At 63.1% G+C, this 54999-nt stretch carries 61 protein-coding genes and 6 pseudogenes (1 of these 67 only partly in view); 39 read left to right on the forward strand and 28 right to left on the reverse strand.

Features of this window, described 5'->3' with window-relative positions; genetic code table 11:
- On the forward strand, positions 1-437 hold a 437-nt coding region (locus ASG92_RS11915; protein WP_157372205.1), incomplete at its 5' end, for a PaaI family thioesterase.
- Positions 438-2851: 2414 nt separating this feature from the next.
- On the opposite strand, the gene ASG92_RS11925 is transcribed toward ASG92_RS11915, so the two are convergent.
- Complete coding sequence (locus ASG92_RS11925) at positions 2852-3103, reverse strand: hypothetical protein (RefSeq protein ID WP_056628379.1); 252 nt, start codon at positions 3101-3103, stop codon at positions 2852-2854.
- A gap of 318 nt (positions 3104-3421) precedes the next feature.
- On the opposite strand from ASG92_RS11925, the gene ASG92_RS11930 reads away from it, so the two are divergent.
- Positions 3422-3625 (forward strand): cold-shock protein, encoded by a 204-nt coding sequence (locus ASG92_RS11930; protein WP_056628382.1) that lies wholly within the window; start codon positions 3422-3424, stop codon positions 3623-3625.
- Between the two features lie 277 nt (positions 3626-3902).
- Positions 3903-4480: pseudogene (locus ASG92_RS11935) on the forward strand (dihydrofolate reductase family protein).
- Between the two features lie 88 nt (positions 4481-4568).
- Here ASG92_RS11935 and ASG92_RS28285 read toward each other — a convergent pair.
- Positions 4569-4706 (reverse strand): annotated as a pseudogene (locus ASG92_RS28285) (IS256 family transposase); the annotation flags it as partial.
- A 664-nt stretch (positions 4707-5370) separates the two neighbouring features.
- Here ASG92_RS28285 and ASG92_RS11950 point away from each other — a divergent pair.
- The 3 genes from ASG92_RS11950 (at position 5371) to ASG92_RS27305 (ending at position 6951) form a co-directional block, all read left to right on the forward strand.
- Positions 5371-5580 carry a hypothetical protein gene (locus ASG92_RS11950; RefSeq protein WP_056628393.1) on the forward strand — a complete coding sequence of 70 codons (210 nt, stop codon included), beginning with the start codon at positions 5371-5373 and terminating at the stop codon, positions 5578-5580.
- Positions 5581-6139: 559 nt separating this feature from the next.
- A complete protein-coding gene (locus tag ASG92_RS11955; protein WP_056628396.1) occupies positions 6140-6364 on the forward strand; it encodes a hypothetical protein in 225 nt (74 codons plus the stop codon).
- A gap of 443 nt (positions 6365-6807) precedes the next feature.
- Positions 6808-6951 carry an ANTAR domain-containing protein gene (locus ASG92_RS27305; protein WP_082579469.1) on the forward strand — a complete coding sequence of 48 codons (144 nt, stop codon included), beginning with the start codon at positions 6808-6810 and terminating at the stop codon, positions 6949-6951.
- 525 nt (positions 6952-7476) lie between these two features.
- On the opposite strand, the gene ASG92_RS11960 is transcribed toward ASG92_RS27305, so the two are convergent.
- The gene (locus tag ASG92_RS11960; RefSeq protein WP_157372194.1) at positions 7477-8007 is read right to left on the reverse strand and encodes a hypothetical protein; all 531 of its coding nucleotides are present in this window, start codon (positions 8005-8007) and stop codon (positions 7477-7479) included.
- A 1180-nt stretch (positions 8008-9187) separates the two neighbouring features.
- Between ASG92_RS11960 and ASG92_RS11965 the strand changes: the two genes are divergently transcribed.
- Together ASG92_RS11965 and ASG92_RS11970 are read left to right on the forward strand one after the other, a co-directional pair.
- On the forward strand, positions 9188-10222 hold the full coding sequence (locus ASG92_RS11965) for an EAL domain-containing protein (RefSeq protein ID WP_240987110.1): 1035 nt from the start codon (positions 9188-9190) through the stop codon (positions 10220-10222).
- A gap of 107 nt (positions 10223-10329) precedes the next feature.
- Entirely contained in the window at positions 10330-11475 is a 1146-nt protein-coding gene (locus ASG92_RS11970; RefSeq protein WP_056628404.1) for a GGDEF domain-containing protein, read from the forward strand.
- Positions 11476-12116: 641 nt separating this feature from the next.
- Here the strand turns inward: ASG92_RS11970 and ASG92_RS11975 are convergent.
- The 3 genes from ASG92_RS11975 to ASG92_RS11985 all read right to left on the reverse strand — a co-directional run bounded on the left by ASG92_RS11975 (position 12117) and on the right by ASG92_RS11985 (position 12993).
- Positions 12117-12320: a cold-shock protein gene (locus ASG92_RS11975; protein WP_056628407.1), complete on the reverse strand. Its 204-nt coding sequence runs from the start codon at positions 12318-12320 to the stop codon at positions 12117-12119.
- Between the two features lie 152 nt (positions 12321-12472).
- Positions 12473-12613: a hypothetical protein gene (locus tag ASG92_RS11980; RefSeq protein WP_157372195.1), complete on the reverse strand. Its 141-nt coding sequence runs from the start codon at positions 12611-12613 to the stop codon at positions 12473-12475.
- A gap of 203 nt (positions 12614-12816) precedes the next feature.
- On the reverse strand, positions 12817-12993 hold the full coding sequence (locus ASG92_RS11985; RefSeq protein WP_056628411.1) for a CsbD family protein: 177 nt from the start codon (positions 12991-12993) through the stop codon (positions 12817-12819).
- An 89-nt stretch (positions 12994-13082) separates the two neighbouring features.
- On the opposite strand from ASG92_RS11985, the pseudogene ASG92_RS27310 reads away from it, so the two are divergent.
- Positions 13083-13879, forward strand: a pseudogene (locus tag ASG92_RS27310) (transposase); the annotation flags it as partial.
- Between the two features lie 152 nt (positions 13880-14031).
- On the opposite strand, the gene ASG92_RS12000 reads toward ASG92_RS27310, so the two are convergent.
- Both ASG92_RS12000 and ASG92_RS12005 read right to left on the reverse strand, forming a co-directional pair.
- A complete protein-coding gene (locus ASG92_RS12000; RefSeq protein ID WP_056628419.1) occupies positions 14032-14949 on the reverse strand; it encodes an SDR family oxidoreductase in 918 nt (305 codons plus the stop codon).
- Complete coding sequence (locus ASG92_RS12005) at positions 14946-15437, reverse strand: MarR family winged helix-turn-helix transcriptional regulator (protein WP_056628550.1); 492 nt, start codon at positions 15435-15437, stop codon at positions 14946-14948. Before ASG92_RS12005 ends, ASG92_RS12000 begins: the two co-directional genes overlap by 4 nt.
- A 129-nt stretch (positions 15438-15566) precedes the next feature.
- Between ASG92_RS12005 and ASG92_RS12010 the strand changes: the two genes are divergently transcribed.
- The gene (locus ASG92_RS12010) at positions 15567-15944 is read left to right on the forward strand and encodes a hypothetical protein (protein ID WP_028275079.1); all 378 of its coding nucleotides are present in this window, start codon (positions 15567-15569) and stop codon (positions 15942-15944) included.
- A 696-nt stretch (positions 15945-16640) separates the two neighbouring features.
- Complete coding sequence (locus ASG92_RS12015) at positions 16641-16979, forward strand: hypothetical protein (RefSeq protein WP_056628422.1); 339 nt, start codon at positions 16641-16643, stop codon at positions 16977-16979.
- A gap of 435 nt (positions 16980-17414) precedes the next feature.
- On the opposite strand, the gene ASG92_RS28290 is transcribed toward ASG92_RS12015, so the two are convergent.
- Both ASG92_RS28290 and ASG92_RS12020 read right to left on the reverse strand, forming a co-directional pair.
- Entirely contained in the window at positions 17415-17570 is a 156-nt protein-coding gene (locus ASG92_RS28290; RefSeq protein WP_157372196.1) for a hypothetical protein, read from the reverse strand.
- 99 nt (positions 17571-17669) lie between these two features.
- Positions 17670-18140 (reverse strand): GNAT family N-acetyltransferase, encoded by a 471-nt coding sequence (locus tag ASG92_RS12020; RefSeq protein ID WP_056628425.1) that lies wholly within the window; start codon positions 18138-18140, stop codon positions 17670-17672.
- 362 nt (positions 18141-18502) lie between these two features.
- On the opposite strand from ASG92_RS12020, the gene ASG92_RS29775 reads away from it, so the two are divergent.
- From ASG92_RS29775 to ASG92_RS12050, 7 genes are all read left to right on the forward strand, one after another.
- On the forward strand, positions 18503-18730 hold the full coding sequence (locus ASG92_RS29775; RefSeq protein WP_240987111.1) for an NAD(P)-binding domain-containing protein: 228 nt from the start codon (positions 18503-18505) through the stop codon (positions 18728-18730).
- A gap of 4 nt (positions 18731-18734) precedes the next feature.
- A complete protein-coding gene (locus ASG92_RS29780; protein WP_240987112.1) occupies positions 18735-19127 on the forward strand; it encodes a hypothetical protein in 393 nt (130 codons plus the stop codon).
- 221 nt (positions 19128-19348) lie between these two features.
- Positions 19349-19867, forward strand: a complete 519-nt coding sequence (locus ASG92_RS12030; protein WP_240987113.1) for a DUF2231 domain-containing protein — start codon at positions 19349-19351, stop codon at positions 19865-19867.
- Positions 19868-19871: 4 nt separating this feature from the next.
- The gene (locus ASG92_RS12035) at positions 19872-20282 is read left to right on the forward strand and encodes a hypothetical protein (RefSeq protein ID WP_056628430.1); all 411 of its coding nucleotides are present in this window, start codon (positions 19872-19874) and stop codon (positions 20280-20282) included.
- Between the two features lie 583 nt (positions 20283-20865).
- Positions 20866-21321: a hypothetical protein gene (locus tag ASG92_RS12040; RefSeq protein WP_240987114.1), complete on the forward strand. Its 456-nt coding sequence runs from the start codon at positions 20866-20868 to the stop codon at positions 21319-21321.
- A gap of 112 nt (positions 21322-21433) precedes the next feature.
- Positions 21434-22093 carry a Crp/Fnr family transcriptional regulator gene (locus ASG92_RS12045; protein ID WP_240987115.1) on the forward strand — a complete coding sequence of 220 codons (660 nt, stop codon included), beginning with the start codon at positions 21434-21436 and terminating at the stop codon, positions 22091-22093.
- 184 nt (positions 22094-22277) lie between these two features.
- A complete protein-coding gene (locus ASG92_RS12050) occupies positions 22278-22499 on the forward strand; it encodes a response regulator (protein WP_056628437.1) in 222 nt (73 codons plus the stop codon).
- Between the two features lie 98 nt (positions 22500-22597).
- Here the strand turns inward: ASG92_RS12050 and ASG92_RS12055 are convergent, their stop codons facing one another.
- On the reverse strand, positions 22598-22987 hold the full coding sequence (locus ASG92_RS12055; RefSeq protein WP_056628441.1) for a heavy metal-responsive transcriptional regulator: 390 nt from the start codon (positions 22985-22987) through the stop codon (positions 22598-22600).
- A 106-nt stretch (positions 22988-23093) separates the two neighbouring features.
- Here ASG92_RS12055 and merA point away from each other — a divergent pair, with 106 nt between their 5' ends.
- From merA to ASG92_RS28295, 4 genes are read left to right on the forward strand one after another with little or no spacing between them, the layout of a single operon-like run.
- Entirely contained in the window at positions 23094-24524 is a 1431-nt protein-coding gene (gene merA, locus ASG92_RS12060; RefSeq protein WP_056628444.1) for a mercury(II) reductase, read from the forward strand.
- Between the two features lie 34 nt (positions 24525-24558).
- Positions 24559-25221 (forward strand): organomercurial lyase MerB, encoded by a 663-nt coding sequence (merB, locus tag ASG92_RS12065; RefSeq protein WP_056628446.1) that lies wholly within the window; start codon positions 24559-24561, stop codon positions 25219-25221.
- Positions 25222-25245: 24 nt separating this feature from the next.
- Positions 25246-25596: a hypothetical protein gene (locus ASG92_RS12070; protein WP_200951953.1), complete on the forward strand. Its 351-nt coding sequence runs from the start codon at positions 25246-25248 to the stop codon at positions 25594-25596.
- Positions 25593-25748: a hypothetical protein gene (locus ASG92_RS28295; protein WP_157372197.1), complete on the forward strand. Its 156-nt coding sequence runs from the start codon at positions 25593-25595 to the stop codon at positions 25746-25748. The genes ASG92_RS12070 and ASG92_RS28295 overlap by 4 nt, the downstream gene beginning before the upstream one ends.
- A gap of 564 nt (positions 25749-26312) precedes the next feature.
- Here the strand turns inward: ASG92_RS28295 and ASG92_RS12075 are convergent.
- From ASG92_RS12075 to ASG92_RS12115, 8 genes are all read right to left on the reverse strand, one after another.
- The gene (locus ASG92_RS12075) at positions 26313-27023 is read right to left on the reverse strand and encodes a hypothetical protein (RefSeq protein WP_056628449.1); all 711 of its coding nucleotides are present in this window, start codon (positions 27021-27023) and stop codon (positions 26313-26315) included.
- 483 nt (positions 27024-27506) lie between these two features.
- Positions 27507-28382 carry a F510_1955 family glycosylhydrolase gene (locus tag ASG92_RS12085; RefSeq protein ID WP_056628454.1) on the reverse strand — a complete coding sequence of 292 codons (876 nt, stop codon included), beginning with the start codon at positions 28380-28382 and terminating at the stop codon, positions 27507-27509.
- Between the two features lie 46 nt (positions 28383-28428).
- Positions 28429-29178 (reverse strand): cytochrome c biogenesis protein CcdA, encoded by a 750-nt coding sequence (locus ASG92_RS12090; protein WP_056628458.1) that lies wholly within the window; start codon positions 29176-29178, stop codon positions 28429-28431.
- 42 nt (positions 29179-29220) lie between these two features.
- Positions 29221-31203, reverse strand: a complete 1983-nt coding sequence (locus tag ASG92_RS12095) for a copper resistance protein CopC (RefSeq protein ID WP_056628460.1) — start codon at positions 31201-31203, stop codon at positions 29221-29223.
- Positions 31193-31426: a hypothetical protein gene (locus ASG92_RS28975; RefSeq protein WP_056628464.1), complete on the reverse strand. Its 234-nt coding sequence runs from the start codon at positions 31424-31426 to the stop codon at positions 31193-31195. The genes ASG92_RS12095 and ASG92_RS28975 overlap by 11 nt, the downstream gene beginning before the upstream one ends.
- Entirely contained in the window at positions 31423-31650 is a 228-nt protein-coding gene (locus tag ASG92_RS27320; RefSeq protein WP_082579471.1) for a hypothetical protein, read from the reverse strand. The genes ASG92_RS28975 and ASG92_RS27320 overlap by 4 nt, the downstream gene beginning before the upstream one ends.
- A gap of 205 nt (positions 31651-31855) precedes the next feature.
- A complete protein-coding gene (locus ASG92_RS12110) occupies positions 31856-32839 on the reverse strand; it encodes a M56 family metallopeptidase (RefSeq protein WP_056628470.1) in 984 nt (327 codons plus the stop codon).
- A complete protein-coding gene (locus ASG92_RS12115) occupies positions 32836-33216 on the reverse strand; it encodes a BlaI/MecI/CopY family transcriptional regulator (protein ID WP_056628473.1) in 381 nt (126 codons plus the stop codon). Before ASG92_RS12115 ends, ASG92_RS12110 begins: the two co-directional genes overlap by 4 nt.
- A gap of 164 nt (positions 33217-33380) precedes the next feature.
- Here ASG92_RS12115 and ASG92_RS12120 point away from each other — a divergent pair, with 164 nt between their 5' ends.
- The 8 genes and pseudogenes from ASG92_RS12120 (at position 33381) to ASG92_RS12155 (ending at position 39899) form a co-directional block, all read left to right on the forward strand.
- Positions 33381-34094 (forward strand): DUF3105 domain-containing protein, encoded by a 714-nt coding sequence (locus ASG92_RS12120; protein ID WP_082579472.1) that lies wholly within the window; start codon positions 33381-33383, stop codon positions 34092-34094.
- Positions 34095-34165: 71 nt separating this feature from the next.
- Positions 34166-34402, forward strand: a complete 237-nt coding sequence (locus ASG92_RS12125) for an SHOCT domain-containing protein (protein WP_082579473.1) — start codon at positions 34166-34168, stop codon at positions 34400-34402.
- Between the two features lie 878 nt (positions 34403-35280).
- Positions 35281-35844 carry a dihydrofolate reductase family protein gene (locus tag ASG92_RS12130; RefSeq protein ID WP_056628476.1) on the forward strand — a complete coding sequence of 188 codons (564 nt, stop codon included), beginning with the start codon at positions 35281-35283 and terminating at the stop codon, positions 35842-35844.
- A 67-nt stretch (positions 35845-35911) separates the two neighbouring features.
- A complete protein-coding gene (locus ASG92_RS12135) occupies positions 35912-36139 on the forward strand; it encodes a flavodoxin (RefSeq protein ID WP_056628478.1) in 228 nt (75 codons plus the stop codon).
- A complete protein-coding gene (locus tag ASG92_RS12140; RefSeq protein ID WP_056628480.1) occupies positions 36140-36775 on the forward strand; it encodes a recombinase family protein in 636 nt (211 codons plus the stop codon). It begins immediately after the preceding gene.
- A 503-nt stretch (positions 36776-37278) separates the two neighbouring features.
- Positions 37279-37956, forward strand: a pseudogene (locus ASG92_RS29790) (Mu transposase C-terminal domain-containing protein); the annotation flags it as partial.
- A gap of 286 nt (positions 37957-38242) precedes the next feature.
- A pseudogene (locus ASG92_RS12150) lies at positions 38243-39053 on the forward strand (AAA family ATPase).
- 258 nt (positions 39054-39311) lie between these two features.
- Positions 39312-39899, forward strand: a complete 588-nt coding sequence (locus tag ASG92_RS12155; RefSeq protein ID WP_056628482.1) for a TMEM175 family protein — start codon at positions 39312-39314, stop codon at positions 39897-39899.
- A 374-nt stretch (positions 39900-40273) separates the two neighbouring features.
- Here the strand turns inward: ASG92_RS12155 and ASG92_RS27325 are convergent, their stop codons facing one another.
- On the reverse strand, positions 40274-40723 hold the full coding sequence (locus ASG92_RS27325; protein ID WP_082579474.1) for a MarR family winged helix-turn-helix transcriptional regulator: 450 nt from the start codon (positions 40721-40723) through the stop codon (positions 40274-40276).
- A 111-nt stretch (positions 40724-40834) separates the two neighbouring features.
- On the opposite strand from ASG92_RS27325, the gene ASG92_RS12165 reads away from it, so the two are divergent.
- From ASG92_RS12165 to ASG92_RS28300, 3 genes and pseudogenes are all read left to right on the forward strand, one after another.
- Complete coding sequence (locus tag ASG92_RS12165; protein WP_056628486.1) at positions 40835-41932, forward strand: FAD-dependent oxidoreductase; 1098 nt, start codon at positions 40835-40837, stop codon at positions 41930-41932.
- A 1978-nt stretch (positions 41933-43910) separates the two neighbouring features.
- Positions 43911-44156, forward strand: a complete 246-nt coding sequence (locus ASG92_RS12175) for a hypothetical protein (RefSeq protein ID WP_056628492.1) — start codon at positions 43911-43913, stop codon at positions 44154-44156.
- A gap of 11 nt (positions 44157-44167) precedes the next feature.
- Positions 44168-44242 (forward strand): annotated as a pseudogene (locus tag ASG92_RS28300) (LacI family DNA-binding transcriptional regulator); the annotation flags it as partial.
- 142 nt (positions 44243-44384) lie between these two features.
- Here the strand turns inward: ASG92_RS28300 and ASG92_RS12180 are convergent.
- The 4 genes from ASG92_RS12180 to ASG92_RS12195 all read right to left on the reverse strand — a co-directional run bounded on the left by ASG92_RS12180 (position 44385) and on the right by ASG92_RS12195 (position 46775).
- Entirely contained in the window at positions 44385-44753 is a 369-nt protein-coding gene (locus ASG92_RS12180; protein ID WP_056628493.1) for a nuclear transport factor 2 family protein, read from the reverse strand.
- A 449-nt stretch (positions 44754-45202) separates the two neighbouring features.
- On the reverse strand, positions 45203-45583 hold the full coding sequence (locus ASG92_RS12185) for an STAS/SEC14 domain-containing protein (RefSeq protein WP_056628496.1): 381 nt from the start codon (positions 45581-45583) through the stop codon (positions 45203-45205).
- A 390-nt stretch (positions 45584-45973) separates the two neighbouring features.
- A complete protein-coding gene (locus tag ASG92_RS12190) occupies positions 45974-46270 on the reverse strand; it encodes a hypothetical protein (RefSeq protein ID WP_056628498.1) in 297 nt (98 codons plus the stop codon).
- A gap of 208 nt (positions 46271-46478) precedes the next feature.
- The gene (locus tag ASG92_RS12195; RefSeq protein WP_056628501.1) at positions 46479-46775 is read right to left on the reverse strand and encodes a hypothetical protein; all 297 of its coding nucleotides are present in this window, start codon (positions 46773-46775) and stop codon (positions 46479-46481) included.
- 535 nt (positions 46776-47310) lie between these two features.
- On the opposite strand from ASG92_RS12195, the gene ASG92_RS12200 reads away from it, so the two are divergent.
- Positions 47311-47496, forward strand: a complete 186-nt coding sequence (locus ASG92_RS12200) for a Wadjet anti-phage system protein JetD domain-containing protein (RefSeq protein WP_240987116.1) — start codon at positions 47311-47313, stop codon at positions 47494-47496.
- Between the two features lie 237 nt (positions 47497-47733).
- Positions 47734-49182: a hypothetical protein gene (locus tag ASG92_RS12205; RefSeq protein WP_157372199.1), complete on the forward strand. Its 1449-nt coding sequence runs from the start codon at positions 47734-47736 to the stop codon at positions 49180-49182.
- A gap of 598 nt (positions 49183-49780) precedes the next feature.
- On the opposite strand, the gene ASG92_RS12210 is transcribed toward ASG92_RS12205, so the two are convergent.
- Positions 49781-50215 carry a MarR family transcriptional regulator gene (locus ASG92_RS12210; protein ID WP_240987117.1) on the reverse strand — a complete coding sequence of 145 codons (435 nt, stop codon included), beginning with the start codon at positions 50213-50215 and terminating at the stop codon, positions 49781-49783.
- 117 nt (positions 50216-50332) lie between these two features.
- On the opposite strand from ASG92_RS12210, the gene ASG92_RS12215 reads away from it, so the two are divergent.
- On the forward strand, positions 50333-51064 hold the full coding sequence (locus ASG92_RS12215) for an SDR family oxidoreductase (RefSeq protein ID WP_056628513.1): 732 nt from the start codon (positions 50333-50335) through the stop codon (positions 51062-51064).
- Complete coding sequence (locus ASG92_RS12220) at positions 51061-51567, forward strand: anthrone oxygenase family protein (RefSeq protein ID WP_056628515.1); 507 nt, start codon at positions 51061-51063, stop codon at positions 51565-51567. Before ASG92_RS12215 ends, ASG92_RS12220 begins: the two co-directional genes overlap by 4 nt.
- Positions 51568-51814: 247 nt before the next feature.
- Here ASG92_RS12220 and ASG92_RS12225 read toward each other — a convergent pair whose 3' ends face one another.
- From ASG92_RS12225 to ASG92_RS28980, 3 genes are all read right to left on the reverse strand, one after another.
- Complete coding sequence (locus ASG92_RS12225; RefSeq protein WP_056628518.1) at positions 51815-52393, reverse strand: hypothetical protein; 579 nt, start codon at positions 52391-52393, stop codon at positions 51815-51817.
- Positions 52394-53144: 751 nt separating this feature from the next.
- Positions 53145-53651, reverse strand: a complete 507-nt coding sequence (locus tag ASG92_RS12230) for a GNAT family N-acetyltransferase (RefSeq protein ID WP_082579476.1) — start codon at positions 53649-53651, stop codon at positions 53145-53147.
- Entirely contained in the window at positions 53546-53977 is a 432-nt protein-coding gene (locus ASG92_RS28980) for a hypothetical protein (RefSeq protein WP_162256316.1), read from the reverse strand. The genes ASG92_RS12230 and ASG92_RS28980 overlap by 106 nt, the downstream gene beginning before the upstream one ends.
- Here ASG92_RS28980 and ASG92_RS28310 point away from each other — a divergent pair.
- Both ASG92_RS28310 and ASG92_RS12245 read left to right on the forward strand, forming a co-directional pair.
- Complete coding sequence (locus ASG92_RS28310; RefSeq protein ID WP_056628526.1) at positions 53976-54371, forward strand: SLATT domain-containing protein; 396 nt, start codon at positions 53976-53978, stop codon at positions 54369-54371. The genes ASG92_RS28980 and ASG92_RS28310 overlap by 2 nt on opposite strands.
- Positions 54372-54926: 555 nt before the next feature.
- Positions 54927-54999, forward strand: partial view of a sulfurtransferase gene (locus ASG92_RS12245; protein ID WP_056628529.1) — the beginning only. 866 nt of this gene lie beyond the right edge of the window; 73 of the gene's 939 nt are visible here — the first part of the coding sequence; it begins with the start codon at positions 54927-54929; the stop codon falls past the right edge of the window.

The raw sequence follows: 54999 nt of genomic DNA on the forward strand, positions 1-54999 counted from the left end.
GAACTACTGAACATGACCTTGGTCGATGCGGCACCGGGCACTGCCACCTTTACCTGTCACCCCGACGAGTCCCCGAACTACTGAACATGACCTTGGTCGATGCGGCACCGGGCACTGCCACCTTTACCTGTCACCCCGACGAGTCCCATTACAACCCGATCGGCTCGGTTCACGGCGGGCTCGTATGCACCCTGCTCGATTCCGCCCTTGGCTGCGCCGTGCAGACAACCCTTCCCAAAGGCCTGGGTTACACCTCCATAGAGATTAAGGTGAAYTACCTTCGCTCAGTGCGGGCTGACAGCGGCCCATTGACCTGTGTAGGCGTTGTATCGAAGCCCGGCAATCGCGTTGCCTTCGCGGACGCCACTGTCACCGACGCCAGAGGCAAGCTCGTAGCTACCGCCACAGGCTCCCTACTCGTCTTCACAATCGACTGATGTCAGATGAACATCTCAAGCCCGGCGGGACTCTCCATGCCCGTTCGCTGGMTTCTGCCCTCTGAATGACCCGATCGTTCGGCGGACCGGCCAAATCCATGGATGAGATGCGCCAGAAGCGTCGCACCGATAACGGCGTGTGACGGGCCGCTTCGAACCYTGACCGTCATGATGCYGCCAACATTCAGTCGRTGGCTTCGCCCCAATCTTTCCCTTTTTCTTGGCGCGGTACCGCTCGGCTTGAGCGGCACCACTCACGCCGTCCAGTCAAAGGGGTGCCTAAATGTCAAGAAGTGGGGCCCCAATCTTTCCCTTTTTCTTGGCGCGGTACCGCTCGGCTTGAGCGGCACCACTCACGCCGTCCAGTCAAAGGGGTGCCTAAATGTCAAGAAGTGGAACTTCCACCCCAAGAAGAGGCCGGCCCTCCCCCGGCTGATGGCCGGCCGGACCGGGGCCGGAGGGCTTGTGGACGGCGAGAGACTATAGCGAAATCTGCGACGGTCTCTTACAGCGTTGATCAGCCGATCCTGCCTATGGTTCGGCGCCTCAATCTGCATAGGTGAGACTCGGCCCCCGGCGAGCATCAGCTTCGCCAGGTGCAGCCGGAGCTGGTTGCGCGACACGGTGTAGGTCATCCCGACCTCGTTGCGGAACAGCCGGGAGAGCGTGCGCTCTCTCGCGCCGACCCGGCAGTCGAGTTCGCCCAAGCCGGGGGAAGCGGTGCGAGGATCCATTCCAGGTCGGCCAGATTCAGCGCGACATAGCGGAGCCTGCGACTCCATCGCGGAGCCGGAGATCGCCCAACACATGAGCAAGTCGTGGCGAGGGCGATATTGGCGTGCTGGCAAGGATCTGAGGCTCATTTTTTGATCGTTTACGAGCACATCACGAAACCGATACACACTCCTCCGGGAGCAGGCAAGACTATGCACGATCGGTGGGTCGGCCGAACTTCGCCCGATCGCAATGACGACGCTGCGCCGTGGTGACCATTTCGAGCCTGCCCACTTGGGCTCCCGGGCGACAGCATTTCGGGAGACGTTAGGCGGCGCACCTGTTGACGGCGGCCTCCGCCGGACACGGGTGATCGTGACCGAGCTCGAGCCCGCGTTCCACGCGATGATCATCCATGTGCCCGATTGCTCGTCCGTCAGACGGACGCTGGTTGGTTGAGCGAGCACGATGCGACCTGGGCCCATGCCGACCCACCTCGTTCTTGAACGTTCGTCAATCAAGCTCCTCTCAGATGGTCTCTCGCAAGGTCGCTATCGTCCTCCGGTCAAGCTCGGCCCGGTCGACTTGATCGCCCTGCCAGGGGCCAAATGAATGACGAGAACCGCGCCTGAACAGGGAAACGGGGATCTGAACCTACCCACCTCCTAAGTTAACAATCACCGGCGAGAAAATCCGGAAATTTATATGGGTCCCAAACGGGAAAATTTCGCGCATTTCCGCAGGTCAAACCCATTTCTGTTACCCACCTCTGCTTAATTGTTTGTGACCACCAATGTTCAATTTTGAGGTAGTCGATGCGCCGATGAGACTTCAATCGGGCGAGAACTTCTGCTGATCAGCGCCGGGGCGCGGCTCTTGAGAGTCGCACCCTGGGGGAGCAATCCACCGTCGGCGGCAAACCGGTAATCCTGAATCCTGCCTCCAGAAGTTTGCCGTCAAAGGACCTTCAGCCCCTCGCTGGCCGTGGCCGGACAGAGGATCGCCCTCGACCGGGCCTCGGTCGAGGGCGATGCCCGGAGTGCGGAGGGCGTTAGATGGTCAGCAGTGTGCACCCACTTCACTGGCGAAACTTCTCAGATGGGTGCTGCAAGACTCGCCCAACGTTCCAGATGTATCTGCACATCACCAGTGAGGAAGATCCCGGTCGCGGTGTTCCCTGAGAGGACGTCCTCCCGGCCCTTCAGTGACCCGACGAGGCAGTCATGACGCGCCCTTCTCCGCCAGTGACAAGTACGTGCGTCGGTTGCTACCATGAGGAGCGTTTGTCTATTTTGGGATGTAGTCTCTGCGATCCGGGAAAATGGCGAAACACCGGCGACAAGCGAATATATCTTCACCGTCGCGCCGCCCCGGCCATGAGGCCCAACAAGGTCACGCCGGAAAGCAGCACAAATCCGAAGGAGGCGGCACGTGGCAGCCGAACAGACACCTCCAGATCGCCCGTAGACTGCATCCGCGGCAAGCATTCAGGATCGCAGGACCTTCGTCATAGACGTTCCCGGAGGGCAGATAAATCCGTCTGGGGACCTTGACGTCGGCGCTGCGGACGTTCGGTCTGCGCCGGGATCCGCAGTCTAAGCAGCGCTGCTGGAGTCGATCGCTGACAACTAGCCCCATCCATGATGAGTAGTCCCTCTTGGACGCCCAAAGGGCACCTACTCATCATTCGACTGAGAAATCTAGTCGGGGATCTCCATTTGGAAGCCACAGGAGCAGCGGAGGATGCGGGTTTGCAGGTAGATATCGAAGGCCAGGTCGGCGGGGTCGGAATCGGTGGACATCGGCGTCCGGATGCTGCGCAACTCGGCGCCGCTGTTCTGCATGGGTTCGCCGCAGTGGATGTAATCGGTCCCTGACTGCAGCAGCCGAACAGTATCCGCGACGGAATCTTCTTGGGCGTAAGGGATCCATGAATCGGAGATGGTCGACATTGACGTGCTCCTCGGTTGCTTGGTTCGACACCCTTTTCTCGAGTGACTGCCATCACACCCTAGTCAGGCTTTCGAGGGGATTGCAAGGCACCACGATTTCGCCCGCGGACGCTCTGCTGGGCGTGACATGGTCTTCCTGCCGGGTGTAAAACCGCGTGATCGCGAGGCTGCGGCCAGTTCGAGGAAGGGGTGCGGGGCATGGGTAGGGCCGGGCAACCGTCCTTGCCCCCTCTATCCCGCGCCCCGTACTTTTGGGGAAGCGGACCCGGGATCCCGCGCCGCCGGTCTGGAGTCGGCGGACCAGAAAGGAATGCAGTCATGGCTACCGGCACCATCAAGTGGTTCAACGCCGAGAAGGGTTTCGGTTTCATTGCCCCCGACGACGGGTCCGCCGACGTCTTCGCCCACTATTCTGCGATCGCGAGCGGGGGGTACCGGTCCCTGGAAGAAAACCAGAGAGTGCAATTTGATGTTGTCCAGGGCCAAAAAGGCCCACAGGCAGAGAACATCCGTCCTCTATGACACACCGGCACAGCCGGGGCTCAAGGTTAGGCACGTGAGAATGATCGTCACGGGGGACAAGGGAGGGGTCCGGACGCCGGGCCGCCCAAACAGGTTTGAGCGCCTTGGCATGGGCTTCAAGCCACCCTGTACAGGCCCGGCCGCACCGCGCCGCCGTGGTCAAGCCCTGGGGCCGCATCCGGGGCGCCCGGACTCCACGAGTCCAACGGCGATGAGTTTCGCCGTGGTTTCCAGTCTGTATCCACATACCCGATCAACCGCACTCGAGGAGAGCATCATGACCGCTACCTACACCTTCGACGTCTTTTCCAGCCTCGACGGCTACGGCTCCCACAGCGGCAGCTGGGGCGGCTACTGGGGCAAGCAAGGCCCCGAGCTGCTCGACCACCGCCTCGCCTTGTACGGCCAGGAGCAGCGGATGGTCTTCGGGGCCAACACGTACCGGGCGTTCGCGCGGATGCTGGCCTCGAGCACCGAGGAGTCCGAGGTGGGTGACCCATGGGTCACCCGGATGAGGAGCCTGCCGGCAACGGTGGTGTCGACCACGCTGGAAGGACCGCTCGACTGGCCGGACGCGACCGTCGTGAGCGGTGACGCCGTCGACGTCATCGCCCGGCTCAAGGAGGAGTCCGAGGTGCCGTTGCGGTCACACGGCAGCCTGTCGCTGAACCGGGCGCTGATGGCTGCCGGTCTGGTCGACCGCGTCCAGGTGACGATCTTGCCTGTGATCACCGGTCAGAGCGGACTGAACGCTATTTTCCAGGGTGGGGCCGATTCGACCTCGAGCTGATCGGGAGCCGGACGCTCGACGGCCACATCCAAGAGCTCATCTACCGGCCCACCCTGCATGTCTGAGTCCGTCCCTGTACCCCCACCCGTTAAGCAGCCGAACCTGACGCGGAGGTTCCGACCGTCATGCCGACCGATCTCATGGCCACCCTGGTCACGCGGCTGGCTGATCACCTCCTGATTCGTCTGGTCGTTCGACGAGTTTGCCGTTCTCGAACTTCGCGGCGCGGACCAGGGCGACCATGTGGGGTGCGTTGACCGCGCGCCAGTGGGTCTGGGCGGATTCGATGACTAGTACCACTGGCATCAGAGCCGGCAGCGGCACAAGAGATGGGGGCAGCATCTGCGGCTTCCGCGCCAGCCTGGTCGAATGCAATGTCCGGGGCGCGGCCCCTGACATCAACCAGTCCGCGGTCTTGATGAGCTGGAAGGACGGCTGCGGCAACCACGCCAGGGCGGGCTCAGCCCGTGGGGGTACGGGACCTCGCGGTCCGACTGGACACCCTTGGCAGCGACAACGCCGCCGTCCGGATCTGGACCGAGAAGGCGGCCGCCGCCAGGGACACCTACCGATGCACTGCCCCCGGCCCCGCTGGCTGGTGGACAATACCGACGGGTAGAGAGGTTCGGCCCGGTGGCGGGTAATCTTGGAACCGGTGTGCCGCCTGAGGTAGAGGGCGCATCCGGCTCAAGGGTGAGCGTGTTGAAGCAAAGGATGGGCAGTGACGGCCAGGTTCGAAGTGTTCCAAGCCCAAGACGGTCCGTTGCCGTTCGGGTTTCGGCTGCGGACCGATGACGGTGTGGTAGTCGCGCGCTCGCGGGGTCTGGACAGCATTGACGCCGTCAAGGGTGCCATCATGGCGGTCCGGGAAAGCGCCGCGACAGGTCTCGTGGTCGACATGACTGGATCAGCTCCCGGCGAGAGTCCGCCTCCCGCATCTCGGGACGGCGCGTAAATGGACTACTCGACTACAGTGGCCCTGAACGTGACGTTCCTGGCGACCCTCGCTGCGGCCTTCGTGTTCTTCCTGTGGCACGTCCTGCTCTTCACGGGCCTGCTCGTGCTCGCCGGTGCGGGGCGGCTGGCGGCTCTGATCCTGAAGTCACTCGTCAGCAAGGGTCCCCGAAAGCCCGCCTCCTCCGGCCCGTGGCGCCATCTGCGGTGACTTGGCGCGGCCGGATCACGGTCTGCCCTGACCTTGGCTGCCCTGGCCTGCATCATCGCCGGCGGTATCAGAAGCGGACACTGCAGGCGGTGCGGTGAATGCCCCGGGCTGATCGGCGCCAATAGAACCGGCGGCCCGTCCAAGCCGGCGCCACGGTTCACTTTGACTGCTAGGAAGTCGCGGTCCTCCCGGGACAGCACCATCTGGCCGTGCCGGTCACACTCGATGTATTCCCCGGCCGCGATGCTGATCTTGGCCGCGTGCCCGGCAGGATCTGGCATCCTGGTTGCCTTTGGGCCATTTCTGCGTTGCGGAATCCAGCCTGTCCCACAGATCCCGGATGTACATAGGAATCAGTGCCCCGTCACTTCTCAGGGCGGCGGAGCGTCCGAAAGCCGTATCAACGTGGTGTCCTGCCCTGCCATGCGCTTCAGGGCAGCGGTCAGGCCGACTCCTGTGCCGGATCCGGGTCGGTTGGCGTGGGCGATGATGATACTGCCCCGAGGGCGAACTCGCGGCCACCGGATACGTAGTTGACCAGACTCCGCAGCTGGCTGACTTGCCTGACGTCCCGCGGCCCGGAGCCATCGACGACGTCCCGCCGCTAGGACCGTTCCGGACCTTCCAGGCACCCATTCGGGACATCGCCGAGCTGACAGGTCTGGACTTGGACCAGCTGGTCGAGGTGGACCGAATGCCCATCGCCGCAACCCTCGGCACTGCCCGGGTAGGGACCACCTGGCGGAAGCTGGGCGCGCTGGAAGACCTCGACCTGGAGGACTAGGCGCTCAATGTGTGTCTTGTTTGGGCGATTGAATTGGAACCGCGGCCACCGGCGCCCGTATTGATTGCGCCGTCACCCTCCGCCGGCACAAACGTCCCGCCATGATCGCCGGGAGCAGCGACGCCGCGATCCTCCTTGACGGAGTTGGATAACGCCTGGGAGACGGGCCCGGCCTTGAGGCGCTGCAGACCGGCCGCCCCGCGCAGCTGGCCGATATATCGGATAAGTCCCCGCTGGACTGAGTGCAGGCAGGAACTGGCCTCCAAGGGGTACCGCAACGCACGGGGTGTTCGGTTGGGTCTGGGCGAAGAAGCCGCGGCGGTCCTGAAATTCTTAGCCCCGCGACCGGGCTCTTCAATAGCCACGCGGTCGCGGAAGCCGCGAGTTTCGCCGGAACAGTCAGTCGCGCCCTGCGCCTGGCCCTCAGAATCTCAGCTGCCGAGTTGCGCGTTGAAGAAGTCAACGCCGCCATGGAGCACCGTACGGTCATCGCCCTGGCCAGCGGTATTGTCACGGCGCAGAGGCGCTGCTTGCAGCAGGAAGCCTTCGACATCCTCGGGCGCGTCTCGAACAACCGCAACCAGTAGCTGCAAGCCGTGCGGATGAAATCATCTCCCGGCTCGATGGATTCGGCGGGAGGAATCGACGTCCTTCGCCGGAAGATCCAAGGCAGGACAGGCGCTCCCGGGCACATGGTGCCAGGCAGACAGCAAGCCGCCGGGCGTCTCCTGCCGTATTGGTCGGAGCCTGAAAGAGGATCCCAGCCGGGCAGCTCCATCCGGAAGCCGCAGGCGACGCACTCGGGGACACACGTACGACAAACTCGCCGCATCCCGTCCTACAGGAAGACTGAGCGTTGCTGCCTGCCGTCCACAACTCAGCTGGAACGAAAGCGGGAGGGCCGGCTTCAGCCGCCCTCCCGCTCGCGGAGCGCTCCCTCCCCCCAGGGACCCGCAGGAGCACACCCAGGTGCTCGCGGCTCGGCATGAGACGTTGCCTGGGCCGCGGGCCTGATCAAAAACGTCCACCGAAGGTGTCCGTCGATCAGCTACCCAAAGGCTCGCAGGACGACCCTAGGAAAACCCGAAGCCTGTTCCAGAGCCGGGGCCCCCTCAAACTAGTCCCCACAACTCCGGCGGGGCATCCGGTGCCGTAACAGGGGCCGACGGTTCGGCTAAAGCAGTAATCACTTCCTGTTTATACGGCACTCCCGGGGCTCTGGAGCCAACGGCGCGGCCCTTCGCCACATCCCGCTCGTTCTCCCACAGATACCCGCTTTTGCGGCTCGCACCGGCGGCGGCAGCGGCTTCCATCCGGCCGACGCCCGCTTCGCGCAACCGTAGGAATTCGGCGCGTTTCCCCACCCCTGGGTGGATGGACCCGAGTCCGGCATGCCGGGCCCAGCTTACGCACTGCGATCTCGCCAGACCTAGCTCCCGGGCGGCCACGCTGACACTGCCCGCACGAGCGAGGACGGCGAAGAACTCGTCCTTCTGTTGCTGGGTGGCAGACTGCTTGGCCACCGGATTTGCGCGGGGCTTGCGGGTGACAGCGCCAGCCTTGTAGGCCCAATGGAAGCAGGTTTGAACGTTGATGCCCAGCGTCTTGGCCGCGAGGCTCACGCTCCCCAACCGGTCCAGCAAGACAAAGAACTTCTCCTTCTCAGCCTGGGCGTATATTTGGCCCGATCTCCTGCCGGAAGGTCCCGCCCAGGCACGGCAGGTACTGACGGTGAATCCTAATTCCCGGGCGGCCAGCGGAACGCTTCCCAGACGCTTCAAGGCCAAGAAGAAATCCGCCCGATCGGACGCGGAGTAGCTCCGATAAGCACGCTTCCGGGCCGGCGCGCCGGACGGGACAGGCCTCTTCCTCTGCGGTGACTTTTCCGTTAAGGAAGAACTATCCATCAATGGTGTTTCCAAGGTGTTGCAACTCCCGGTTTTCAGGGGTGTTGCAACTGCTAGAACTCGCCAAAGACGGGCATTTTGTGTTTAAAACGCCGGGCACGCCCCACACCCCATCGGTGGATCAAGGCTAAGGCGGCGCCGTACAACGAGGTCAGACCGGGCTATGCCTTGGGCAGCTCAAGTTCGTCGGCTGGGCCTGCTTCCTTAGCGGCTATGTGGTTTACGACCATGAAATCAATTTCACTGGCATAGGCGACCAATATTGCTTCGTTGAGCACTCGTGCTTCTTCTAGGGCTGGACTAGCCGACTCAATTGTCGACGTCGTCGTCATCACGCGAGCCGTAAGCGGTGAAATCCGCCAGGGACATGAAGCAGGAAAAGTCGCCGTATCGGTTGACCGTGTCTGCTCTCGTTGCCACTTTGGCTACTTTCATTCATTGTCCGGTTTTCGCTGCCTGTCGGATTGCCCTGGCAGCTGCAGTGTTTCCGGCGGTTCTCTGCACTGTTCGGGCAGGATCGGGATAGCCTTTGCACAGGACACGTTGACGCCACCAGCTCCGCTCCACGATGGTGCCAGCCAGTCACCGGGTAATTGTTTTGAGTTGCATCGCTATCTCCTACCAGCTTTTCCGCGGGGCCTATATCAAAAAGCAGCCGCGGATTCGATGTGCTGTGAATCCGTTGTGCGTGGATTTGTGACAGCCTGTTCTAATTCCTTGTAAGATTTTGTAAGGTCCAGGCATGCGCATTCTGCGGATTTTTGGTCCTGTCTCGTATTGGGCTCAGCCAGTACGAAAACTCACAAAGGAATAGTCGATGTCTCGGGACGAGTTTTCTCTTTCGTCGGATACCGGCGCGGAACAACCGCCGGGCGCTGAGGCCCCTGCGACGCCGGTACGGGATGCGGACGACGATATGACTCTGCGTCAGCAAGTGGTGGAAATAATCGAGGCTGTCCTGGCCGGCACTGATCCCCAGGGCGAATGGGCCAGGACACAGCTCCGCGATCGTATCCAGGCCCATCCCGATGATCCGGAGAGCGCCCTGCTGGAGCATTTGGTCGCGACCAGGAACCATGCGCCGTCAGCGGCTGATATCCCGCCCCTCCCGGAGGAGGGCGTCCCGCACCAGGTGCCCGCGGTCAAACCCCGGTCCGTGCGGGTGCCTTTTAGCCGGAGTGTCAGGAAGCGCGTCAAGGCCGTTTTGAGGGACAAGTTGCTGCTGACAGCCTTCCAACCCATCAATGAACTTCCGGCCGGGGACGTCATCGGTGTCGAGGCGCTGACAAGGTTTGTCGGTCATGACGGTGCCAGCGCCGATGTATGGTTCCGTGAAGCCGCCGCAGCGGGTCTGGGAACGGACCTGGAAATTGCTGCCCTGCACTGCGCCCTGACGGCGGCAAGGGAAGTTCCCCGCAAGCTGTTCGTCGCCTTTAACCTCACCCCGGCAACCTGCCGTGACCCCCGGCTACGGGAAACACTGGGCCGGGCGGAGCTGGCCCCCGACAGGATCGTCGTTGAACTCACGGGCAGCCCTGAGACTGCGGAAGGCCTGTCGTGGGCCGGCGAGCTGGGACCCTTGCGCGGGCGCGGGTTGCGGCTTGCTGTCAGCGCTTCCGGAGCCGGCTTCGTTTCCATGGACCAGATCACCCAGCTGCGCCCGGACATTATCAAACTGGATCGCAGCCTCATTGAAGGCATCCAGGACTCCGAGGGGCAACGGATCCGAGCAGTGGCCATCGTTGAGCTCGCCCGCCAGATCGGGGCCGCCGTGGTTGCCGAAGGAATCGAAACCCGGGACGAACTTACCGAGGTCAACGCACTGGACGTCGCCGCTGGGCAGGGGTACCTGCTCGGTCGCCCGTCGGTCCGCCCCCTGGACTGGTCAGCCTGGACCATCCAGGCGCGGACGGAAGCTCCGCCCGCCGGTGAAAGAAGCCCGTCAAGGTAGGCCTTCAAACACTGCCACGCCCGGCAGGCCGGACCCTTGTGCTGCGTCCCGGGTGCGGCCTGCGGTGCCATACTGGGTTCCACGATGTGACGGACCGGGGGCCCACCATGATGCTTGACACGACGACCCTTCGTGCCGCTTTCGGCGTGATCGCACTTACCCTGCTGGTTCTTTTCTACCTCGTGACGTTCCGTCACACCCGTTCGGAGTACAGTGCCTGGTGGTGCGCCGCGCTCGGCCTGTTCCTTTTCGGATCCGCCGCTTTTCTTTTGGACGGAAGTTCCCAGCAGGTGTGGGCGAACCCGCTGGGAAACACCCTGCTGGTCGCGGGCGCAGCCAGTGTCTGGTCCGCCGCCCGGTCATTAAGGACCCGCCGGCCTCAATGGTGGCAGCTGGCCCTGGCGCCGGCCGTCACGGCGGTCGCCTCGGCATTGGACCATCCGGCCACCAACGACTGGTCAGGCGGGCCGGTCTTTCTGGCGTTGATGTCGTTGATGATCGGCCTTGCCTCCCGGGAAATGTGGCTGCTAAAACCCGATGATTCCCGCGTTCACCGGCCGTTGGCGGTCGTGTCCGGGCTCTTGGCGGCGTACTACTTCGGCCGTTGGCTGGCTTTCCTGGCCGAGGGCCCGACAGGGCCCGTTTTCCTCAGATACTTCGGTTCGGCGCCAACGACTCTTCTGACCATGGCCCTCCTCGTGGTTGTCTCCTTCAGCATGGCCGTGCTCAGTCACGAGCAACTGACAAAAGAGCTCAGCGACCGCGCCACCCGGGACGGCCTGACGGGCGTCCTGAACCGCACGACGATCCTGAACCTCGCCGCCGTTGACGTGCGCCGGCTGCGCTTCACGCGAGCCTCCGCGTCACTTGTTATGGCTGACCTTGACCACTTCAAGGCAGTCAATGACAGCTACGGGCACCCTGCGGGGGACGCAGTTCTCCAGGCGTTCGCCGCGGCCTGCTCGGCTTCGGTCCGGGATACTGACCTCGTAGGCAGATACGGCGGTGAGGAATTCATCATTTTCCTTCCCGGAGCGGGTCTGGACCGGGCTGAGGCCATAGCAGGGGAAATAAGCCGCCGCTTTTCCGCCTCGGGCGTCCCGGAGGGCGTCCGGTTTCCGACCGTCAGCTACGGCATCGCGACAAACGATTCCGGCGCCGCCGATCTGAGAATGATGATCGCATCCGCCGACTCAGCCCTGTATCGGGCGAAATCAACCGGACGAAACCGCGCCGCCCGGGGGGACCTCTGAACTGACGCGTGTCAAGGACGTGAGACAGCCGGGTACTTTCGTCCTGGTCAGGCAGCTGCAGTGAACCGGGTTCGATGGCTCGGCGGGCCGTCGTTGTTCGTATGCGGCCGCCACCGGCTGTAGAACGTCCCGATGCGACTCGATGAAGTGTGTGGTGGCCCGGCGGGCGTCTTGCCGGCCGTGAAGCTGCGCCGCAGGTACGCTAGTGCGGTGGCCCGCTCGTTCCCCCGAAAGCGGAGCGGGCCACCCTGCCGAAGCCATAGATCATCGAGGGTCGTTACGACGACGGTAGAACGGATATACCGCCAGCTGGATCAAGGGGAACAGGAAACCCCGGCAGCATAGTCAGATGACGGCGTTTCCTGGCCAAAAATTTGAGCAGGATTTGCTTCGTTTCCCCGACCGTGACCGTCCAGGAGTCGAAGTTTGCGGCCTTCACATCGAGGATCAGAGTTCCGGCGACCCTATGGATGGTGGTTTCCCGGCTTCATCTTTATTGATTGTGACAGCTTAATTCAAGACCGCTGAACTGTGATGCAGGCAGCACCTCGCGTGCCCCATTTGAAAGGGCCGGGAATCGGTGGACGCGGGGCAGCCTTGCGGCCGCGGGCTGATGCCCCTGGGCCGCTGGCCGACATGACTTAGAGCGGGTGAATGTTCTCTGCCTGCGGGCCCTTGGGGCCTTGGGCTACATCGAATTGGACTTTCTGGTTCTCTTCGAGTGACCGGTAGCCGCTGCTGGCGATTGCCGAATAGTGGGCGAATACATCTCCGGAGCCGTCATCATTGGCGATGAATCCGAAGCCCTTTTCGGAGTTGAACCATTTCACTGTCCCTGTTGCCATGTCTGCTTCCCTCACCACACCCTGTTGCCAGCGGATATCAGGGGCCGGCGGCCGCGGAGACCCTCGTCCGCTGTCCCCAACGTACGGCGCCGGATCGGCAGGTGCAACACCTAAGCGCGGAACAACCCGGCGGCCCCTCCACGCCTTCACCGTTAGAGCATCATGAGCAGGAAGCTGGCCACGGTGCAGAGGATGCCGACCGTGGTCAGGATCCAGCCAATGGTGAGGACGGTGTTGTCGTGGCGGGCGGACTCAGCCCCCAAGGGCGAGGGATCGACGCTGGTGTGGCTCATGTCGTTTCCACGGCCGGGCCGGCCGTCACGGGAGTGGGCGCCCGAACGCATCATGATTGGCATCGGTTTCGTCCTCACCGTCGGCACCGGGACGCCGCCAGCGCCTAGACCCGGGCGGCAGGGCGGACCTTTCCCGTTCCTGGAAATGCCATAACAAAAGGGTGCGGCTCCAGCAGGAGCCGCACCCTTTGTTCTGCCTGCAGTCAGTGTTTCTTGAAGGCGTTCCTGACTTTCTCACCGGCCTGCTTCAAATCCGACCTCACCTGATCGCCCTTACCCTCGGCCTTCAGGCTCTCGTCGCCGCTCGCGTCGCCGGCGGCCTCTTTGCCTTTGCCGCCAAGCTTCTCGGCAGCGTGCTTGATCTTGTCACCCAAACCCATGGTATTCCCCCTATGGTCGGTTGCCCGCCGGCGCACTGCCAACGGTTCACCAAACCATCGTAACCACCGTCCAGTGCGTGTGTAACCCTGCCAAACGTCTGGTCACCGACGCCCTGTCCACGCTCAAGCGCATCGACGCTGCCGGACGGGTGCTCTGCCGGGCCGACTCGGCCTTCTACGGCCATGCCACGGTTGCCTCCGCGCTGGCCGGCGGGGCGGAGGTCTCCGTGACCGTGCGCATGGACCCGGCCGTCAAACGCGCCATCACCCGGATCCCGGAGACTGCGTGGGCAACGATCGAATACACCGACGCGGTCTTCGACGAGACCACCAACACCTGGGTCTCCCGGGCCGAGGTCGCCGAAATCGAATTCACCGCGTTCACCTCCCGCAAAAAGGCCGCCCATGTCACCGGCCGGCTCAACGTGCGCAGGATCCCTGAACTGAACCCGAAGGACCGCCAGGGACAGGGAACCCTGTTCGACGCCCACGGCATCACGCGTTTTTCACCACGGTTGACGCCGAGGTCCTGGACACGGTCGCGGCGGACAAAACCCACCGCCAACACGCGGTTATCGAGCAGGTCAACGCCGACTTGAAGGACAGCGCGCTGGCCCACATGCCCTCAGGTGTATTCACAGCGAATTCTGCCTGGCTGGTCTGCGCGGTCATCGCGTACAACCTCACCCGGGCCGCCGGACTCCTTGCCGCGGGCCCCTTCGGCAAGGCCAGAACCGGTACGATCCGCCGCAAACTCATCCATGTCCCGGCCAGGATCGCTTCCAGCGCCCGGAAAATAGGGCTCCACCTCCCCGAGGCATGGCCCTGGCAAACCGCCTGGGAACAGCTCTTCACCGCCGTCCACGCACCGCCCACCGCGGCATAGGAACCGCCCTCCAGCCGGACACCGGCCCGACCAGGATCACACAGTGGAACGGCACCGGCACAGAGGCCGGCCGATGCGCCACGCCCGACAACCAAAACCGCGGTCGCTCCCGAAAACCAATCAGGACCGCCCGCGGGCCGGTGGATCAAGGCTTAGTAGTGGTTCGCTTTGACCAATTCGTCGGTGAGGCGGGCGATGGCATCCTCGGCCGTGGGAGGGGGCCCGAACAGCTGCTCCTGTCGGCGGGGGTTGGCGACGTATCGGCCGGTATCGAACCAGCCGAACGTCGCCGTCATGTCCTGCACTATAGGTTTGAAACGCCCGGCGACGGCGCCTATGAAGCGGGTGACGGCAGAAGGAACTGCGCGGACCTTGATCGGCTTCCCGGCGCTGACTGCCATCAGGTTAGCCACCTCGAGCACGCTGACCGGCCGATCCCAGGCGATGTCGACGCGCTCAGCGTCATCGGCATCGGCGTCGACGGCCGCCGCCAGGTATGCCGCGAGGTCGGAGGTGTGGACGAAGGTCAGCGGGACGGAGGTCTTGCCCAGCCACATCATTCGGCCTTTTTCGACCGGGTTGCCGCCCATGCTTGCGACCTGGTCGATAAACGCCCCTGGACGCAGGGCGATGAACGGGACTCCGAGTTGTTCGAGCTTGTCCTCGGCGACCTTTTTGTGCCAGAAGTGGGGGACGTGGGGTGTCTGGTCGCTGGTGAGGATGCTGGTCAGGACGAACCGCCGGATACCGCTCCGGTGGGCCGCTTCGGCGAGGTTGGCGTTGCCGACGGTATCGATGTCCTGGGCGTTCTTGCCGCCGCGGGTGTATCCGGCGGCGGTAGTGATGACGGCATCCGCTCCCTGCATGGCGGCGACGAGCGAGTCGAGGTCGAGCATGTCGCCGCGGGCGATCTCGACACCCCTGCTCTCGAGTCGGCTGGCGTCGGTGGCCGCACGGACCAGGGCACGAACGCTCTTGCCGCGGCTGAGCAGTTCGTCGACGACCTTCCCGCCGAGGGAGCCGGTCGCGCCGACGACGAGGACCGGGCGGGGCGGGGGCGTGGTGGTCATGGGGCCTCACTTTCCATCGGATCGTGCGCTTGAGTCCTGTTGTTGATCGCATCGACGACGGAGTAGGCGGCCGTCATCAAGTCCTCCGCCTGCTGCGGCGAGAGGTTCCTCAACGTGACTTCCTCCAAGGCTCGCCACATGGCCGCGATGGGCTTGCGCATCGCACTGCCCTTGTCGGTCAGGCGGACGACCATCACTCGTCGGTCGTGTTCTGCCGGCTCGCGGACGAGCAGACCGGCGGCCTGCATCCGGCTCACCGTCTTGGACAGGGTGGAGTGGTCAAGACCGATGCTCGCGAGCAGCTCTGACTGGGTCTGTCCGTCCCGGTCGTACAGATGCATGAGAACCAGTTCCTGCCCGGGGTGCAGATCCATTGCTCGAAGCAGAGTGGCGGCGTAGCCCTTATGGGCGCGGTGAAGCTGGAAGATCGCGTAACTGACCCGTCCCACGTCGAACGTGTCTGGGGCAGGTTGCCCTGGGTTCGTCATGCGTTGCTCCTCAGCACCGGTAGCCCTATGGCTCATCTCCTCGGCGGTCGGCTCCTTGGCTCGACAGCTCGAGACTACCACAGATATGTGGCTAGCCAAGTGTTTGGGGTGCATGCCACAATGAGGCCCATGACTCGAATCCTCATGATCGGCATCCACGCGCGAGCCCTCGACTATAGCAAGCTGCCTCCTGGCCTCGACGAGGCCACGATGACCGAACGGATCGAAGCGGGGTTCGGGGCCACTACGGCCGCCGGCTTCGACGCCGTCAACTGCCTGATCGGCACCTCCCCGGACGAGGCCGAAGCAGAGATCCGCTCGGCGTTCGGTCGTGATCGTTTCGGCCTCGTGATGATCGGGGGCGGCATCAGGATGATCCCGGAGTACACCGAGCTCTTCGAACGGATCATCAACGTGTGCAATGCGGAATCGCCCGGAATCACCTTCTGCTTCAACACATCGCCCGAGACGACTCTCGACGCGTTGGAGCGTCACGCCCAGCCGTGAACGTCTGCGACGCGATCCGGTGCGTCGACTAGCCTCGGCGTTTCGTGTCGGCGGTCATGAGATGCGCCTCTCCTCACGTGCGGCTGCGATGTATTGGGAATACGTGGCCGCGGAGCTGATGGCGTAGCGCTCGATGGTTGATGGTCGGTAGCCGAGTGCGTCGGCGATGATCGGGACGGGGCCCAGCTTGGTCAGCTCGTGCAGGGTCCCGAGCCGTGCCGCGCGTGTGCTGGAGACGGACTTGAGTCTGGTCCGCAGGCTGGATCCGTGGATGTGCCTGCCGGGGGGAGTAGCCGCGGAACACCCAGTTGCTGTTCGGGTGGGACGCGGTGAGGTCGTTGCCGGGCGCGACAGCGAGTTGGCGCATGGGCTCGTCCAAGGGCGAGGGGAGTGCGAACTCGGTCTTCCCCAGGCTGCTGGTGACGACTTCGTCGGTTACGGTGACGGCCGACGCCCACACCCAAGCTCGGACGGTTTGCCGGTCGGCAGGGAGCACGGCGCGATCGTTCCAGGCCGAGCGGCGCGAGCGTTCGCGCGGGATCGGAATCTCTGGGAATCGGACCAACGCCCGGACCGGGATCGCCTTACGGGCACTGCTGCGAGACGGAGCGACCAAAAAACGCCGCCACAGAGCGACCAACTCCACAGCCATTACGGACCTCGGCATGTCCTGTCTCAGGATCCGTGTCCGGATCTATGTATCAGGAGCTGCGTTTGCGTTACACGTTTGCGTTTACATTTGTGCAGTTCTTCGTCGCCGACGGCGACAAGGTGCCGATGACATTCAGCCGCAACGCCACGGCGCACACGGTGAGCCCCCGCCAGTTCAACCGGCGTAACGCGGTCCAGGGCATCATGGTGGCCTGCAGCCTGCTGTACCGACTTGATGAGGAGGCCCAGGCACTGAAGCTGGCGACGGAACAGTGGTGGCCATGGGCAACGGGAAGCGGACCCCCTCTCCAGACCGCGAATATCGGCCTAAACGGTATGAGATCGGCCAATTCAGTACAAGCACATCGCGGGACGCTACCTTGAGCCACGTGCGTCTGGGGCTCGGCAAGCAGGGGAGATTCTGCATAGGAGGGACCCACCTCCAAGGTCAACAATCACTGGCAAGAAAATCTGCAATTTTATATGGGTTCAAACAGAGGCAATTTTGCACATATCCGCAGGTCAAAGCAATATCTATTACCCATCTGGGGAGAAGACTTCAACCGGCCGCGAACTTCTGTTGACCGGATTCGGGCCGCGGCCCTTGAGAGTCGCACGTTCGGGGAGAGCAACCCACCGTCGGCGCAGAATGATGCTCCCGGAACAAACAGCTGCTCAGCGGCTGGTATCGGGCCGGCGCGACCCGGGCCCCTGTAAATCGTCTGGGGAGGGGAGCTTCGGCTATCCACCTCTGAGAAGAAGGTTGGGTCGGGTCTGGTGCTCTTGGATGCTCCTGGGGCGGGGCTTTTATCGGTTCCGCTAACGGGTGGGTCGGGTCGACACGTGCCAGGCGCGGGGCGACAGACCGTCAGGATGGCTGGTGAGGATCTGCTCGACGCGGTCCCAGTAACGCAGCGTTTCCGCCGCCACGCCCAAGGCTGCCGCGGCCTCAGCCGCACCCAACATGTCGTCCATGGCAACAGTCTCACACCCGGAGCGCGCTCCGGGTCAACCCATGCCTAACCCAGCTGACCCCGCACGGTGTCCCGGTGAGGGATCCCTCACCGGAAAAGGTCATCCATCACAGATCTTCCGTGTCATCCGGTAGTTAGTCATCTCCACGCCGCGGGTGATTGGGCGCTGCTGAGCGATCACAGTGAACCCGTGCTGTTCGAAGAACGGGCGCGCGGTGATGCTCGCGTCAGTGGACAGTTCGGCCGTGCCGGCTGCTTCTGCTGTGCCGCGGAGATGGGCAAGGAGGGCGCTGGCGACGCCGCGGCGACCGAACATGGGGGCGACGAACATCATTTCGATGTAGCCGTCGTCGCTGACATCGGAGAAGCCTGCGACCTCGGTGCCGATCGTGACGACGAAGGTGTTCGACTTCCTCGCCGAGTTCCACGCGCCGAGGTTACGTTCCTGGGGCCGCGACCATGCCGCGATCTGCTTAGCCGAGTAGTGCGCCGAGGCCGTCTCGGTCACTGCAGTAAGGAATACGCTCAGAGTCGCTTGAGCATCGGTCTCGACGTAGCGGCGGATCTCCATCCCTCGATTCCATCACTTAATGCGACTGCCCGTTAGCCGGTCGTCCAACGCGCAACCAAAAGTGCTTTTGAGTGCCCGCGTCACTGCTGTGTGGAGTTCGGCGCTTCGTGGCGGCGTTCTGTGATCGCTCGATGTCGCAGTTGTCGGCAGCAGCTGCCGTCTTGCATGGCATGGGTTTCGAGACATAGAGGTTTCGAGACACCGAGTCGGATTAGGAGAAGGCGTCGGCCGCCCGCAGGCGAGATTGGGCGATGTCTTCCCCGGGGGCTTGCGGGGTTGTCTTCTTTGGCGTAGATGTGGCCTGACGGCGGGGAACAGGATTTAGATGCCGCGCCGGCACGCCATCTGAGCAGGAGTTGAGAATGACTGACATCACCATCATTGGGAACGGGAAAATGGCCAGGGCGATTTCGGCCCGCGCGGCAGCGGCAGGAAAGTCCGTGCAGATCCTCGGCAGAGACATCAACAAGGCAGCCGAGCTTGCCAAGGAGTTTAATGCCACCGCCGGCAGTGCTACGGAGATACCCTCCGGAGAAATTGTTGTGCTCGCGATGCCCCGCAGCCAAGGAAGCTGTAAGCCGCTACGGTGACGCCTTGGCAGGCAAAGTCGTCGTCGACATAACGAACCCCGTCAATTTTGAAACTCTGGATTCGCTTGTGGTCGCACCGGGTTCCTCGGCTGCAGAAGAAATCTCGGCGCTCACGCCTGCCGATGTCGTCAAAGCCTTCAACACGACATTCTCCAGCACGCTGGTGGCAGGAGAGGTAACCGGCCAGCCTCTAGACGTCTTCATCGCGGGAGACTCCTCGGAGGCCGTTTCGGCCGTCTCGGGGTTCGTCACAGCTGCCGGGATGCGCCCGATCAGCGTCGGCCGTCTGCACCATGCGCGTGAGCTGGAGGGCTTCATGCTGCTGGTGATGGGAATGCAGGCCAATCCAGACCTGTCCGAGTTCAACTGGAACACCGGTCTGAAGATCCTTGCCTAGGCGTGTCGGCGAACCTTGGGGTTGACTTACGGACCAAGCCCGGGTTTCTCCGCGCCGAACTTGGTCGCGTGGTGTCGACGATAGGCACGCTTGACTAGAGAAACACCCCGAAGATGCACTTATTCACCGCAGAGGCGGTGCCGAGTCATTGATAAACACTCGACAAAACGAGATGATCGGCACACAACGGCGATCAGCAGGCGTATCTCGGGGAGATGTCGATGAATGATCCAGGCAGGGCCAAGGAGCCGGTCACAGTCCTGGCCGGCCCCTACGGCCACCCGTTCCACCCGATCATGGTCACCGTGCCGATCGGGTCGTGGGTGGCCAGCTTCGTCTTCGATGTCGGCTCACTCCTCGTAAACACTGATGCGGCCGCGCTGGCGACAGGTTCGCGTTGGCTGATCGCCATCGGAGTGCTGGGCGCGGCAGCAGCCGCATTGGTGGGGTTCCTGGACCTGTTCGCCATCCCCACCCGCACCCGGGCCTTCCGCACCGCCCTGGTCCACATGGGCCTGAACCTCACCATCACCGCCGCCTACCTGATTAACTTCCTCCTCAGGCTCGGCCAGCAGGGATCGGCGCCGATCGGCCTGGTTATCATGTCGGCCCTCTGCATCGCTGCCCTCGGCGTGTCGGGCTACCTCGGCGGCAAACTCGCCTTCCAATACGGCGTCCGGGTTGTCGACGAAGGGTCCCAGGCCGCCGGTTTCGACTCTCCCCCTACAGCGAAGGACTAGGCCCATGGCTATCGCAGCACTCGTCAGCTGGATCCTCACCGCCACCCTCGGATTCACCATGCTCAGCCTGTGGCTAAGCAAAGGGGGCTTGCGCGCGGCCCGAAGCGACGCCGCCGTCCCCACGCGGCTCGTACCGCCGCTGATCTTCAGCCACTTCCTCCTCGCCGCCGGCGGCCTGATCTTATGGATCTTCTACGTCATCATCGACATCGACATCCTGACCTGGGTCGCCCTCGGACTCCTGCTCATCGTCGTCATCCTCGGAGAAACCATGTTCCTGCGCTGGAGGGACAGCAGGAAAGAGACAACCCCGGAATCGCGATTCCCCGTAGCCTTCGTCTACGGGCACGGCCTGCTCGCCGCCACCACCGTTGTGCTCGTGCTGCTGACCGCCCTCGGCTTCGGCGGCTCCTGACGCCGCTCCCGCCTGCTTGACCGGGTCGCCGCCCCTCGGGGGCGCGAACATCACCGACTCTGCTTCAGGCTGCGCTCGGCAGCTGTGACGTGCAGAACGTTGACGCGGTCGGGCTCTGCTGAGGGGGTGGCGGCCTCGGCGGGCTTGACTTGCGTTCGATGGGTGCGGGCTGATCAAGGAAGTCCAGGACGGTCGCGTCGGCCTTGACGGCATGCTCGGCGTACCGCCTCTCACTGCTTCGCTCGTTAACCAGGAGTATCCACTGAACAGCGCAATATTGCTCAGAACAGCGAAGAGACCATGGAGCCTACGTTCGAACAGCGGCCGGCGTTCGCGCCAGCAGCCGGGCGCCAGTGGGCCGTCCTCAGGGTGTTACTCGGGGCGGTATTCCTGTGCCCCACAACCCGCCGGCACCTCCCCCCGGTGCCAAAGGCATTGGGCAGTCCGCTGCTGCGGGCTGCATTTTGGCTCCCGGGTCTTCCACGAGTTCTTTGGCGTTGTGTGTCTCAGTTCACAGAAGCGCGTCCGCCTGGGGCCTACATTTCAACCGTAGGCATCATGTTCCACGGGAAGGAGTCAAGCTATGTCTGCAACATCTCCGGTGGCACGCCACCCACATGTCTCGGCTTGGAACCTAAGTCGTCGTTTCACGGCAGGGGTCGTCGGCGGGGTTGCCGGAGGCTTGGTTTTTGGGCTGCTGATGGCGCTCATGGGCATGCTGCCCATGGTTGCTTCCCTGGTCGGATCGAGTTCCGCTTGGGCTGGTTTTGGCATCCATATGGTGATTTCTGTCCTGATTGGCCTCGGCCTGACGTTACCCTTCGCAGGCCTTCTGAGAACTTATAGGAGGAGCGTGCTCGTCGGTCTGGGCTATGGTGCGCTCTGGTGGGTCCTGGGGGCCCTGACCATCATGCCGGCGATTCTGGGAATGCCGCTGTTCTTGGTGAACGTGATGTCGGGGATGTCCCTGGTAGGCCACCTGCTGTACGGGGCCACGCTGGCGCTTGTGGCCGTTCGCGTCCTGAAGGGAAGGGCATGAGCGATAACCTCGGCCGCGATCTGGAAGTTGCCGCCGGTGACCCTCCACCCTGGGCGCCACGCCCGACCCTTACACGGCTGGACCTGAAGATCCATTCACCTGCCTGGAGGAAGTGGACCTCTTCGCTGATCTAACTGCCGAGGAGATGCGGGCCATGGACTTGATGGCCCCGGCCCGGTTGTTCCACCGCGGGGAACTGGTCTTCAGCCAGGCCCAGCCGGTGACAGCGCTTTTCATCCTCAAGACCGGCAGGGTGCGGGTCTTTCGGGTTGCCGAGGACGGCAAGGCGCTGACCATGGCCATTCTCGAACCCGGCGCCGTTTTCGGCGAAATGCTGCTGGTCGGGCAGAGCATGTACGACAACTATGCGGAGGCTATCGAAGACTCGTCGATCTGCAGGCTCGGCGCAGATGAGGTCGAACGGTTCCTGATTTCAGATCCGCGGATCGCCATCCGCATTTCCCGCATCCTTGGTGAGCAGGTTGCCCGGCTTGAAGAACGACTTACTGATCTGGCCCTCCGCCCTCTGGCGGCGCGAGTGGCCTCAACCCTGCTTAGCCTTGCCGGGACGCCCCGGAACGGCATGTTCAGCGGGCCCCGGCCGATCCGGCTCACCCACGAGCAAATCGCAGGCCTGCTTGGGGCAACCCGTGAAGCCACCAGCAAGACGTTGGCCGACTTCGCGTCCCAGGGCATCATCCGTCAAGGCCGCGGTCGTATCACGGTCCAGAACATCACGGCGCTAAGGGCCAAGGCACGCGGCACTGCATGACCGGCCGCCGGTTTTCCGTGGGAGCATTCTTACGCAGCGCCGGGCCCTCGATGAACTATGCGGGGACCGCTTGGCGTGTAGGACTGCCAACGCGCCATGCGTGGTGCGCGGCGAGGCTTCGTGGCAGGCTTTGAGACGTGCGGCCGTTGATGTGGAAGTCGCGCCCTGACAGAGGGGAGCCTCGATGGAGACGAGGGGCGTCTGCCTGGTCATTGAGGATGACGAGGACCTCAGGAACCTGCTGACGGCCTTGTTGTCGGGGGCCGGTTTCGAGGTTCGTTCTGCAGCTACCGGAGCTGACGGACTCAAGCAGGCCATGGATGTCAAAGCATCATTGGTGACGGTGGATCTAAACCTGCCGGACATGCCTGGGGAAGACTTCGCGCGGCAGCTGCGCCAGGTCTGAGGATGTCAACTAATTGTGGCCCCGGTGGGGCGGTTATTTCTGGCCCCGCTCAATGCCGGTGAGGGGCGCGTCTCCACTTCATCCCATGGGGATGCCGATCAGATGTAGCGGCAGACCTCGTCAGCGGAGCATGTGTCCGGTTCAGGTTCAGCGGCCTGGGCGTGCAGCTGGGAGATGGTTTCCCTGAGGGCAAGGAGCTCGGCGATCTGGGCATCGAGTTCCCGCAGACGCTCCCCTAGCAGGTCCCGGACGTGCGAGCACGGTGCCTGGCCGTGTTCGCGGATCCTCAGGATCTGCCCGATCTGGGTGAGGGTGAGCCCGGCGGCTTGGCCGCGGTGGATGAACCCGACCCTGCCCACAGCCTCGTCGGTGTAGTCCCGGTAGCCGGAGGCCGTGCGCTCGGCGGGCGGGAGCAGCCCCGACTCCTCGTAAAACCGCAGGGTCTTGGTCGTGGTCCCGGTTGCTTCTGCAAGCTGTCCGATTCTCATGTGCACGGATTTCTCTTTCAGTGGCCGCCCGTTTTGACCTTCCACTGTACTGGAAGGTTCATGATGGGTTCCATAGGAACTTTCAAGTCACGGGAAGGACGACGGGATGGGCAACGAACGGTTCGATCTGGCGATCATTGGTTCCGGTGGCGCGGCGTTTGCTGCCGCGATCCGGGCCAGGGGGCTGGGCAAGCGTGTGGTGATGGTTGAGCGTGGCACCGTGGGCGGGACCTGCGTGAACACCGGGTGTGTGCCGTCGAAGGCGCTCCTGGCTGCCGCGGACGCCCGCCACGTGGCGTTGGACTCTGCCCGTTTCCCGGGCGTGATGGCCTCGGCGGGTCCTGTGGACATGCCGGCCCTCGTCGAGGGCAAGGCTGCGCTTGTTGAACGCATGCGGACGGAGAAGTACATCGATCTGGCCGCGGACTATGGCTGGGCCATGGTCGAGGGGGACGCAGCGTTCACCGGAAGCCAGGATGCGCCGTTGCTCCGGGTCTCCTCACCGGGCGGTGCGGTGACAATGATCGAGGCCGGACACTACCTCGTGGCCACAGGCTCCGCACCATGGGCGCCGCCCGTTCCGGGACTGGCCGAGACCGGGTACCTGACCTCGACGACGGCGATGGAACTGGACGAGGTGCCCGAATCATTGCTGATTCTGGGTGGGGGCTATGTTGCCTTGGAGCAGGCGCAGCTGTTCTCGCGGCTTGGCTCGCGGGTTACCATGCTGGTCCGCTCCCGGTTGACCTCGCAGGAGGAACCGGAAGTATCCAAGGCGTTGGCCGGAGTCTTCGCGGATGAGGGGATCCGGGTGGTCCGGCGGGCCACCGTGGATTCCGTGAGCCTCGATGAGGCCACCGGGGGCGTCGTCGCCACCGCGTCCGTGGCCGGTGGTCAGGAAGTGTTCCGGGCCTCCTGGCTGCTTGTGGCCATGGGCCGCCGGCCCGTCACCGACGGGCTGAACCTTGAGGCCGTCGGGGTAAAGACCGGCACGTCCGGCGAGATCGTGGTCGACTCGCGTCTGGCCAGTTCCAACCCGCGGATCTGGGCCGCCGGGGATGTGACCGGCCATCGGGAGTTCGTCTACGTCGCCGCGGTCCACGGCACCCTGTCCGTGGAGAACGCCTTCACCGACGCCGTGGCCGAGGTCGACTACCGGCACCTGCCCCGGGTGACCTTCACCAGCCCGGCCGTGGGTGCCGTCGGGATGACCGAGAAGGACGCGGTCGCTGCCGGGATCCGCTGCGACTGCCGGGTCCTGCCCCTGCAATATGTCCCGAGGGCGCTGGTCAACCGCGACACCCGCGGCTTCATCAAGGTCGTCGCCGATCGTGACACCGGCACGATCCTGGGCCTCACTGCCGTGGCCAAGGACGCCGGGGAACTCGCCGCCGCGGGCGTCTACCTGCTCGGGGCGGGCATGACCACCGCGCAGGTCGCAGCCGCCTGGAGCCCCTATCTGACCATGGCCGAGGGCATCAGGATCGCGTGCAAGGCCTTCACCACCGACGTCTCGAAACTCTCCTGCTGCGCCTAAAAGCGCGGCCCCGCACCTCTAGAAAGCGAATCCCATGACCACCACCGACCACCAAGCCCTCACCTACCTGCTCTCGCCTTCACGGTCCGGGATCAAACCTGAATTGTTCGTGCCATTGCTGCGGCTCCTGGCCGAAGGCGAGCCCGTCACGGTCGCCGACCTGGCCACCGCCAGCGGACGGAGCGAAGACACGGTGAGGCAGGGACTGGCCGCCGTCCCGGACACCGAGTACGACGAAGAGGGGCGCATCCTCGGCCTGGGCCTCACACTCCGGCCCACCCCGCACCGCTACACCGTGGCCGGGGAGCAGCTCTACACCTGGTGCGCCCTGGACACCCTCATCTTCCCGGCCCTCATCGGGAAAGCCGCGACCATAGAGTCGACCTCCCCGGGCAGCGGGACCCATGTCCGGGTCACGACGGGTGCCGATGGCACCGTCACCTCCGTGCAGCCAGCCACCGCCGTCGTGTCCCTCGTCAACCCCGGAGGTACCGGGCCGGTCCGGTCCTCGTTCTGCAATCAGGTCCACTACTTCGTCTCCCGCGAGGACGCCCGGGCCTGGCTGGAAACCCACCCCGGGGGCGAAGTCCTGGACATCGAAGCAGCACACCGGGCCGGCGCGGCCATCGCAGCCTCCATGCTGTCGAACACGACTGCCGAGGCTCCTGTCTCGGATGCACGGCACGAAGCACTTTGACACCTGAGCACCGGAGACCCGCACATGAACGCATCTGCTCGAGACCCCGCCCGGCAGGCCGGGCGGCCGGGGCGAGACCACACGCTGGCCGCCGGATTCGGCGTAGCAGCGGCCATGATCCTGTGCTGCGCGGGCCCCGTCCTCATCGCCGCCGGCGCCCTGGGCGCCGGCGCCGGATTCTTTTCCACCCCCCTCGTGCTGCTCTCTGCCGCGGCCCTGCTCCTCGCTGGGATCGTCGCCGTCACCATGCAGCGACGGCGTCGGCGAACCGAAGACTGCTACCCGCCCGCCGCTTTCCCTGACCACCCTCAGGCCGGCCCCGGTACCGCACCGCCCGCGCAGCCCTCTCCCGGAAAGGACCCCCAAACCTCATGACGTTCCCGAGCTCCCGCCGTTCCCTGTCGGCTCCCCGGCCCCGGCACGTCTTCTCCGCCCTGCTTCTGGGCAGCGGCACTGGCCCTGACCACAGCCTGCGGCACGCCGCAAACCCCGGGTACATCAGCGGCAGGGGGCACGCCGGCGGCTGATGGCCCCGTTAAGTGCATTGGGGGAAATGTCGAAACGGGATGAATTGACAGCGTTTGCGTTAGGTACCCAATCAAGTCGCTCGGGCATGGCGCGCTCCCGGTAGCAGTGGCCTGCTCAGGAGCCTCCGAGTCTGGGCCCCGCCGGACTCGGGATCGGAGGCACGCACACTCGGCAGGGAAATTGTGTCGCGTTGTCAGCGTCTGTCCACGTTGGGCGAACCGCAGCATACTGATTACAGCGCTGGGGCCAATTGAAGCGGGTTGAACAACCGTTGATTGCTCGTCGTGACGCAGGCGCTGCGCCCGTTGCCGGACCAAACCGTGATTTCGAACGCCCTGCAGTGCTGGACGCGTGCGCTGCCCGGGTCGGATGGATCCGCGCTGGCCGAGCTGCTGATGGCTGCGTGAACCCCTTGCCTGGCGGCCATGACGGAGACCTTGACGACCCGCCTGCCCTGGCGGACTTTCATCGTGAGCGGGTCGGCGGCGATGAACGTGTACCGCCCGGCGTCGAGCCGACCCGGCCGGTTTCCAGCCGGGTCGGCTCGACTGTCCCCGGTTCAGTCAGTCGCCCTGGTTCTGACCGCTTCTTCTGACCGCTTCGAATACGGTCTTAACGGGCGGCAAGGGCTCGTTGAAGTCGATGCCGAGAGCGTCAGCCACCTGGCTCTTGAAGTAGGCTCCGAAGACGGAAGCGTCTGCCGCGAAACGCCTGTTGGCCTCGGCCGGATCGGGCGCTTCGAAGTAGACGCTCGTGAAGTCGCCCATCGGTGTGGAGATGACGTAGGCGCGGTGCAGGGTCACCCCGTTCTCTCGGTTGTTGGCCTCCCACTCCGCCTTCAAGCCCCCGGTCGTCTCCCGACCGAGCGCGCGAAGAAGCTCTGTCTTTCCCGGCTGGATCGGCGCAGAGAAAGCGATCCCGGGATGGCGTGAGCTGCCCGGCTCTGAGAATTCCAGGTACTGCTCGGCAGCCGGGGGCGACTGTGCTGCGATGTCGATTCCGTGTGTGCCCTTGATATGCTCGCGCAGCTGCTGCGCCACCTCGGACCGATCGTCGACTTGGTTCTGGAAGGAGCGCTCGATCGAGTCCGCCTCCTGATAGGTGGTGACCACGTCCCCCATGGGTGTCGTCATCTGGTAGACCCTGACCAGGCTCAGGGTGCCGTTGGCTAGAAAATCCTGCAGTCCCGGATCCCCGGCCAGACGGGCGCCGATCTCGGCCGGCGCCGCCTCCTTGCCGGGCAGGACGGGGGAGGGAAATGCTATCGAACCCACTGTTCTTACCTCCGGTTCTTGAATGCATCGGTCGCAGCCGCATACTTCAGGTGGAGGCCCTGATACTCCGTGCCGAGGGAACCATTCACTCCGGTATTCGCCGCGTGGCGGGAGCCGCCGACGCTCACTATACATACCCCGTTTCGGTGTGAGAAGTGTCCGAAGGGTCGGATGCCCGTAAACCGGTCGGTCATCGCACTGCTGGTCTCCCGATCGAGGCATCGCACGGTCCTCATCATCCTGGTCCCCGTATAACCCGCCCGGTGAACCTGCCCGAGAGGTCGCCTTATCTGCGACATCGTAGACGTCTCGGAACCCGTGGGTTACAAGACTGGTCATCGAGACATTCCTACGCCTTTGACGCTTCAATGAATGGAGTGTTGTGACTGTTGGTTCAAAATGGCGGTTAAATCGCAGCTTCGAATGGCGGTGGCGTCTGATGTTGCTGGTCACCGTTGGCTGCCCTTCCCGCTGGCTGGTGCGTCAGGCCGGCTTGTAGGGGGTGAAGGTTGTTCCGCCGTCGTTTGAGATGACCACGCCGGTTTCTGTGGCGACCCAAATCCTGATCGCTCCGTCAGCGCCTTTGCCTGCGGTCATCGCCTGGACCTGCCCGTCGACGGATCCTGTGCGTTTCCAGGTGGCGCCGCCGTCGGCCGAGGCGTGGACAGTTCCGCCGGGTTCGATGCCGACGGCGTCGGCCGCAGTGGCGAAGGCCGCGAATTGGATGACCGGGGCGGCGGTGTTCTTCTGCCAGGTCTTGCCGCCGTCTGTGGAGCGTTGCAAGCCCTCTGGAGTCGTGGCCAGGATCGTGTCGCTGCCCGGGTTGCCGGCCAGCACCGCCGGCTCGAAGCCTGCTGTTGTCTGCGTCCAGTGTTTTCCGTCGGGGCTGGTGAGCAGTGAGCCGTCGAAGGCCACAACTCCGCTGCGGGTGACAGTCAGGGCGTGGAAGTCCGACTCGCCTTGGCGGGAGAGCTGCTCCCAGGTCTTGCCGCCGTCGTCGGATCGGATCAGACCAACGGGATTAGGAAGGTCTGAGCCTTTGCCGGGGTGCCCGGAGGCGTAGAAGACGCTTTGCCCTGCGGCGGGGGTGAATCCCATGAGGTCGTTGGTGGGCCCGATCTTGACGGCTGGTTTCGCGGAGACGTCAAAGAGCCCTTCGTGGGTGGCGAGCAGGACTTTTCCGGAGTGATCCACGGTGATGCCGTGAACGTGGGCTGTCGGGTATCCGCTCCCGTACCCGGATGGTGTGGATGTGGCCGAGGACGGGGCGGTGCAGGCGGACAGGGCGAGAATCAGTGCTGCCGCCGCAGCGGGCGCGCCAGCGTGGCGGAATTGTCCGAACGGGGTTGTGAACGCCATGGGAAATCTCCTGAGGTTGGGGGGCTTGGGCTTGGGCTTGGGTGGCTTAGATGGGTGTTTTGAAGGTTGCGGCGAGGTTTTGCAGCTGGTAGATCCAGGAGGTCCATACTCCCAGGATCATCAGGGCTCCGAGCAGAACCAGTAGGAGCCCGCCGGCGATGTTGACGGCCCGGATGTGCTGCCGGACGAAGGCCAGTGCCCGTGTGACCCAGTTGACGCCCAGGGCGACCAGGCCGAAGGGAACGCCGAGTCCGAGGCAGTAGGCGAAGGCGAGCAGGGCTCCCCGCGAGGGGTCGCCGGTGCTGGTGCTCAGGGCGAGAACTGCGGCCAGTGTCGGGCCCATGCACGGAGTCCAGCCCAGACCGAAAACGACGCCCAGGACAGGCGCGCCGGCTAGTCCCGAGGCGGGCTTCCAGGACATTTTCGCTGTGCGTTGCAGAAAGGAGAGCTTCCCGGTCAGGACAAGACCCATGAGCACAACGACAAGGCCCAGTGCCCTGATCAGCGTGTCCTGCCAGCGGGCCATCCACGTGCCGATGGCACCGAACGCGGCCCCGTAGAGGGTGAACACCGCGGCGAAGCCGAGGATGAACAGGCCGACGCCAGTCAGGACGCGGCGGCGGTTGCCGTGTCGGGTCGGGTTGGTCAGGCCCGAGACGTATCCGAGGTAGCCGGGCACTAGGGGCAGGATGCAAGGGGAAAGGAAGGATACAAGCCCTGCGGTCATGGCCAGCGGAAGGGCGAGGAGCAGCGTGCCGTTTTGCACGGTGTCCGCGAAAAAGCCGCCGATCGTCATCTCCGGAACCCCGTCCGTGATGGACGGTCCGGGGGCAAGGGCTTAGTCATGATGGCCTTCGGGTTCGAGGTAGATCAATGTGCGGGTGACCAGGTGATGCGGCGTGGTTTGCGTCTCGTGCAGGATACGTCCGTCCTGGGCCAGGGTGAGTTCAAGGACGGCGTTCTCGGCCGGGTAGGACAGGCCGAGGCGGCGGTTTCCGTCTTCGTCGGGAAGCCGGGTGGCGGTGCTGGCGAGTCCGCTGGCGTAGAGGGCGCGCCTGATGAAGTCCTGGCCGGTGGTCTTGAAGGAACGGGGCGTTCCCAGCCCGTGGGCGGTGTCGCTGGTGACCAATTCGTGCAGGGTGAAGGACGGGACGGCTTTCATGGCCGTGACGGATTCGGCCAGCAGCTGCTCGCCCGGGATGGAGGGCCAGTTGATGGCCAGTGAGGCCGGTTCGGAATTCCAGCTCGTGGATGTCGGGGTGACGGTGATCCGGTTGGCGCCGTCGTGCCAGGTGGCGGGGCTGAAAAAGCAGCCTTCGCCGCAGCTTCGGAAGGTCAGATCGCCGGTCTTGCCGTCCGGTCCGGCGAGGGAACCGGTCATGGCAAGCTGCGCGGCCGCAGCACTCCCTGATGAATCGGTGATCTCCGGGACCAGGAGCTGGATGACGAGCTGGCCCGAGCTGGCGCGGGCGTTGACGCCTATTTCCCCTGCCAGTGCGGCCGCCGGGACGACCGGGCCCGTGGCCGGCGGCGGAAACGCCAAGGGGGCGTTTGCGCTGCCGGGGACAGGCAGCACGGTCAGGATTGAGGAGACCACGAGGACCGCGAGGAGGGTGGCGGATTCGACACGGGCGGGGCGCGTGATTTTTTCCAGCACGGACTTCCGGCGCAGGAGGCGGCGGGCGAGCAGGGCAAAGCCGGCAGCGGCTGCGACCAGTCCGGTCTTGGCCAGCAGGAGGCGTCCGTAGTCGGTGGTCATGAGGCTGTCGGGTGGAACGAGTATCAGCGCGGATCCAAGTCCCGTGAGCACGACGGCGGTGAACAGCCATGCCGCGGTCCGCGAATAGGTCCCGAGTGCTTCGCGGGACAGGTCCTTCCGGTGACGCCAATGGACGAGAGTTCGAATGACGTGCAAGAGCATCCCTGTCCAGAGGGTGGCTGCGGCCAGATGGAGCGCGGTGAGCGGGATGCCCAGGGCCGGGGCGGCCAGCTGGGGGTGGGCGCGCAGTGCTTCGGCGCCGATCACAGCCGCCAGCGGCAGCCAAAGCCATCGGCGCCGGTCCAATGCGGCCGCCGCCGCGGCGAAGGCGAATCCGGCTATTTCGACAAGGGCCAGGATTCCCGGTCGGCTGCCGGTGAGGGCCTCCGGGGCGGGTCGGGTGAAGCCGGCAGTAAGGGAGCCGTTTCCCAGGAGCAGGACGGCCAGGCCGGCGGCCCCGGCGAGGCCGGCAAGGCTCGCCCACAAGGTAATGGGCCGGGGCCGGTCGGGGGCATCGCGACGGCGGGAAAGCAGCCAGGAGCCGGCCTGGTCGCCCAGGGCGATGGTGAGGGATGTGAACAGCAGGACGCGAAGGACGGTTGTCTGCCAGGATCCCTGTGTGTCCGTGGTCTGGCCGCCGCCCAGCGCCGTGGCGGCAGGTCCCAAAGCGTAGCGGTAGCTTCCGCTCATGACATCGCCGTCCCCGGCGGTGACCTGCCATTGCACGGTATAGATACCTTGCGCGCCGGTTCCGGAAACCGGTACTTCCAGGGCGCGGTTCTCATGGGTGAGCCGGGGCGCGCCGACGGTCAGCGCGCCCTGCGGCCCTGCCACGGTGACGGGTGCCCCCGCAGCCGTGACCGGTTCATCGAACAGAAGCGTAAGAGTCTCGGGGGCCGAGGCAATGGTCGAGTCGGCGGCCGGGGCGGTGAAGAGCAGATTGGCGTGCGCGGAGGCCGGAACCGCGGCCAGCAGTCCGGCAAACACGAGCCCGGCCGTGGCAGCAAGCAGTGCGGCGATACGCCCCAGCGCGTGCGTTCGCCGTCGGACCTCAGGCCTCATGCCGGTCCGGGGAGGCGGCGCCGGTCCAGGCGTCTCTGCGGGCACGCTGAAACTGCGAAAGTTCGTCCCTGGCGGCCCGGATCTGGTCATCAATTCTCTGCGCCGGGGTGCAGCACGCCCCGTCCGCCGCGTCCCTTCGGCGGAGCATCGGACGCATGCAGCAGAACCAGGTCAGGGCGATGGCCGCCGCCGTGACGGCCACGGCGAACAGCGCGGTGTTCATGCCGCAGGATTCCCGCCGGGACGCGGCGCCGGGTGACGTTCGTCGAAAGGTACCGGAGCAGCGCGGAGGGCCTCGATCTCAGAGCGCAGCCGGGCCAGCTCCTGTTCCTGGTCCGGCGTGGCAGGTTGTCCGCCACGGCCATGGCCGCGCATCATCAGCCACATCATCAGCCCCATGCCGACGGGGCAGGCCAAGGCCGGGAGAAAAAGAAGAAACTGTTCCATGGGGTGTCCTTTTGATGGTCAATGCCGAGGAGGAGAAGCGGGTCTGCCGTCAGCAGGATCCAACCGAGCAAGAGCTCTTCCACGCCCGCTCCGCCCTGTCACTCCGTCACCCCCAGAACTCCGGAAACTATCCTCCTAAGGAGTTTAGGAGCATAGTTGGGGCCGTGTCCAGCGGCCTGGGAGGGGCCTGCTTGAGAAGGTCGGTTCAGGGTGAGGTGCTGACGGAGGCGGTCGCGCCCGGGCAGAAGTTATGGCCGGCCGCGGCGGCCGCGGGACCCCCCAGCACCAGTACCGGGAGGGCGAGGAGCGCGGCGACGGCAAAGGAGCCGAGGGCGGTTCGGGTTCGACCCAAGGGGTTCTGCGGGGGGATGAGCCGGCGCACGCGCGATGCCGTCCCGCTGCCTCCTGCCGCGAAGGCCACGGACGGGGCCAGGTTGCCGGTACCCCCGGCTGCCACAGCCAGCAGCGCGCCGGCCACCGTGAGCCGGCCGGATCTGGCGGCGGCAGCGTCGTCCGCGCGCAGTTCGATGAGCCGGGCCGTCTCGTCGGCCGCCAGTCGGAAGACCCCGACCGCGGGGAACGCCGACGCCAGCGCGCGGGCGAGGCCCAGGATCAGGTCGTGCCGCTCGGCCAGGTGGGCGTGTTCATGTGCCAGTACAGCATCAAGCTGTACATCATCCAGGGCCAACAGCGCCCCGGTGGTCACGACGGTCCGCCGCCGTCGGCCCGGGAGACAGTATACGGCCGACTCATTCGAGTCGAGAACTACGACCCCGCGGCCCGGGTCAGCCTTGCCGACCATGTCCAGAATCCTGTGATGGTGTGCGCGCTCGTGTGCCATGCGGGCGAGGCCCGCAGCGAGGCACCCTACAGTGCGGCCTAGAATGGCCAGGGCAAGGACAGCACCGGCGGCTCCGGCTGCCACCCCGCCCGGGGAAGCGTACTGCTCCTGGATGGCCATGACGCAGGAGCGCAGAAGCTGGGCCAGATCGCCGCTGACGGTCACCGTCGGAAACGTCAGCGCCAGCCCGGCCAGGGCGACGGAGACGAGGATCGTGACGCTCAGCGCCTGCCAGGCCGCGATGGCCAGCCGGGGAGCCCTGTCGGCCCAGGAGTCCGGCCGCAGCAGCCGGGGGCCGGCAAGGCCCAACATCAGGGCATAACCGAGGAGGGACAGGGCGACAATCATGGCTGCACCTGCTGTTCGTTCGCGGCCTGCTCCTTCGCTGAGCTGAGCAGCCGGCGGAGTTCCTCGGCCTCCTCGGGCCGTATCCCTTCCACGAACCCGACCAGGGCGGCGGTCCGGTCATTGGTGAGGGAGAGCGCCTCGGTGACTAGCCCGGCAACGTATTTGTCCCTGCCCGCCGCTGGCCCGTAACGGAAGGCCCTGCCGTCGCGTTCCTTCGTCAGCCAGCCCTTGCGGTGCAGAATCTCCGTCACCGTGTGCACCGTGTTGTAGGCCAGGCCCCGGTCCAACCCCTCGAGGACCTCCCGGACCAGCAGCGGGCCGTCTGCCTGCCACATCTGTTCCATGATGGCGCTCTCCAGATCGCCAAACCTTGGCATGCTGCCTCCTCGGCCGTGGGTAGTCCTATCAAGGATAGGAGACGAGCCACGGCATTGCACCTAAACACCTAAGTAAGTTAGGTTGGTCGCAGAAAACGCCGGACCAGGCGCCCAAACCATCGGCGCCTTTTCCCGGAGCCGCGGCGAACAAAGGACACACGGACATGGCCGGACCACAGAACCCGGGCAAGGACGGCAGGACAAGCGCCCCGGAACCGGGACAGCGCGCTGCCCCCGGGAACAAGCGCACGCTGAAGCAGCAGCGGGCCGCAGACATTCAGAACAAGCTCGCCGGATTCAAACGCGAGCATGAGAAGAGGCGGCGGAACCGGCTCATCCTCCTCATCACCGCATGGACAGTCGGCATCGCCCTGGTGGCAGGCGTCGTCGTCTTCGCTGTGGTGAGCTCCCTGCCGAAAACCCCGCCCGCCGCCATCGATGGCGTCGAGACCTTTTCGGGGCTGAGCTCCAACCATGTGAAGGGAGCGGTCAAGTACGCCCAAAGCCCGCCGGTTGGCGGGGACCATTCGGCGGTTCCGCTCAACTGCGCCGTGTACAGCGAACCGGTGCCCAACGAAAACGCGGTGCACTCCCTTGAGCACGGCGCTGTCTGGGTGACCTACGACCCCCAGGCGGTCACAGGAACCCAACTGGACACCCTGCGCAAGGACATCCCCTCCACCTATGCCATCCTCTCGCCGTTCAGCGGCCTTTCCTCGCCTGTCGTCGCCTCCGCCTGGGGCGTCCAACTGAAGGTGACAGGGGTGGATGACCCGCGGATCAAAGACTTCATCGCGAAATACCGCAGCGCAAAAACAGCGCCGGAACCCGGTGCACCCTGCACCGGCGGCGTGGATGGCCCCGGAAAAGTGAAGTAATCACCAGGGCGAACCGACGGGCCAGCGGCCTGAAGCCCGCAAGTCCGCAACAAGAGGAAGGACCAAGGCCAATGATGGGTTACGGATACGACGGCATGGGGATCATGTGGCTCTGGATGCTGGGGTGGTCGCTGCTTCTCATCGTCGGACTCGTCGGACTTGTGTGGGCAATCATCCGGCTCGCCCGCAGTGACGGGCGAGCCCCCCTTGACCGGCCAGGTTCGGCCCGGAGCATCCTCGACGAACGCTATGCACGCGGGGAAATCGACGACGAGGAATACCGCAGGCGCCGCGAAACCCTGGGCTAGCCAATAGCACGCCCCTACCCGCAGCGCCTCCAGGAAGGGGCAGCCACCCCCGGGAAACCGCTCAATGGGCCAGCTCGTCCCTAGCCAGTACCTTCAAGGCGAATTCTTCGGCAACAACGTCTCGAACGACCGTGACCGCGCGGCCCTCTTCCCGTACCCCATGACCCCCAAACCCACCATCCGAGAAGAGAAAGGAGGTGACCATGACCCGCAAATTTGAAAAACGTCCATGCTGCCCCGACCCGGCCTGCTTCGGACGATGCCACCAGGACGATTGCTGTAGCTGCTGTGCTGATGATTGCTGCCGTGATGACTAAATTGCTTAGCCGGACGGTCGGCCCCGCTCGTATTCATGTGAGGACACTGAAGCCTGGGTGGGGCCACGGGTCCCGACTCTCCCTGGTGCCGCACTTTGGTAAAGCTCAAGTCTCAGTGCTGGAGGAATGAAAAATCATTGTTACGAAGCGATGTACTGCCGTAAAGGCACAAGGAGTATTTCCCCGCTCCCCGCCTGAACCTTGTAGCCACCTTCGGGTTGGCCCCGATATTGAGGCGCACATTCTCCCCGCGGAGGTTCAAAAACGACCGTTTTTGGAACAAGGGAACAGATCACACATTAGGTTGCTTGCTTGGCTGTGAATCGCAGCGATAAATGGCGGCGTTTTAGCAGCGATAAATGTCACCCCGGCAGCCCTTGGCGGATCCTCCACCAGGCTGGGCGTGCTCATGTTCGACGGGGCGTCGCGGCGGGAGGCGGTCGAGTATGCCACGCTGAGCCCCGAGCACGAGGACTACCTGCGAGTCGATCGCGAACCGCTGGGTTTCCCGCGCCGCGCCCGATCTATACGCTGGAGACCGACTGACGGAAGGCTGGCGCCATGCGGAAACTGATCTACGGCATGAACCTGACCCTGGACGGCTACATCGCCGCGGCCGGCGACGACATCGGCTGGGGCGGGCCGAGCGACGAATTGTTCCAGTGGTGGCTCGACCAGGAGCGGGCGAGCGGCCTGTCGCTGTACGGGCGCAAGCTCTGGGAGACAATGAGCTCCTACTGGCCCACCGGCGACCAGCAGCCCAACGCCACACCCGCGGAGATTGAGTTCGCGCGGAACTGGCGGGACACGCCGAAGGTGGTGTTCTCCGCGACGATCGACAAGGTCGACTGGAACACCCGCCTGGTCACCGGCGACGCGATCGCCGAGATCACCCGGCTCAAGGCCGAGGACGGCGGTCCGATGAGCGTCGGCGGCGCAACGCTCGCCGGGGCGGCCATGCGGGCCGGGCTGATCGACGAGTACGCGCTGGCCACCTATCCGGTCCTGGTCGGCGGCGGCACGCCGTTCTTCACCGCGCTGGACAGCTGGGTGAACCTGAACCTGGTGGAGACGCGGACGTTTCCCGGCGGCGTGGTCCTGACCAGGTACGAGACGAGGCGCTGAGCGCGATTTCTCCGGGCGGTCGGGGAAGTAGATCCACCACCAGCGGCCCCACGGCGGTGGCCAGCAGATGACCACATTCGCCGAGAGCTACGATTCCGCCGGGAAAACCATCCATCCGGTCACGACCTACGCCATGAGCGGCCTGGGCAGCACTGAACAGGACTACGCAGTATCCTGCCGATCAGCGGTTATCGGTGAAGGACCCGCTGTCCGCGGAGAGGAAGTCAGAGACGCAATGCCAGCCGCCGAATCTTGGCTGCGCCGGATAGGACTCCTCGAAAACTATGTCTCGTAAATCAAAAGTTTTTCGAGACACGAACGTCGTGTTGTCCACGGCTATGCCCGCGTATCAACCGTTGACCAGGACGCCGCCCTTCAGCAGGACGCATTGCTTGCGGCCGGTTGTTATCGGGTGTTCACCGATACGGCTTCAGGTGGCGTTCAGAATCGTCCCGAACTCACGAAGCTGTTGGACCAGCTCAGGCCAGGTGACGTCCTGGTGGTGTGGAGGTTGGATCGGCTTGGTCGGTCGATTCGACATCTTATTGATCAATTGGCCGTTCTCGATGAACGCGGCATCGGTTTCCGGTCTCTGCAGGAATCGATTGACACCACGACCTCAGGTGGCCGTTTGGTCTTTCATCTTTTCGCTTCTTTGGCGGAGTTTGAACGGGATCTCATTAGGGAACGGACAGCGGCAGGGCTGGCATCGGCCAGGGCGCGCGGCAGGCAGGGAGGAAGGCCCTCGTTGATGACGAAGGAGAAGCTTGATACTGCCAGGCGTCTTTACGCCCAGCAGGAAATGACGGTCCGGAAGATTGGTGAAGTCATTGGGGTTAGCCGCACTACTGTCTACCGGGCCTTGCAAAGTGACCGGCGGGCCGCATCCTCGCCTCAAGCCACTGCGTCCAAAACCAAGTCAGCCATGTAGTCATGGGTACAGGCGCCGAGAGCCGAAACCAGCGCCCAGGTTCTGACGATGTAGCCACGGCCCGGTGGGATGTTCTGCGCCAGTATGTCGATGGTGGAACAGCCCTAACGACCCTTGCTTCCGAATCGGGCGTTCCGCTTCGAACCCTTCAGCGTTGGCACCAGGCATACAAGCTCCGCGGGAGAACAGGATTGGAACCCTCGGCGGTGCGGCCCCGCGGCCGCCGCTCACCGGCCGAACTGGTCACCGTGGTCGAGGGACTCGCTTTGGTGAAGCCTCGTAAGACCATCACAGCGATACACAAGCAAGCCAACAAGGTAGCGGCCCAGCAGGGATGGCCGCCCGTTTCCTATTCAACCGTTCGCTCGATTATCGCCGGGCTTGATCCCGGACTGTTCACCCTTGCCCACCAAGGGCCTGCAGCGTACCGGGACCAGTACGAGCTCGTATGGCGTCGCCGAGCCGAGCGCCCCAACGCCATGTGGCAGGCCGACCACACCCAAATGGACATTCTGGTGTTGGACGCTGGCCGGAAACCAGTCCGGCCTTGGCTCACGACAATCCTGGATGACTACTCCCGGGCGGTCTGCGGCTACATGGTCTTTACCGGTGCGCCTTCATCCATGAACACGGCGCTTGCCTTGCGGCAGGCCATCTGGCCAAAAGCGGATAGTGCTTGGTCGATGTGCGGCATTCCGGATGTCCTGTACGTTGACCACGGCACGGACTTCACCAGCCACCGTCTCGCACAGACCGGCAAAGACCTGCACTTTGAAATCGTCTTCTCCGCCGTCGCAAGGCCCCAGGGCAGAGGTAAGGTCGAACGCCTTTTCGGCACCATCAACACCGAGCTTCTTTCCAGCCTGCCCGGATATCTGGCCCCGAAGGTTCGCAACCCGCGACCGGAGCTCACCCTGAGCGAACTGAACAGCGCCGTCGGCGACTTCATTGCGCACAACTACAATCACCGGGAACACCAGGAGATCAGAGAAAGCCCATACCAAGCCTGGAGCGGCAACGGATGGTTGCCGCGGCTACCCGCGTCCATTGACGAGCTCAATCTGCTCCTGCTCACCGTTGCGAAACCCCGCATCGTCCACCGGGACGGTGTGCATTTCCAAGGGCTCCGCTACATCTCGCCGCTGCTAGCCGCCTACGTCGGAGAGCAGGTTGTCGTGCGGTACGACCCCGCAGACATCGCCGAAATCCGTGTCTTCCACCGAAACGAGTACATCTGCAAGGCAGTCGACCCCACCCATGCACGGTCCACAGTCACCCTCAAAGACATCCAAGCAGCCAGGGCATCACAAAAGCGTGAACTGCGAGGGCAGATCAACGAACGGATCGCCGCGGTCGCCCAGCACCTACCCGCGCCACAGAGGGTCACACTGGCCTCACCGGACACAGAGCCGGTAGCCCAACGACACGAGGGGCACGGAAGCTGCGCACCTATCTGGAGGACAGGTAATGGCACCGTCGAGCTTTATCGCCACAAAGGAACACCGCCGTTTCGTGGAGTTCGCCAACGCGGTGCGCCGGCAACGCACCATTGGGATCTGCTACGGACAGGCGGGGATCGGCAAAACGCTCCCAGCCAGACACTACGCAAGCTGGCAAAAGGCCGAACCCCTTCTCGAACAATGGGGACCACGGCAAGAGAGCGACCACCAGATCTATGCGGCTCTGGCGAAAACACGCACCGTCTTCTTCACCCCGGGCGTGCTCATCAGGCCTAGACAGGTCCATGAAGAACTGGCACGCATCATCACCAGGACCTCCATCTGCATCGACGAGCACCTGCGAAGCACCGGGACCAAGAAGGGCCCACCCAAGGACCAGGACAAGAACGTCGAGCTCATCATCATCGATGAATCGGAGCGGCTCACCGCCACATCGCTGGAAGTACTCCGGGACAAATACGACCGGAGCAGCATCGCCCTGATACTGATCGGCATGCCGGGCATTGAAAAACAGTTCAGCCGCTACCCCCAGCTGCACAGCAGAGTCGGCTTCGCCCACGAATACCGGCTCCTCGTCGAAGAGGAACTGAACTTCGTCCTACAGCGAAAGTGGCATAAACTCGGGCAGACCCTCGACCCCGGACTTCACTGATGCCCAAGCCATCGCAACCATCGCGCGCATCACCCGAGGGAACTTCCGCCTCATCGACCGGCTCTTCACCCAAATGGAACGAATCATGAAGATCAACGAACTGGATACCATCACCGACGACATAGTCGAAGCAGCACGCTCCACACTCGTCATCGGCATCAGCTAGACCGCCGCACGACACCGCGAAAATACCGCCAATTGAAGTTAACAGTCACACGGGGGACTGTCCCACCGAGACTGCCGCACAACCAAGGTTGTGGAACACCATTGACACATCAGAGAAGCGGAATTGGGATTGGTCCAGGCAGTAACCGGTATTCAGGAAAACACATCGGAGGACTGCACCACTCTCCCGGACTTTTTCACTCCTCGGCGCTGGCCACGGATGCCTGGATAAATATGCTGCCCTAATGGAAGGAGCCTGGTGAACAAGAACCGCCTGGAGGCATTCAGCGATGCCGTGCTGGCCATAGTCATCACCATCATGGTGCTCGAACTGCGCGTGCCGCACGAACCGACCTGGCATGGCTTGGCCGATGTCCTCCCAACTTTCCTCAGCTACCTGCTCAGCTTCGTTTACGTCGGAATTTACTGGAACAACCACCACCACATGATCCACCTGGCCGATCGGGTCAACGGCGGGATCCTCTGGGCCAATCTGCACTTGTTGTTCTGGATCTCGCTTGTCCCCTTCAGCACTCGCTGGATGGATGAGTCCGGCTTCGTGCAGGTCCCGGTGCTGGTGTACGGGATCAACCTCCTCTGCGCTGGCATCGCCTACGTCATCCTGCAGCAGGCCCTCATCCGCCAGCAAGGCCGGGAGGGAGCCCTCGCCCGGGCAGTTGGCAAGGACTGGAAGGGCAAGACCTCGCCGCTGATTTACCTCACCGGCCTTGCGCTGAGCATCGTGCAACCGCTGCTGGGCATAGCGGTCTACGCCGTGGTGGCACTGATCTGGCTGGTTCCGGACCGCCGGGTAGAGCGCTTCGTCACCCGGGCGCGCCAGGACTGACCGGTCCGGTCACCGAGGCTGCTACCCCCATTCTCAGTTCCGTATGGTGGGGGAGCGAGGTCCGGGATGGCGTCCCGTTCCCAAGGTTCTCTCGGGGTCCGATCGCCTGTTGTGGACTGTGGCACAGGCTTGTTCCTTGCTTGGTGGACGACGGGTTCTCTCGGTGTGTCAGTCAGGTTAAAGACCGCAGGCCCGGCTCGTCATATCATCCGGAAGACTGCCAGACCCACTTCTCCGGGCTACCGCCCGTTGCAACACGGATGTTGCCTGTGTTTTAGCCGCTCTCATAAGTTCTCTTGCTCGGCGGCTTCTCCCTGTCTTTGGCAGTGCCACCGGTGGTTGATTGTGGCGAGTCGTGCGGGTTCGAAATGTGCTCAGTCCTCGTCGCAGACTTCGTCTGCGGGTTCGGCATGTATCCGCGACAACAGTCCATGGAGTTGGGAGAGTTCATCGGCGGAGAACCCAGCAAAGGCCTCCCGCTCGAGGTCGGCCACGGCAACTTCGATCGACGCGACCGCGCGCTTGCCTTCCGCGGTGATTTCCACGATATGTCGACGGCGGTCCGCGGGATCTCGGCGACGTTCCACGAGCCTTTCGTTTTCAAGATCGTTCAGGACGGACACAAGTGCGCTGGCATCGATGAAGAGAATTTCGATGAGGTGTTGCTGGCTGATGGGCCCGGACTCTTCAAGCCGGCACAGGAGGACCGCATGCCTCGGGCTGAGTCCGGAGGAGTCCAGCGCTTGGCGAAGGCGCGTGTTCATGATGCGCCCGTGGCGCGCCAAGAGAAACCCCAGTTGCTTGCCTGCTGCTGAAGTACTCATCAGAAAAATCCTATCATCGAGGAAATTATTGCTCTTTTAAAATCGTTGTCCTCCTTAAACGATCTGATCGGTACGAGCCGATCAACGAGAGCTTCACACAAAGGAGTTGCCATGAATGACCGCGTTCCGAACGCCACTGTGGTGATTGTCGGTGGAGGCTACGGTGGCATTGCCGTAGCCAAGGCGCTGGACAAACATGCAATGGTCACTTTGGTGGAGCCTAAGGACGCTTTCGTGCACAACATCGCGGCGCTGCGGTCCGTGGTGCAGCCGGACTTCCTGCCACGCATGTTCCTTCCCTATGACCGCCTGCTGGAGCGGGGTCAGGTGCTCCACGACCGGGCCGTGAGGGTGGACGGGCACACGGTCGAATTGGCCTCCGGAACTCGGCTGGCGCCGGACTACATAGTCCTGGCGAGCGGTTCCAGCTACCCCTTCCCGGCCAAGAGCGATCGGGTGGTCACCACTGAGGCTATAGACCGCTACCAAGCCGCACATGACGACCTCAAGCGTGCCAGCAGGGTAATGCTCCTCGGGGCCGGGGCAGTGGGCCTTGAATTTGCAGGCGAAATCGCCGCGGCATGGCCGGACAAGGACGTCGTTCTAATCGACCTTGCGCCCGACATCCTTCCCGGACCGTACGATCCTCGGCTCCGGGAGGAGGTCAACCGGCAATTGGATGAGATCGGTATCCGGCGAATCATGGGCAGTCCGCTGGTGCAGCTACCTCCGGTTCCCGCCGGCGAGCTAGGCACTTTCACGGTCAACACCACGGACGGCATTGCCATCGAGGCGGACATCTGGTTCCGCTGCTACGGAATCGCCCCACAGACGGACTATGTCTCGGGAGACCTTCTCGCCGCGCGGACATCGGACGGCTACCTGGAAGTCACCCCGGAACTCCGCGTAGTGGGCTTCGAGAAGGTCTACGCCCTGGGCGACATCTCAGCGATCGACGTGAACAAGGCCGGCGTCGCGGGACGCCAGGCCGCGGTGGTTGCCAAGAACATCCAAGCCCAGTTGGAGGGCTCCGCGGAACTGGCCGCTTATGCGCCGTCGAGGCCGGTCATCATCCTTCCTCTGGGGCCCGCGGGCGGTTCGGGACAACTGCCCGACGGCGAGATCGCCAGCCCGGAGCTGATCTCCAAGATCAAAGGCCAACACATGATGATCGGCCGCTATGTCGAGATGCTGAATTTGACCCCTTAAACGGGCGTATTCGTGCAGACTATGGAAGCGTGAAGGACCGTGCCGCTCCTTGTAAGTGGGCAATCCGGATGGTCCTACGCCCAGGAGGGGAAGTTGAGGATCGATTGCGCCTTGGCTATCGCAAATGGAGGACGCTTGAGATGGCCGAAGCCGCGGTGCGCCGACTGTGTCGACCGACTGCACCGCCGCGTCACCGAGCTGGAACAACACACCGCAGAACAACGCCGGCAACTTGCAGAACGAGACGGCGAACTCGACGCGGCACGGGCCAGCAATCGCGAGCTTATGACCCGCTCAACCGGCCACACCCCGACGGGTGCAATCACTAGGCCCACACATGTGGCCCACGCGCAAGGGGCACCCCACGAGGCCTGACATGCACAAACGACGTGGGTTCCTGGCCGGAGCCGCGTAAGACCCCGAGAGAACCTTGGAAAAGGGACGCGTTCGAAGGGGCTTCTGTACTGTGTGAAGCCCGCGAATGGTCGCTTTGCCCCTGAATCCCATCCGTTTAGCGGAACCGGATGCCAGCCCCGGAGATCAGATCCCGCCCCGGCGGCATCCACCAACGGTCGAGGGCGACGGTGGTGTGCACGGGGGACCGATCGATCATCCAACCCGAGAAGAGGCGGCCCTCCTGGGCTGATGGCGGGCCGGACCGGGGGTAAGGAGGGCTCGCGGACGGCAAGAGACTATAACGAAAACTGCGACGGTCTCTTACGGCGCCGATCAGCGGATCCTGCCTACGGTTCGTCGCCTCAATCTGCATAGGTGAGACTCGGCACTCGGCGAGCATTAGCGTCGCCAAGTGCAGTCGGAGCTGGTTGCGCCACACGGTGTAGCCTATGCCGACCTCGTCGCGGAAGAGCCGGGAGAGCGTGCGTTCGCTCGCCCCGACCCGTCGGCCGAGCTCGGCCAGGCCGGGGGAGGCGGTGCGAGGATCCATTCCAGGTCGGCCCAGTTTCAGCGCGACATTGCGGAGTCGGCGACTCCATCGCAGTGCCGGAGATCGCCAACACATGAGCATGTGGTGGCGAGGCGATATTGGCGTGCTGGCGCGGATCTGAAGCTCGCTTTTAGCTCGTTTACGAGCACATCACCGGACCGATACACACTCCTCCGGGAGTCGGGAAGACCATGCTGGCCCAAAAGGTCCCAGTACAGCCCTCTGCGTAGGCACAGCCTAACAAGGGGCAACCCTGACACCCCTCGAGACGATGAACACTGGAGGAGAGCGGAGCCAAGTCTCTACTGTCCAAAGGCCCTCAAGCCCGGACACGCGGCGACTCAGCAGTCCGTGAAATCCTGCCTAGGCAGCCCTGGAGGGTCTGCTTAGCGTGCACCCATCTCTGTTGTAAACATTGACTGGCAAGAAAATCTGAAAATTTATATGGGTCATGATCGGCCAGTTTCGTGCATTTCTGCAGTCAAATCCATTTCTACTACCCATCTCCCGCAAATAGTTTGTGACCACCAATGTTCAATTTTGAGGTATTCGATGCGCCGTGAGTCTTCAATCGGCCGCAAACTTCTGCTGACCGGTATCGGGCCGCGGCCCTTAAGAGTCGAACCTTGGGGAGAAGAGCCCATTGTCGGCGCATAATCCTGTTCCACGAACCTGCAGTTGCTCAGCGGCCGATATCAAACTGGTCGGACCAAGGCTCCCTTGAAGCTCCCTGGGGCAGAGAAAATCCCCAAAGTGGGCATCGTTGAGCGGCATGGGGCTTCCCGTCCGGAACCTGTTTATCTCGGATCCCGGAAGTCTGCGCACCTTCTTCTGCCATCTCATCCGTAGCGGGTCAATCGGACCGAGTTGCCGCTCGAACAGCTCGGGAAAGAATCCCCGACAGTGAGGTCATGGTCACTGCGAGACTCAAGTTTGAAGTAGGCGACCACGACCTGATCGGACACAATTAGGTAGTTCTGGGCCGCCCCTGAGGGGCTCGTTGACCGTATCCTCAATGTGCCAAGGAGTTCTATGAACAAGGAGCGCCGTGTCGAGCGCGAAGCGAAGGCGATTGTCGAAAAGACTTTGGAGAACGAACTCGAGCACGCGGACAAGGAAGGTGGCGTCGTTTACCGATCGACAGATGAACGTCATGCTGTAGAGGTAACTCGCATCACGGATGGACGTAAGCGAGCCGGTCGTGATGCCCTGAAGGTTTCGCGTAGAGCCCGTAGTTCCGAGGGGGAGCTTCGGACCTGCGGAAGGATAATCGAGTAGTGCGAGCGACAGTGCAGGACATCGCCAAGACGGCAGGGGCCTCGGTTGGGACCGTTTCCCGTGTGCTGAGCGGAAGTCCAGGTGTTGGCAGAGGAATTCAGCGTCCTTGCCAAGCCTCCGCCTGAGCCGTGCTGTGGGCCGGTTTTTCAGCGTAGCGGCATTAGAAGGGCGCTGGTCGGCCGCCCTGCGACCCTGGGCAGGCGAACGCCAGCCCAGCTGGCAGGAAGTTCAGCTCAGCTGCGAGAACATGTCGTTCCCGCTTGCCGTCGTCGCTGGGACTTCCTGCAGCACGTCCCAGTGCTCGATGATCTTGCCGTCCTCACTGAACCGGAAAATGTCCACTCCTGCGGAGTTGAACGTCTTGTAGTGCGAGTGGACGGCGACGAAGTCACCTTCGGCGATCACACGATGAACTTCGACGTCGACCGGCCCGAACTGGGAGAAGAAGTCCTTGACCGCCTGCAAACCATGGCCGGCCTGCGGGTTGTGCTGCTTGTAGTCCTGCACGATCAGCTCGTTGAAGGCCTCGGTGTCTCCGGCCCGGAAGGCATCGAAGAGTCGCGCCACGGTCTCCTTGTTGGCTTCGCTTGTGGCCATGGTGAGTCCTCCTGACAGCCGGTGTGGTGTGGCTCATAGAGTACGCGCGACCGGCCCCGTCAACAAGGCTCAGACAAGTACGCGATCAGACAAGCACCAAGGCCTCCGACTTCGCTGCCAACAAACCCTGCAGGCTGGCTACATCATGATTTACCGTGAGCATCAGCGCGGCCTTTACGCGTCAGAACGGCCTGGCGTGAGCCTTCGAAACCTCACGCCAGGCCGTTCGTCTATCCGATCATCCTCAGCCTGACGCCGCCGACGACACTAAATCAAGACATCACGGGAAAAACCTGCAAATTGGAGGGTGGAAATGACACGGCTGATCGGACCTCTCGAGGATGCGGCGGCGTGCAGGATGCCCTTGTGTTCGACAGGGAGTGAGTGGACGAGGGCCAGCAGCATAGCGGCCCAGAGGATGTAGCTCCGGCTGGCCGCATGGTCTGAGGTCAGGGATCCGGATCTTCTAGGAGCCAGCTCGTGGCTTCACTTCTGGACGTGAAGAAACGAGTAGGACACGGCGGCGTGTGGAGGCCAAGGGAAAAATTCGCGATGACTCGATCCACCGGACTTGAGCCGAGCAGTGCAATGCGCGAGGCGGCGCACGGGATGGTCCAGACAGCGCGGGCATCGTGGTCAACGGTCTCCGTTGTAGCCATCTCGACCAACGTTGGATGTTTTGACCCCATGGAGACGCCGTTAACTCCGGCCATCGCGGCCCGGGCGTCGGTAGCGCTAATTCTGGCGTTAGGCATCCAGACCAAGTGGATCAGACCGTCGGCCCGGAGCTCGACGGTGCCCTTTCCGCCTTCAATGGCGATCCGCGCCATGCCTCTATCCTCCCGCTGCCGGTTCCCGACTTATCGTAACCGTTGCTGCCGTGCCCGCCTTCGGTGGCTACCTGCCGACAGATCGCGAGACTGGGAAGCGCCCCGGCTTTCAAGGCGACACGGAGTCCGATTAGGGCCAGCGCGATCGCGAACCGAGGGGTTAGCGAGCCGCTTCCGCGGGAGCATTTTCTCGGTTGCGATGAATGCCCCAACGACCGCCATCCGCCGACACTCATTGTCCCCGCTGACGCTTTCGGGGCTACATAACGTCCGCGGGCGCATGGAACGGTGCTCCCAGTGGAGCGCCTCGCTTGGGGAGGAGCGCAGTACACAGAGGACGCTACCGCGGACTGTGATACCGAGGCGGGCCGGCCGGTCCTGACGACGCGGTCAGGTTTCAGGCCCCTGGGTGAAGTAGTTGTGGGCGTCGTGGTAGGTGATCTTCGGCGGCTCCGGTATTCCGGCCTCTTGGCTGAAGGGGCCAATCTGATCCCGTGCAAAGGCGTCGTAGAGTTCGCGGGATTTCCAAAGGTCGGTGACGAGTATTCCGTTGTCCGTCGCCGCTACCCAGTGGGATAAGGCGCCCGCCGGGGCGGGTCCCTCCTTGGTGAGGCCCATTTTTACGATGACCTGGTCGTATTGCTCCAGGGTGGCGCCGTTGAACTCCATGATGACTGCGACAGCCATGTCTCTCTCCTCATAACCGGCAGACCGGCAGGAACCGGCCTGCAAAATGAATGGATACGGCTTGTTGTACGCTCCGCAGGAAGGTTCGTCAACGACCTGCCAGGGACTATGGATTAAAGGGATTGGGAGATGGCGGTTTCCTTTCCATGTCGGCTACAACGCATGGGAGGCCGCCTTCCATACGACTCGGCGGCGGCCTCCCGAATCGCTAGGGCATGATCTTGTACAGATCGATGACGGTTTCTTCGGGCGGCGATGCGAATCCGCCCTCGATGCCCTGCTGCATCCGCGGAAGTAGGATGCTGTCGCGGAATTTCTCCCAGCTCTCCTTCGAGTCATGGACGGCCATGATCGTCCAACCCCCGGCGGAAGAGCCTCCGGCGTGGAAGATCTGACCGTCGGGCAGGCGCCCCTCGCCTGGGTGAACCGCGGCAATTGATGCCTCGTACTGTTCCTTGGTGCCTCCTGGGAAGAAGTGCACAATTCCGTATGGCGTGGCTTCCATTTCTGCTCCTGGATGGTCGGAATGTGTTGGACATTGCCAACCATGAGACTCCGTCAGTCGGGATGTCAAGCAGTTGGCGGTACAGGGTGAAGGATTCGGCTTCATTCTGACTTCCTACCAAGGCGTCAACGAGGGCGCTTAAGCCGTAGCAGCGGGAACCTCGTTCGGATTCCGTCAGGGCCTTCGATCCCCGGGCCATCTGTCGAGACTGCCACGCGCCGCCGCCGTCGTCGTTCGTGAGGAGAATCCGATGGCTCCCAGGTCTGCGATCAGGCCCGCCGGTGATTGTCTAGATTGTCCGGTTCGCAGGAGTTCCTTCGTGTTAGATTGCAGAATAGAAGCCCAGCAGGATGACACCACGCGCCGCTATTGTTGAAGGAAACTGCGGCAACACGACGGCGGCAATTGTGCTGTGATGCGGGGCGATGCCCCTTCCCGCACGTTGTGTGAACGTTGAATCCAAACATCAAGGGGACGACGCGGTCAGGTCTCCGTCCCGTGTGTGAAGTAATTGTAGGCGTCGTGGTAGGTGGTCTTGGGTGGCCACGGCATCCCGGAACAGCTCCAGGGCCGGACGGCACTGACCGGTGGCGAGCAGCGAGCCCTCAAACGCCTGCGTGACGAAGGCGATGTGCGTCTGGAACAGGAACGCATCCCGTGGCAAACCGCGCTGAAATCGCTGCAGACGGCGTGGGAAAAGATCGCTGAGCGAAGCCAGTAGAAAATCAATTCCGATTGAGGCCGAACTTTCCCGTCACGAGGGCGTGCTTGTCACCACATGCCGGCGCGCGGCTCTGGCAGTCTTGAATCCTGCCCGGTGGTCAGGCAAACGCTTGGAGTCCGGCCTTTTGATGCAAATCGCTTCTGAAGGTGTTTCTCATCCAGAACCTGAATCTTCGATCGGGCAAAGGGGGAGCCGCAGCCGTTGGTCGGCTTCAACGAAAACGAGGGGGAGGAATTGACCCCGGTCCTGAATTCCCGTGTCGTGGGCTCGGACCTTGAAGTCGAGACGACGCACTTCTCCAACTGGTTCACTCAATCGTGGGACTGGCTCGCGTCATGGGCCAAGGATCAGGTCACTGCCATGTTCACCGCGACCCACGGTGAAGACCCGAAATGCGAGAACGAGGATGCGGCCCGTGCAGGGGGCATCACCGTGACTGGCGGTCCGGGCGATGCCGTCAAATGGTGCATGGGCAAGGCAGCGACAGGCGCCACAGTTATTAAGCTGAACAACTCTCGCGGCTACGCGGTATCCGCTGAAAGCACACCCGGACTGTCGATCGGCACCCGCGGCGACGATGTGGGCCAGTGGCTGCCTAGATTGGCCAAATACATCACCTTTCCGTCAAGTGCTCACAACGACGTAGAGATCCTCGGACCGGGCGAAACCGCCTACTACAACGTCGATTCGACGACCGGATCATCTATGGGCGTCAAGATCATGCCCTCGCCCCCGGCGTACCAGGCAACTGTGCTGCATTTCGCTGCCGAGACCGCCATCATGATGTACAGCAGGTTCCACAAGGGAGCCGATCCATTGACAATCAGCGCCGCCATTGATGCGATGGACGCCGTGGACTGCGCCTCAGCCGTCCAGGGCATGACCGCCTCGCCTGACATCAGCACCCCAGCTGCCGCTGCTTCGTACGTTAATGCCGCCCTGCAGGCTGTATGGCCGTGCCTGGGAAGAACCATGGAACATCTGGTTGCCGCCGGAACATCAGAGGCCTTCGCTGTGCTGGCTGGAGGCGTAGTGTCCTGGCTGGAATCAGGGCTCGAAAAGGTCGTCGACGGAATCCGCGCTATTGCGGACACCGTTTTGCATCCTGACGGGTACCAGATCATCGTCACGGTCCCGGACGGGCTCCAGGCCTATCACGGGATTCTCGGGACCGGGGTGACCATGTTGGCCAAGAACTCCCCGTACCAGGCCCAAGTGGATTTCCGATATCCTGCTGGCTGGGCTGTCAGCTCCACGCCCCTTCCGCCGCTGATGAGCGACACTCATAACGGTGTGGGCGTGGTGAGCAGTGCAGGCCTGCATGAATTCCAGCTCGTCTTCTATGCCGATTTGAATGAGCCATGCGGAGCGATTCCGGCCAGATTGGTCGAGTCCACGCCGGTGCAGGTGGAGTCCGAAACTGATTCTCGCCAGGGTCAGCAATGGATCCAGTCCACCGTATTTCATCCCCCAGCCGGTTACGGCTACAGCTTCCCGGTCGTGCTGACACTGCAGCTGTCAGACTCCCCGGGCACTGTCGCCTCGGACGGTCAGGATTGTCCAGGCAGGTCGAGCTTCAAAGCGGGTCCCGTTTTCGGCCGTTTCCTCCACCAGCGAGGATTCAACGCCGTTTCCTCCACCAGCGAGGATTCAACACCGAGCAGGAGGCTATCACCTACCTAAACAGTCCGGAGAGCCGCCAAATCAAGGCGGTCATGACATCGCTGACTGTCACCGTTTACTGACCGATCAGAAAGTCAGACCAGCAGGAAGCGCTCCTTGGCATCCTGGTAGGGAAATGCAGAGATCCGTGCAATCGGGGCAAGCCTAGACGGGAATCGAAGACCTTAGGGCAGGGCGGCCGGAATAGGAGATGGGCTCCATGAATTCCCGTTGGCGGGGACGGTTGTTGCTTCTGTTTGGCCGGATTAACATCACGACATGGATACTGTTTGCCACTCATGCGGTTCCGAGTTGGGCGAGGATGCTCAAACGTGCTGGAACTGCGGCGCTGCTACGGGCAACCCGCCACACGCAAAGCCTTACGCGAAGGCTCATGCTCCGTCTGTGACGGTCGGGTCTGCCGAGCAGGGGTCATGGTGCAATAAGTGGAATGTGAACCGTCCCGGGAATCATGCCGCCTGTTTGTTGGCGGCGTCGTCGGGTAACGAGCCGATTTCTAGAGCATAGTATGCCTGCTCGAATTCCTCGGGCGTCTGGTGCCCGAGGGAGGATCGTTGTTTATGCCCGAAATCGGTGGAGCCTCATCAGGAGTGTCACTTCAGCTGCCGAGTTCTTCCGAAGCCGTGCGTCCGGCGGCTTGGACCCTCCGGAGGAAGTCGGTGATGACGCCAATCTGGGCGTCGTCGTAGCCGGCGCAGATGTCGTCCATGAGGCTGTTCATGCCTGAGTAGAGCCGGAACATCTCGGCATTTCTGTCGGGAAGCACCCGGATCACGACGGCGCGCCGGTCGGACGGGTCGCGGTCCCGGGCAATCCAGCCGCCGCGTTCAAGCCGGTCGAGGATGCCGGTCATCGTTGCCGGGTGCAGGCCAGCATGCTTGGCCAGCATGGTCGGGCTGAGCGGCCCCCGGCTTGAGATCAGGTCAAGACAGTCGAGGTCAACGTCCTTGAGCTCGGCTTGAGTGCCAACCTGGTGATTGAGCACAGACAGTTGGACGCGCGTGCCGCGAAGCTCGGCTTTGAGTTCAGCCACTGCGCGCCGCCGAAGACGGGAAATCGCAGGCTCTTGATTTGATACGTAAGTCATATGATATCGTTTCTGTATTGTATGGTTTTCCTAGGATAAGGGTAGCGGAGAGGCCGCATTCACATGAAGATCGCAATATTCGGGGCGAACGGCCCCACTGGAAGGATTCTGACCGCCCAGGCGCTCGACGCCGGACATGTCGTCACCGCCGTCACCCGCAGACCGCAGGACTTCCCGTTGCGGGCCCCCGCCCTGAGCGTGGTCGGCGCTGACGTGTACAACTCCGCAGAGGTGGACGCCATTGTCGCTGGTCAGGACGCCGTGCTCTCAACCCTCGGTGTTCCCTACAGTCGTCGGCCGATCAATGTCTATTCGGCCGGCACCGGCAACATCATGCGGGCTATGGACCGCCATGGTGTACGCCGACTGGTGTGCGTGAGCTCCAGCGCCGCTGACACTACGGCCGGCCCGCACGGCGGTTTCTTCTTCGACAAGGTGTTGCAGCCGCTGGTCACCAGTCTGTTGGGGCGTACATTATATGCGGACATGCGGCGCATGGAAGCCGCCGTCGCGGCCAGCGACCTAGAGTGGACCATCATGCGGCCCTCCGGACTCTTTGAGACCGAATCGGTCACCGACTACAAAGTGGCCGTGGACTACCTCAACGGGACATTCACATCACGGGCCGATCTTGCGGACTCGATGCTTCGCCAGCTCACGTCGGATGAGTTCGTCCGCAAGGCGTTGGCTGTTGCAACCTTCGCGCACAAGCCAAGCCTCATCCAGCTACTCGCGCGTGAGGCCAGCAGCAAGAAGGCAGCGCCTGATCGGGTGCCGGAGGCGAAGTCGTCATGAACCGCACCGCGATCCAAGCCATTTCGCGCCTCGCCGGACTCCTCTTCGGGGGCCTGTTCGCGGGATTCCTCACGGGGGTGCTCGTCCTGGAGTTGTCGTTGCGGGGCTTCGACGGCGCCGTCTACACCCAGCTGCAGCAGGTTGCCCTGATCGGCCTGCCGATACTGGCATCGGTCCTGCTGTTCCCCGCGCTGATCGCCACTGCGGTACAGGTGTTTCTGGGAGCAAGGTCAAGGGGGCGCACTTTCTGGTTGACCGTTGGTGCACTGGCCCTGCTGCTCGCAGCCTTGGTTACGACCCTGGTGGTCAACGTTCCCATCAACCTGGCCGAAGGCGGATGGAACATCCAGAGCCCACCGGAGGACTGGGCGAGCGTACGCGATCGCTGGCAGTTGGGCCATCTCATCCGAACATGTGCCGCATTGTTCGCTTTCGCGGCCCTGGCCGTCGCAGTCGTGCGGCAGCCCATGCAGCTCCGGAGCTCGCTGCACGCGTCGGCCTGAAGGGCCTGACGGAACGGACAAGCCCTCCCGCACATGATGTGGGGGAGGGCTTGCTGTTCATGCCCCAAAAGTGATCGAAGGCCCGGGCGGATTCAAGTGATCGACAGTTGCAACACCCCCGAAAAACGGGAGTTGCAACACCTGTGGAAATACCAACAAGAAATAGTTCTTCCTTAACGGAAAGATCACCCTTAAGGAAAGAGTCTGGCCCGTCCGCTTCGCCGACCCTGAAGCGGGCTTACCGGAGCTACTCGTCGTCCGATCGGGCGGATTTCTTCTTGGCTTTGGAGCGTCTGGGGAGCATTCCGCTGGCCGCAGGAGAATTAGGATTCAACCTCAGTACCTGCCGTGCCTGGGCGGGACCTTCCGTTAGGAAATCTGGCCAAAAGTACACCCAAGCCGACGAGGACAAGTTCACGGTCGGACGTGGCTTGCGGAGCAGCCCGACGATTCTGTTCTTGACGAGCGTGGGGTCGTGCTTCCGGGCCAGTTCTTGCTTGCGGAGGAGGTCCTTCACGATCAGCTCGACATCTCGCAGTTTCACTGTTGTTCGTGTATTTACCGTAAACGTCTCCGGCGCGACGCCCTGCAGCAGCTTCTCGCTCTTCGTGCGCAATTGTGCTTGTACTACGGCCGGGGGAGCGAAGAACAGCGGGTGCGGGACCTCGGCCTTCCGGGCAAGGTCCAAGAGGTCGGAGTATTGGATCTTCGACTTCTCGAGGGCGTGGAGGTACGGTGCCCGCCCGTTCACGACAGAGTTCTCCAGGAGATCTACGAAGACTGATCGGTCGATCGACACCGGCTCACCCGCAATAATCACGTGCACTTTGAAGTCCCCAACTCCAGTTCCTGTTCGCAGACTCAGTCCTTGTCTATGCCACCGCAATATATACGCCGTCGAAATCGCAAAAAGGGGCGTCCAACCAAAACAGCCCGGACCGGTCGTCTGCCGGTGTACACAATTGTCGCTGGAGGGTCGGTGGCATCTGCTTATCAGCCGCGTGCCTTTCCCATTGAAATAGGCTCACCTGGTAGCAGCCCTGAACAGGCAAGGCCAGATGGGAGGCGCTCTTGATGCCCCTCGATACGATTGGGACTGGGGAGACCCGGGTCCAAGTCCCTCCTCGCCAAAGGCCCTCAAAGCGACTCAGCAGGCAGTGTAATTCTGCCTAGGCAGTCCTTGAGGGTCTGCTTAGGGAGCACCCACCTCCCTTTTGAACAATATCTGGCAAGAAAATCTGAAAGTTTATATGGGTCAAAATCGGCCAATTTCGTGCATTTCTGCAGGTCAAAGCCATTTTCACTACCCATCTCCGGTTAATAGTTTGTGACCACCAATGTTCTTTCTTGAGGTATTCGATGTGCCGTGAGACTTCAAGCGGCCGCAAACTTCTGCTCAACGGCATCGGGCCGCGGCCCTTGAGAGTCGAACCTTGGGGGAGAGGAGCCCACCGTCGGCGCATAATCCAGTTCCATGAACTTGGGCGGCTGCTTCTGCCATGGCTTTTTCTGAATGTCGGGAATCGCCACGGTTCTACCAATGACCGGATTGTTCCGACTATTCGGTGATGCGGGAATCAAAGGGACTTCTTGAAGAAGGTCGCGGCGTCCTCATAGGTCAGCGCACGGTAGAACTCGCCTGCCCGACGGCTCGCTAGAGAGATATAGGCAGCGCCTTGCTCCCGCGCCCACGTCTCGGACTCAGTCATCAGGGCCTGCCCTACGCCTTGTCGTCGCACCTGCTCGGCCACCATTACTTCTTCGACCCAGGCAGTAGGTCCGTTTGCAAGAAATGTGGCTCGGCAATGGGCCAAAAGGTAGCCGACGACGGATCCGTCACGCTGTTCGGCCACCAGGATGAGTGTCTGGGGCGTCTGGAGCAATGAACGGAAGGTTCGATCAAACGGTTCCTGCTTCGGCGCGAACGTGCCTGCGAAATCCTGAACCAGAATCCAAACGCTGTCTGCATCGTTGACGGTTACTCGATGTAGTCGGCGCGGAGCACGTGCCGGGCTCGCGGGCGCTTCCCGCCGTTGATGTCCCGGACGTACTGCGCGAGCCGCTCCGGGTTCTTGCCGGCCCACCCGTGAGCAAGGGCCCAGCCCTGCATCGCGTCGGCGTCTATCGGGATCCTGGCGTCGCGCATTGCCAGGAGTACGCCGACGACCTGGTCCTTCTCAAAGCCGGCCGAAATCGTGTTGTTGTGGTTCACCGTGAGCGTCAGGCCCCTTAGAGCCTCTACGACGATTGGGTCGAGATCGGGGGAGAGAGTCTTCCAGTCCGAGCCGTCGCCAAGAACATCCGGGTTCATCGCTGTGACCCAAGGGCGGATCCGATCGGCGTTCCAGGTGATGACGCAGATGGCACGGATCCCGCGGCCGGAGCGCACCAGCTCCCCGATATCGTCCATGTCCGGCCAGGCCATCAGCACCGGACCAGTACTTCGTGGTGTTCCGCCCCCGCGGCCCCTTAATCCGACGCAAGAGGCTGCGGCACACCGCGAAGCCGCAAAGTCCCTGCTCAAGATCCGCGACAGCTACATCCACTTGTTGGCTGATGTGAAGGGGAACGCTTTGTCAGCGAAGGAGATCAGAAACCAAAGGGACCATCTCAGCGCTCAGGCGCAGAAGGTGTATCAGACCGCTCCCGACACCAGCTCTAAAGCGTACATTCTGGCGCGGCGGGCATTGAAGGAACGTGAAGACCTTACTTTTTCCGACGAGGAAATCGACAAGTTTCTGCCTGTCAATCTTCGTAAGACCGCACCAACCGGTACTCGAGAAACTCCCGCCCGCCGGTCGTAGCGGTTGCTTGTAGATGGCGGGGAGCGTCCTTCCTAGACTGCAATCAGTGCGGCCGTTCCCTTCCCGGTGCTGCACGCGCCTTATCAATGACTAGCGGATGCAGCAGCTTCGACTGGGCTTCAGGGGATTCTTCACTAGCGCCATCGCCGAACCATATGCCCGTACCTTTCCACACCTCGTAATGTAACAACCATTCCGAGGACCAAGGAAGGACGGTGTCTACGAGGAGCATCTTCGGGGACCACTGCCCTGCGGTATTGAGGCACAGCGACGCGTCCTCCCATATATGCGGGAGGCGGCCCTGTTCATCTGGTCTTAGCGCAGGTTCAACGACGTTGACCATCGCCGACGGGCCCGTCCGAAGAACGTCGCGACGGCCGTCCTGAATTTTACCCGTCTGTCCCGACTGGAAAGGGTAAAGACCGAGACCGCGCCGCCGGGAGGGCGGCCGGGAACGGACCAATGGCCCTTGCCCGGCCGACCCGGGGCGCGTAATGTCCATGTCGGTCAGGCACTCCGGCCCGGCCACACGTTCCCGCGGTGAAAGGCCTTCTGATGTCCTGTCCGGTTGAACAGAACGAAAAGTTTTCCGCCTACGCTCATCCCGGACGGCTGGTCTCCACCGACT

Source organism: Arthrobacter sp. Soil736, assembly GCF_001428005.1.
Lineage (GTDB): Bacteria > Actinomycetota > Actinomycetes > Actinomycetales > Micrococcaceae > Arthrobacter.

Coding starts and splice junctions, on each gene's coding strand:
- ASG92_RS11925 (WP_056628379.1), bottom strand. CDS start 3,103: ATGTCGACCATCTCCGATTCATGGATCCCTTACGCCCAAGAAGATTCC.
- ASG92_RS11930 (WP_056628382.1), top strand. CDS start 3,422: ATGGCTACCGGCACCATCAAGTGGTTCAACGCCGAGAAGGGTTTCGGT.
- ASG92_RS11950 (WP_056628393.1), top strand. CDS start 5,371: ATGGACTACTCGACTACAGTGGCCCTGAACGTGACGTTCCTGGCGACC.
- ASG92_RS11965 (WP_240987110.1), top strand. CDS start 9,188: ATGACTCTGCGTCAGCAAGTGGTGGAAATAATCGAGGCTGTCCTGGCC.
- ASG92_RS11970 (WP_056628404.1), top strand. CDS start 10,330: ATGATGCTTGACACGACGACCCTTCGTGCCGCTTTCGGCGTGATCGCA.
- ASG92_RS11975 (WP_056628407.1), bottom strand. CDS start 12,320: ATGGCAACAGGGACAGTGAAATGGTTCAACTCCGAAAAGGGCTTCGGA.
- ASG92_RS11980 (WP_157372195.1), bottom strand. CDS start 12,613: ATGAGCCACACCAGCGTCGATCCCTCGCCCTTGGGGGCTGAGTCCGCC.
- ASG92_RS11985 (WP_056628411.1), bottom strand. CDS start 12,993: ATGGGTTTGGGTGACAAGATCAAGCACGCTGCCGAGAAGCTTGGCGGC.
- ASG92_RS12000 (WP_056628419.1), bottom strand. CDS start 14,949: ATGACCACCACGCCCCCGCCCCGCCCGGTCCTCGTCGTCGGCGCGACC.
- ASG92_RS12005 (WP_056628550.1), bottom strand. CDS start 15,437: ATGACGAACCCAGGGCAACCTGCCCCAGACACGTTCGACGTGGGACGG.
- ASG92_RS12010 (WP_028275079.1), top strand. CDS start 15,567: ATGACTCGAATCCTCATGATCGGCATCCACGCGCGAGCCCTCGACTAT.
- ASG92_RS12015 (WP_056628422.1), top strand. CDS start 16,641: ATGTATCAGGAGCTGCGTTTGCGTTACACGTTTGCGTTTACATTTGTG.
- ASG92_RS28290 (WP_157372196.1), bottom strand. CDS start 17,570: ATGGACGACATGTTGGGTGCGGCTGAGGCCGCGGCAGCCTTGGGCGTG.
- ASG92_RS12020 (WP_056628425.1), bottom strand. CDS start 18,140: ATGGAGATCCGCCGCTACGTCGAGACCGATGCTCAAGCGACTCTGAGC.
- ASG92_RS29775 (WP_240987111.1), top strand. CDS start 18,503: ATGACTGACATCACCATCATTGGGAACGGGAAAATGGCCAGGGCGATT.
- ASG92_RS12030 (WP_240987113.1), top strand. CDS start 19,349: ATGAATGATCCAGGCAGGGCCAAGGAGCCGGTCACAGTCCTGGCCGGC.
- ASG92_RS12035 (WP_056628430.1), top strand. CDS start 19,872: ATGGCTATCGCAGCACTCGTCAGCTGGATCCTCACCGCCACCCTCGGA.
- ASG92_RS12040 (WP_240987114.1), top strand. CDS start 20,866: ATGTCTGCAACATCTCCGGTGGCACGCCACCCACATGTCTCGGCTTGG.
- ASG92_RS12050 (WP_056628437.1), top strand. CDS start 22,278: ATGGAGACGAGGGGCGTCTGCCTGGTCATTGAGGATGACGAGGACCTC.
- ASG92_RS12055 (WP_056628441.1), bottom strand. CDS start 22,987: ATGAGAATCGGACAGCTTGCAGAAGCAACCGGGACCACGACCAAGACC.
- merA (WP_056628444.1), top strand. CDS start 23,094: ATGGGCAACGAACGGTTCGATCTGGCGATCATTGGTTCCGGTGGCGCG.
- merB (WP_056628446.1), top strand. CDS start 24,559: ATGACCACCACCGACCACCAAGCCCTCACCTACCTGCTCTCGCCTTCA.
- ASG92_RS12070 (WP_200951953.1), top strand. CDS start 25,246: ATGAACGCATCTGCTCGAGACCCCGCCCGGCAGGCCGGGCGGCCGGGG.
- ASG92_RS28295 (WP_157372197.1), top strand. CDS start 25,593: ATGACGTTCCCGAGCTCCCGCCGTTCCCTGTCGGCTCCCCGGCCCCGG.
- ASG92_RS12085 (WP_056628454.1), bottom strand. CDS start 28,382: ATGGCGTTCACAACCCCGTTCGGACAATTCCGCCACGCTGGCGCGCCC.
- ASG92_RS12090 (WP_056628458.1), bottom strand. CDS start 29,178: ATGACGATCGGCGGCTTTTTCGCGGACACCGTGCAAAACGGCACGCTG.
- ASG92_RS12095 (WP_056628460.1), bottom strand. CDS start 31,203: ATGAGGCCTGAGGTCCGACGGCGAACGCACGCGCTGGGGCGTATCGCC.
- ASG92_RS28975 (WP_056628464.1), bottom strand. CDS start 31,426: ATGAACACCGCGCTGTTCGCCGTGGCCGTCACGGCGGCGGCCATCGCC.
- ASG92_RS27320 (WP_082579471.1), bottom strand. CDS start 31,650: ATGGAACAGTTTCTTCTTTTTCTCCCGGCCTTGGCCTGCCCCGTCGGC.
- ASG92_RS12110 (WP_056628470.1), bottom strand. CDS start 32,839: ATGATTGTCGCCCTGTCCCTCCTCGGTTATGCCCTGATGTTGGGCCTT.
- ASG92_RS12115 (WP_056628473.1), bottom strand. CDS start 33,216: ATGCCAAGGTTTGGCGATCTGGAGAGCGCCATCATGGAACAGATGTGG.
- ASG92_RS12120 (WP_082579472.1), top strand. CDS start 33,381: ATGGCCGGACCACAGAACCCGGGCAAGGACGGCAGGACAAGCGCCCCG.
- ASG92_RS12125 (WP_082579473.1), top strand. CDS start 34,166: ATGATGGGTTACGGATACGACGGCATGGGGATCATGTGGCTCTGGATG.
- ASG92_RS12130 (WP_056628476.1), top strand. CDS start 35,281: ATGCGGAAACTGATCTACGGCATGAACCTGACCCTGGACGGCTACATC.
- ASG92_RS12135 (WP_056628478.1), top strand. CDS start 35,912: ATGACCACATTCGCCGAGAGCTACGATTCCGCCGGGAAAACCATCCAT.
- ASG92_RS27325 (WP_082579474.1), bottom strand. CDS start 40,723: ATGAGTACTTCAGCAGCAGGCAAGCAACTGGGGTTTCTCTTGGCGCGC.
- ASG92_RS12165 (WP_056628486.1), top strand. CDS start 40,835: ATGAATGACCGCGTTCCGAACGCCACTGTGGTGATTGTCGGTGGAGGC.
- ASG92_RS12175 (WP_056628492.1), top strand. CDS start 43,911: ATGAACAAGGAGCGCCGTGTCGAGCGCGAAGCGAAGGCGATTGTCGAA.
- ASG92_RS12180 (WP_056628493.1), bottom strand. CDS start 44,753: ATGGCCACAAGCGAAGCCAACAAGGAGACCGTGGCGCGACTCTTCGAT.
- ASG92_RS12185 (WP_056628496.1), bottom strand. CDS start 45,583: ATGGCGCGGATCGCCATTGAAGGCGGAAAGGGCACCGTCGAGCTCCGG.
- ASG92_RS12190 (WP_056628498.1), bottom strand. CDS start 46,270: ATGGCTGTCGCAGTCATCATGGAGTTCAACGGCGCCACCCTGGAGCAA.
- ASG92_RS12195 (WP_056628501.1), bottom strand. CDS start 46,775: ATGGAAGCCACGCCATACGGAATTGTGCACTTCTTCCCAGGAGGCACC.
- ASG92_RS12215 (WP_056628513.1), top strand. CDS start 50,333: ATGAAGATCGCAATATTCGGGGCGAACGGCCCCACTGGAAGGATTCTG.
- ASG92_RS12220 (WP_056628515.1), top strand. CDS start 51,061: ATGAACCGCACCGCGATCCAAGCCATTTCGCGCCTCGCCGGACTCCTC.
- ASG92_RS28310 (WP_056628526.1), top strand. CDS start 53,976: ATGTCCGGCCAGGCCATCAGCACCGGACCAGTACTTCGTGGTGTTCCG.
- ASG92_RS28980 (WP_162256316.1), bottom strand. CDS start 53,977: ATGGACGATATCGGGGAGCTGGTGCGCTCCGGCCGCGGGATCCGTGCC.